Below are 56,944 nucleotides of genomic sequence, written 5' to 3' on the forward strand. Positions count from 1 at the left end.
ATCTTTTTTAACTGTCCCCCCTCACCAGTATATACACCCCCACGCTTGGCTCGTCTGTTTTTTTTTTTTAACACCCACATCCCTTTCCCAACCATCTCTCCCCGGGGGCCCCCGTGCGGGGGGGCCCCGCTTCTCGTTGTGGCTCACTTCTCGTTGTGGCCCGCTTCTCGTCGCGGCTCAGATCCAGCCCAGCCGCGCCGCCTTCACCCCGAGCTCGAAACGGCTGGACGCCCCGGCGAGGGCCGAGAGGTCGGCCACCATCCGCCGCTGGGTCCGCACCGACACCCCCAGCGCCCGGGCCACCACGGCGTCCGTGACCCCCTCCGCCAGCATCCGCAGCAGCTCACGCTCCTGCGGGGACGGGGAGCCCGGCTCCGGGCCGGTGGCCTCCGCGACCGCCTGCAAGGTCTCCGAGCTCTTCCAGTACGCGGTGAACAGCGCGTGCAGGGCCCGCACCACCGGCGCACTGCGCACCAGCAGCGCCGTCGGCTGGCCCGCCTGCACATCGCCCGGGAGAACGGCCTCCACGCCGTCCACGATGAGCAGCCGCATGGGCAGCGTGGGCGCCAGCCGGATCTCCCCGCCGTGCTCGTTGGCCCAGCGCAGATAGGTGAGCGCCTGGCGGTCCTTGCCGATCGCGTGCAGGTAGATGCTGCGGAACCGGACGCCGCGCAGGATCGCCTGCTCGTTGAGCGGCCGGCCCGCCTCGATGGCTTCCGGGGTCAGCGAGCCCTCCGGCTGGAGCGAGAGCACCTCGCGGTCGCAGCGGCTGGCGAGGGTCTCCAGCCGGGTGCGGATCTCGTCCTTGCCGTGCAGGACCTCGGTCCCGCTCGCCGCGTCCGTACGCCCCGCCGTCACGTACTCGGTGGCGAGCAGGGTCAGCGCGGCCCGGGTCTGGGCCACCCGTTCCTGGCGCAGGGCCAGTTCCTGCTGTTCGCGCTGGAGCATCATCTCCAGGCCCAGATCGGGGCTGACCGCCCGGACGTCGCTCGGGTCGTCCCAGGAAGGCCGCAGCAGCGCCAGCTCCACCAGCCGGTCGAGCGACTCCCGTACGCGCTGTTCGGAGATCGACAGCCGCTCGGCCAGCCGGTCCGGGCTCTGCTCGCGGTGCAGGAGCACGGCCCGGTAGACCGCGAGCACATCCGCGTCGAGAGCCGACTGCGTCTCCGTCATACCCGTCACCCTTCCGAAGGGGCGGCCCGCGTCCGGGGTGCTGTGCGGGCGGTCGTCGTAGCGTTCCACGGTGCAGGGCCGGGCGTCTTGGACGAACCCGACGCCCGTGTGCGGTCGGGCGCCGGGGCGGCCCGTCTGCCGGTCAGCCCGTCAGTACGGCGCTGGTGACCTCGCCGCTGACCCGGTCCACCTCGGCGGGCCCGGGCCGGTCGGAGGCGCGCAGGGCCAGGAAGTGCGAGGGGGAGTGGGCGGTCATCGCCTTGAAGTCCCGGTTCAGATGGGCCTGGTCGTAGAAGCCGGCCAGGGCGGCGGCCTCGGCCGGGCGCATCCCCGCCGACAGGGACCCGAGGGCCCGGCGGATCCGCAGCACCCGGGCCGCCGTGCGCGGCGGAAGCCCGATCTGCTCCCGGAAGCGGCGCTCCAACTGCCGCTCGCTCCAGGAGGTCTCGGCGGCCAGCGTGTGCACCGGCACCGTGCCGCCGCTGCGTTCGAGCCGGTTCCACGCCCACACCGTACGGGTGCAGGGCGCCGGGCCGGCCTGGATCCACAGCCGCAGCGCCGCGTCGAGGATCCGGAACCGGTCCTGCCAGGCGGGCGTACCGGCGAGGACGTCGCACAGGTCCTCGTAGCGGTGCCCGGCCAGGGCGGAGGTCTCGTTGACCGTGTTGCCCAGCTCGTGCATCTCGACGCCGAAGAGCCGGAACGCGGCCCAGGGGCGCAGGGTCACCTCGATGCCGTGCAGTTCGCCGCCGTGCTCGCCCAGGGTGGGGCGGGAGACCAGCCCCGAGACCAGCGGGGCCGCCGAGTGCACCAGGGTCTGGCCGGTCGTCGCGGACCGGACCCGCAGCGGCCGGCGCCCCAGGTTCAGTACGACGGTCACCGCCGCACAGGGGATCTCCAGCCGGCGGCGCGGCCGGCCGAGGGAGAGCCTGAATCCGCGGTACGCCAGGACGCCCGGCCGCAGCGCCGGGTGCGGCAGCCGCTCCGTGAACTCCCAGGTGCCCGCCGGACACGCACGAATCCGCATCTGCTCTCCCCCTTCGCGGGCGGCCGCGGACGGCCGCCCCCGGTCCCCGTAGGCAGGAGGCCAGCCTCATCCCCGCCCGCCCGGCCCACCAGCCGGTTTTCCGACAACCAGCGGTCCGGCGCGGGCTTGGCAGGTTTGTGTCATGCATCCGGCTGCAGCCCGGCAGCCCTTGGGCCGGGCGCCGCCGGGTGCTGTTCTGGGAGCAGCCCGGGCATCCGCCCGGTACGGCGCGAGACCGCGCCCGTCACACGACACCAGGGGGACCCATGTCCAGCACCAGCTTCCGCGCCGGACGATGTGCCGTCACCGCCGCGCTCGCCGTGGCGGTCCTCATGCCCCTGCACGCGGCGGTGGCCGACGGCCCCGCGGCGGGCACCGCGCGCCCCGCGCACACCGCCGACCTCGCCGAGGGGGCGGGCCCGGGCACCGGCACCGGTACCGGAAACGACGACTTCATCTGGAACATCGCGCCGAAGCCGGCCCCCGCCCCGGGCGCCGCCGCGCATGCCTGATTCCTTCCACGCGCCGGCCGGCCGCGTCGCCCTGGTGGTCACCCGCTCCCACGCCGTCGGCGGGCCGCTGTGCCGGGCCCTGGCCGCGGACGGCGCCCGGCTCGCCGTCGCCGGCCCCTCGGTCATCGAAGTCAGCGAGATCTGCGCCGAGTTGGGCCGCGACGAGACACCGGGCGCCGCCACCGCCCTGCCCTATCTGATGGCCCCCGGCACCGACAGCGGCCCCCGGCGGCTCGTCGCCGCCGTCCTGGACGACCTCCAGCGGATCGACGCCCTCGCCGTGGCCGCCGCGGCCGCCGTGCCCGCGGCCGCCCTGGTCGCCGAGACCGCCCGCGCCATGGTCCGCGGCGGCCGGGCCGGCCGCATCGTGGTCACCGGACCGGCGCGGCTCGCCGCCGAGGTCCGGCAGTGGGCCGACGCCCCGCGCGCCCACGGCATCACCGTGAACCTCCTCACGCCGGGCCCGCGGGCCACGGCCGAGGACCTGGCGGCGGGCGCGGCCCTGCTGCTGTCGCCGCTCGCCGGGGGCATCACCGGGCAGGCCATCGAGGTCGACGGCAGCCGCGTCCCGCGCGGCTGAGCCCCGCTGCCGCTGCCGCTCTCACCCCCCACCCCTTTCCCATCCACTGCCTCCCGAGGAGGAAGCCCGGTGGACGTTTCCGCCTGTCCCCACACGCCCGGCGCGTCGCTCGACGCCGGGCCCGACGCTTCGCTGCGCCCCGGAGTCCTGCGCTACCGGGACTTCCGGCGCGCCCAGGGCCCGCCCTGCCGGCACCTGGAGGTGCCCGCGGGCGCCGTCAGCCTGCTGCTGCTGACCGAGGGCGAGCTGCTGCTGGGTCCGCCCGACGGGTCCGGTCCGCTCGCCCCGCACACCGCGGTGGCCTGCGGGATGCGCACCAGCGGGCTGGCCGCCGAACACCGCGGCCCGGTGGCCGGAGTCGAGGTGACCCTCACCCCCTGGTGCGCCTACACCCTCTTCGGCGGCCTCTCCCTCGGCCTGCTGGGCCGCGGCCCGCTCGGCCTCGCCGATCTGATCGGGCCGAGGGCCGCCGCCCTGCGCGAACGCCTCGCCGAGGCCTCCGGCCCGCCCGCGCGGTTCGCCGTACTCGACCGGACCCTCGCCGAGCTGCTGACGGCCGGGCCGCCGCCCGCGCCGCCCGTCGTACGGGCCTGGCGCGGCCTGCACGCGAGCGCGGGCGGCGCCTCCATCCCCCAGCTGGCCCACGAGGTCGGCTGGTGCCAGAGCCAGCTCGAGCGCCGCTTCCGCGAACAGGTCGGCCTGACCCCCAAGGGCTGCGCGCGCGTCATCCGGCTGCGCAACGCGCTGCGGCTGCTGCGCGGCGGAGTACCCGGCGCGGAACTGGCCGCGGCGGCCGGCTTTCACGACCAGTCCCATCTCAGCCGTGAATTCAAGTCCATGACCGGCACCACGCTCGGACGCTATCTCGAGGCGACGGGAAGCTGAATTTCTACAAGACCGGCAGCGGTCCGATCCGCGAAAGTAATGACCACGGAGAGAGGGAAAATGAATCTCCGGGAAGAAGAAATTCAATTCCTCACACACGGGAGACATCGTGTTCAAGAAGATCGAGGCCCTCGGCGACAGCCTGCTCGCCCTGATCGCGCCGAAGACCGAAGCGGCCGCGGCCCCCTGCTACGTCCGCAAGTACCCCGCCTGCTGGCAGTGCGCCGGCCGGCCGTGCGAGGCCTGCTGCGACGCCAACGGCAAGAACTGCCAGTACATCGACTGCCGCTGAATTCCTGCGGTAGCCGCACGGCAATGAATACGGCCGGCTGAGATTCCGCCCCCCGGGCGACCCCACAGGTGGTGAACCATGCTATATCTGGCCATCGGAATGCGTTGCCTGATCGGGGCGGTATTTCTGGTCTCCGTCCTCGGAAAGACCACCGGCCGCGGCGCCTACGCCGCATTCGTCGTCTCGGTGCGGGAGCTGCTCCCGCTCTCCCGCACCGTGACCCGGCCGGCCGCCGCGCTCGTCGTCCTGGGCGAGGCAGCGATCATCCCGCTCCTCGCCCTGCCCCAGCCCCTCGCGCACCAGACCGGATTCGCCCTCGCGGCCGTCCTCCTGGCCGCCTTCACCGCGGCCATCGCCGGATCCCTGCGCCGCGGATCCCGCACCCCCTGCCGGTGCTTCGGCGCCTCGACCACACCGCTCGGCCCCCGGCACCTCGTACGCAACCTGCTCCTCGCCGCCGGTGCGACGGCCGGCGCGACGGCCGCCGCGGCCGCCGGGCCGGCGCACCCCGGCGGGGTGCTCGCCGCCGTTTTCGCGGGACTGCTGCTCGGTGCCCTCGTGACCCTGCTCGACGACCTGCTCTACCTCCTGCGGCCGGCGGCCGTCTGACCCGCCCGGCCCGTCCCGCGCACCTTCGACCCGCTACGGAGCTGACATGCCCCTCCTGATCACCGCAGTGGCCCTGGTCGGGCTGCTCGCCGCCCTCGACCTGCTGCTCACCGTCGGCGTGATCAAGCGCCTGCGCGACCACGCCGACCTGATCTCCGACAAGGCGAACGCGGACGCCCCGGTGCCCCTCGACATCGGCGAGGAAGTGGGGAACTTCTCCGTGACCAGCGCCGACGACGAGGAGCTCACCCTGGCCGACCTCGACGGCGAGACCCTCGTCGCCTTCTTCTCCCCGAACTGCACCCCGTGCAAGGAGAAGCTGCCCCTGTTCACCGAGTACGCCCGGCACTTCCCCGGCGGACCCCGGCAGGTGCTCGCCGTCATCGCGGGAGGCGCCGAGGGCGGCGGCCGGTTCGCCGAAACCCTGCGACCCGTCGCCCGGGTCGTCCGCGAGGACTACAACGGCGAGGTGGGCGCGGCCTTCCAGGCCAAGGCGTACCCCACCCTGCTGCTCGTCGGCCGGGAGCCCGACGGACGGGTCGTCGTCCGGGACAACCAGGTCGACGTGACCGCCGGCCTTCCCCTCGCGGCATGAGCGGGCGGGAGCGCCGGGAGCGCCGGCAACCGGGGCGCGGCGGCCGCTCCCGGCACACCCGCACCGCAGAGGGGCGCGAGCCCGCCGTCCGCCCGTCGCGGCGCCGGCGCCTCTTCGCCGCCACCGCCCTGGCCGCGACCGCCGCACCCTGGGTCCTCGCGGGGTACGTCGTCCTCACCCTGGCCGCCGGGTCCCTGCCGGTGGCCGCCGCCTGGTTCACCAAGACGGTCGTCGACCGCATCTCCGGCGGTCCGGCGGCCGGCGGGCTGCTGGCCCCGGCCGCGCTGCTCGCCGCGACCGGGGTGCTCGCCGCGGTCTTCCCGCAGGTCGCCCAGTACCTGAGGGCCCGGCTCGACCGCCGGGCCGGACTGCTCGCCATGGAGCGGCTGTTCACCGCCGTCGAACGGTTCACGGGTCTGCGGCACTTCGAGAACCCCGAGTTCCTGGACCGGCTGCGGCTCTCGCAGCAGGCCAGCCGGGTCGCCCCCAACCAGACCGTCGACGCGGCGCTCGGCCTGATCCGCTCGCTGATCACCGGCGCCGGACTGCTGGGCACCCTGCTCCTGCTGAGCCCGCTGATGACCGTACTGGTGCTGCTGTCCGGTCTGCCGATGCTCCTCGCCGAACTCGACCTGTCCCGGCGCCGCGCGCACACCCTGTGGTCCGTCAGCCCCGCCGAGCGCCGCGAGGCGTTCTACGCCGAGCTGCTCACCTCCGTACAGGCGGCCAAGGAGGTGCGCCTCTTCGGGCTCGGGCCCTTCCTGCGCGGCCGGATGGCCGCCGAGCGGAAGGTCTCCGACCGGGGGCGCGCGGCCGTCGACCGGCGCGAGGTCCTCGTCCAGGCCGGGCTGGCCCTGCTGGCCGCGCTGATGTCGGGCGGCGGCCTGGTGTGGGCCGTGAGCCAGGCCCGGACCGGAGGCCTCACCGTCGGCGACGTGATGATCTTCGTGGCGGCGGTCGCGGGCATCCAGGGGGCCCTGATCTCCTTCGCCGCCGACCTCGCCCGCGCCCACCAGGCGCTGCGCTCCTTCGAGCACTTCCTGACCGTCCTCGGCACCCCCTCCGACCTGCCGGTGCCGCGACAGCCGCTCCCGCTGCCCGAGTTGCGGCGCGGGATCGAGCTGCGGGACGTCTGGTTCCGCTACGGGCCCGACCAGCCGTGGGTGCTGCGCGGGGTGACCCTCCACATCCCGCACGGGACGACGCTGGGCCTGGTCGGCCTCAACGGAGCCGGCAAGTCGACGCTGGTCAAGCTGTTGTGCCGGTTCTACGACCCGACGCGCGGGGCCATCCTGTGGGACGGCGTGGACCTGCGAGACGCCGCCCCCGAGGCGCTGCGCGAGCGGCTCAGCGTGGTCTTCCAGGACTACATGGAGTACGAGCTGACCGCCGCCGAGAACATCGCCCTCGGCGAGCTCACCGCCCTCGACGACCCGGACCGCATCCGGGCCGCAGCCGACCGGGCGGGCATCCACCGCAGGCTCGCGGAGCTGCCGCGCGGCTACGACACGCTGCTGACCCGCACCTACTTCATGGAGTCCGACAAGGACGACCCGGACCTCGGGGTCGTCCTCTCCGGCGGCCAGTGGCAGCGGCTCGCCCTGGCGCGGGCCCTGCTGCGGCACCGGAGGGACCTGATGATCCTGGACGAGCCCTCCTCGGGCCTGGACGCGGCCGCCGAGCACGAGGTGCACAGCTCGCTCGCCGCGCACCGCGAGGGGCGCACCAGCCTGCTGATCTCGCACCGGCTGGGCGCGCTGCGGGTCGCCGACCGGATCGTGGTGCTGGCGGGGGGCCGGATCACCGAGCAGGGCACGCACGGCGAACTGCTCGGTGCGGCGGGCGAGTACGCCCGGCTCTTCACCCTCCAGGCGCAGGGCTACCGGCCCGGCCCGGACGCGGACACGGGCGCGGACGCGGGCGCGACCGCATCCGCGATCGCGGCGCCGGCCGAGGCCCCGGACCGCGCGGCGCGGACGGAGCCGGTCCGATGAGCCGTCGGGTACTGCCCGGGGAGCCGCTGCCCGAGCGGCCCGAGCAGCCGTACGGGCCCGAGCTCGCGGCGGCCACGGGCGACGGCCCCGCCACCTGGGCGGGCCCGCCGCGCCCCGCCGCGACGGCCGCCCGGTGCCGGAGCCGCGCCTCCGCGGCGGTGGCCGGGGCCCTGCCGCTGGCGCTGGCCGGAGCCGGGGCCGCCGCGCTGGTCAGCGGCGGCACGGGGATCCGTACGGCCTCGGTCGCGGTCCTCGCCGCCGCGGCCCTGTGGTGGGCGCTGAGCCGCCGGTTCGTCGTCGTCACCGTGCGCGGCCCGAGCATGGAGCCGGCCTACCGCGACGGGGACCGGGTGCTCGTCCGGCGCGGCGGGCGGCCCGGGAACGGGGAGGTCGTCGTCGCCGAACACCCCGGCGCGGCCCGGCGCGGTGAGTCCGGCCTGCTCATCAAACGGGTGGCCGCCGTCCCCGGCGACCGGATCCCGCGCGTCGGGGTCCCGGCCCTGGCCCGTGCCCCCGGCAGCCGGGTCCCGGACGGCCGGCTGGTCCTGCTCGGCGACAACCGCCCGGTCAGCCTCGACTCGCGCGAACTGGGCTACTTCCCGGCCGACCGGGTCCTGGGGCGCGTCCTGCGCCAGCTGCCCGCCCGCCGCAAGCCCCCCACCCGTACGAAGACGTGAAGGAGCGAGCCATGGCACTGCGTTTGTTCGACACCGGTACCCGGACCGTGCGGGCCTTCGTCCCGCTGCGCCCCGGCGAGGCATCGCTCTACGTCTGCGGGGCGACCGTGCAGGGGCCGCCGCACATCGGGCACGTCCGTTCGGGGGTGAGCTTCGACATCCTGGCGCGCTGGCTCGCGCACACCGGCCACCGGGTCACCCTCTGCCGCAACGTCACCGACATCGACGACAAGATCCTCGCCAGGGCGGCCGCCGAGGGCGTCCCGTACTGGGCGCTGGCGCAGCGCAACGAGCGGGCCTTCACCGCCGCCTACCAGGCCCTGGGCTGCCTGCCGCCCACCGTCGAGCCGCGCGCCACCGGGCACGTGCCCGAGATGACCGCCCTGATGCACGAGCTCGTGGACCGCGGCCACGCCTACGCGGCGGGCGGCGACGTGCTGTTCTCGGTCGGTTCGCTGGCGGACTACGGGGCGCTGTCGGGCCGGGTCGGCGAGGACGCCGCCCGGGCCGGGGCCGGCGGCCGGGTGACGGGCGGCGGCGACGCCAAGCGGGACCCGCGCGACTTCGCCCTGTGGAAGGGGGCCAAACCCGGCGAGCCCTCCTGGCAGACGCCCTGGGGCCCGGGCCGGCCCGGCTGGCACCTGGAGTGCTCCGCGATGGCCCGCCGGTACCTGGGGGACACCTTCGACATCCACGGCGGCGGCATCGACCTGCTCTTCCCGCACCACGAGAACGAGCGCGCCCAGTCCGCGGCCGCCGGCTGCGGGTTCGCCCGCTACTGGATGCACAACGCCTGGGTGACCACGGGCGGCGAGAAGATGTCCAAGTCGCTGGGCAACTCGCTGCTGGTGTCCGCGATCCTCGCCACCTGCCGGCCGGTCGTGCTCCGCTACTACCTCGGCACCCCGCACTACCGCTCGGCGATCGAGTACGGCCGGGCGGCGCTGGACGAGGCGGCGAGCGCCTACGGCCGGATCGAGCAGTTCGTGCTGAGGGCGCACGAGTACGCCGGGCCGCTCGCGCAGGACGCGGAACGGGCGCACCCCTTCGCGCTGCTGCCCGGCCCGTTCACCGCCGCCCTCGACGACGACCTCGGCGTGCCGCAGGCCACCGCCGTGGTGCACCAGCGGGTACGGGAGGGCAACGCGGCCCTCGCCGCCGACGACAAGGAGCAGGTCGTCCGCCTGCTGGGCGAGGTGCGGGCCATGCTGGGGGTCCTCGGCCTCGACCCGCTCGACCCGCACTGGGCGGCGGGCCGCGACGCGGAAACGGCCGGCTCCCCGGGCCACGGCGGCACGCTCGGCGCACTGGTCGAGCTGGCCCTGGAGGAGCGCCGGCTGGCCCGGGCGGCGCGCGACTACGCCGCCGCGGACCGCATCCGCGACCGGCTCGCGGCCGCGGGGGTGGAGCTGGAGGACACGCCCGCGGGGCCGCGCTGGGCGCTGGGCGGCCGCCGCTGAGGCCCGCCGCGGCCGCGGTTCCGGTAGCGGGCGCTCCGGTACCGGGCGTAGCGGGCACTCCACTACCCGGCACCGCGGCCGGTCCGTCCGGGGCGCGGACGGACCGGGCGGCGGCTGCGGCCGCTGCGGTACTCTGACGCCATGCGTGCCGTACGCCTTCTGCTTACCGAGCCGCGCTGATCAGTACCGACCCTCCGAGACGGTCGGCATCGGCGCGGCGCCCCCTCCTGTGCGAGGGGTTTTTTCGTTTGGGCAGGCAGAGATGGCAGAGACGATCGATGGAGCTTCAGAAATCATGAGCGAGACGAACACCCCGGCCCCCGAGGCGGCCGAGGGGCACCGTTACACGGCCGCCATGGCCGCCGACATCGAGGCACGCTGGCAGGACGTCTGGGACGCGCAGGGAACCTACGAGGCCCCGAACCCGACCGGTGACCTGGCCGGTGACCCCGCCGTGGTCGCGCGGCCCACGAAGTTCATCATGGACATGTTCCCGTACCCGTCCGGCGCGGGGCTGCACGTCGGCCACCCGCTCGGGTACATCGCCACCGACGTCTTCGCCCGCCACCAGCGGATGACCGGGCACAACGTCCTGCACACCCTGGGCTTCGACGCCTTCGGCCTGCCGGCCGAGCAGTACGCCGTGCAGACCGGCACGCACCCGCGGGTCTCGACCGAGGCGAACATCGAGAACATGAAGGTCCAGCTGCGCCGGCTGGGCCTGGGCCACGACAAGCGCCGGTCCTTCGCGACGATCGACCCGGACTACTACAAGTGGACCCAGTGGATCTTCCTGCAGATCTACAACTCCTGGTACGACCCGGACGCGAAGAAGGCCCGGCCGGTCGACGAGCTGGTCGCCGAGTTCGAGAGCGGCTCCCGCGAGGTCCCCGGCGGCCGCGCCTGGGCCGCGCTGACCGCGGGCGAGCGGGCCGACGTACTGAACGAGTACCGGCTGGCGTACTCCTCGGACGCGCCCGTCAACTGGTGCCCCGGGCTGGGCACCGTACTGGCCAACGAGGAGGTCACCGCGGACGGCCGCTCCGAGCGCGGCAACTTCCCGGTCTTCAAGTCCAAGCTGAGCCAGTGGAACATGCGCATCACCGCGTACGCCGACCGGCTGCTGGACGACCTGGACGCGCTGGACTGGCCCGAGGCCATCAAGCTGCAGCAGCGGAACTGGATCGGCCGCAGCGAGGGCGCGCGCGTCGACTTCCCGCTGGGCGACGAGGCGATCACCGTCTTCACCACCCGCCCGGACACCCTGTTCGGCGCCACCTACATGGTGCTGGCGCCCGAGCACCCGCTGGTCGAGAAGTTCATCCCGGCCGCCTGGCCCGAGGGCACCCACGACGTGTGGACCGGCGGACACGCCACCCCGGCCGAGGCCGTCACCGCGTACCGCAAGCAGGCCGCCTCGAAGTCCGACGTCGAGCGGCAGGCCGAGGCCAAGGACAAGACCGGCGTCTTCACCGGCGAGTACGCGGTCAACCCGGTCAGCGGCGAGAAGGTCCCGGTCTTCATCGCCGACTACGTGCTGATGGGCTACGGCACCGGCGCGATCATGGCCGTTCCGGCGCACGACGGCCGCGACTTCGAGTTCGCGCGCGCCTTCGAGCTGCCGATGCGCTGCGTCGTCCAGCCGTCGGACGACCGCGGCACCGACCCGTCGACGTGGGACGACGCCTTCGTCTCGTACGACGCCAAGCTGGTCAACTCCTCCGGCGAGGGCATCTCCCTGGACGGCCTGGGCGTGGTCGAGGCCAAGGCCGCGATCACCGACTGGCTGACCGGGCGCGGCATCGGCGAGGGCACCGTCAACTTCCGCCTGCGCGACTGGCTGTTCAGCCGCCAGCGCTACTGGGGTGAGCCCTTCCCGATCGTCTACGACGAGGACGGCATCGCGCACCCGCTGCCCGCCTCGATGCTGCCGCTGGAGCTGCCGGAGGTCGAGGACTACTCGCCGCGCACCTTCGAGCCGGACGACGCCACCTCCAAGCCGGAGACCCCGCTGTCCCGCAACGGCGAGTGGGTCAACGTCGAGCTGGACCTGGGCGACGGGCGCGGTGTCCGCTCCTTCCGCCGCGAGACCAACACCATGCCCAACTGGGCCGGTTCCTGCTGGTACGAGCTGCGCTACCTGGACCCGAACAACGCGTCGGCGCTGGTGGACCCGGAGATCGAGCAGTACTGGATGGGCCCGCGCGAGGGCGCTCCGCACGGCGGTGTCGACCTGTACGTGGGCGGCGCCGAGCACGCGGTGCTGCACCTGCTGTACGCGCGCTTCTGGTCGAAGGTGTTGTTCGACCTGGGCCACGTCTCCTCGGCCGAGCCGTTCCACAAGCTGTTCAACCAGGGCATGATCCAGGCGTACGCCTACACCGACGAGCGCGGCGTGTACGTCCCGGCGGCCGAGGTCGAGGAGCGGGACGGGGCCTGGTACTACCAGGGCAAGCGGGTCAGGCGCGAGCACGGCAAGATGGGCAAGTCCCTGAAGAACGCCGTCACGCCGGACGAGATCTGCGAGGAGTACGGCGCGGACACCCTGCGCCTGTACGAGATGGCGATGGGCCCGCTGGACGTCTCCCGTCCGTGGGACACCCGGGCCGTGGTCGGCCAGTACCGGCTGCTGCAGCGCCTGTGGCGCAACGTCGTCGACGAGGAGACCGGCCAGGTCACCGTCGTGGACGGGGAGCCGGGCGAGGACACGCTGCGCGCCCTGCACAAGGCGATCGACGGGGCCGGCGCGGACATGGCCGGGCTGCGCTTCAACACCGCCATCGCGAAGATCACCGAGCTGAACAACGCCCTGACGAAGGCGGGCCGGCCGCTGGAGCGGTCCGTGGCCGAGGACCTGGTGCGACTGGTCGCGCCGCTGGCCCCGCACATCGCGGAGGAGCTGTGGCACCGTCTGGGCCACACCGACTCGGTGGTCCACCAGGACTTCCCGGTCGCCGACCCGGCGTACGTCGTGGACGAGAGCGTGACGTGCGTGGTGCAGGTCAAGGGCAAGGTCAAGGCGCGCTTGGAGGTGCCGCCGACGATCTCGGACGCGGAGCTGGAGCAGCTGGCGGTCACCGATGCGGGCGTGGTCGCGGCCCTGGGCGGCGCCGAGATCCGCAAGGTGATCGTGCGCGCGCCGAAGCTGGTGAACATCGTCATCTGAGGCGGGACGGCGTCTAACGGCGTCTGACGCCGTGCGACGCCGCTGACGTCCTCTGGCTTCTCTGGAGTCATCCGGCGTCACCCGTTCCCCATGGGGGACATCCCGTACGGGCAGGTTGGGGGTTCGATTGGAACCCCTGGCCTGCCCGTGGCGTTTACGGTGGAGGGGAAGAGCTGACGCCTGGGGAAAGGGGCCACCATGGAGGCCGCGTTGATCATCTTCGCGCTGATGTTGCTGGCTGTCGTCGGCCTCGGTGCGTACGTCACGGTCAAGGCGGTGGGTGCGGCCAAGCGGGGCGTGGAGCGCACGGTCGTCCAGGCCCGGCGGACGGTGGAGGACACCACCCTGCGGGCCAAGAGCTTCGGCCAGGTCGGTGTCGTGGGGGCGCTGGCGCAGCTGCGGCTGGACCTGCGGACCTCGATGCGGGCCACGGAGCAGGCGCTGTCCGAGGGTGCCCGGTCGGACGCCTCGCTGAAGGAGTCCCTCGGGCTGTTCCAGCGGCTGAGCGCGCACGGCCGGGAGCTGGACAATGAGCTGAAGCGGCTGGAGCAGGAGCCGGACCGGCAGCGGACCGCGGAGCTCCTTCCGGAGCTGAGGGAGCGCACGGCCAGGATCGTGGCGTCCGCGGACTCGCTGCGCTGGGCGGCCCGGGACCGGGCCCAGCGCTTCGCGGAGGACGACCTGTCCACGCTGTCGGAGCAGATCGAGATGGAGTCCGGGGCGCTGCGGGACTGGTCGCGCGAGCCCGTGGACGACTTGGCGGCGGCGGCCGCGGCGTGGGACGCGGCGCAGGCGCGGGGTGCGGGGGTCCCTCCGGCGGCTCCGGCGGCTCCGGCTGCCCCGGCGCACGGGGCGGGCACGGGATCGGGGCCGGCGGCTCTGAGCCAGGCCGCTCCGGCGCCCGAGTACCCCTGGCAGAAGGCGCGTCGGCCGGAGAGCACGACCTGATCGCGATCGGATGCCCCGTGGATGCCCCGCGGATGGGCCGCGGGGCGGATGCCGTAACCGGGGTGCCGTAGGCTCTGCCCGCTGCGGTGCCCTGGCTGTGGTCCCTGCTGGTGGCCCTGCCGACGGCTGAGGGCCTCGCGGAGGGGCGGGGCGTATTGCCCGCCCAGGGGCGCTGGCCGACGGTCGCGGTGCTCGTCGTGGGGGCGCTGGCCGACGGTCGTGGTGCCGGCCGCGGGGGTGCTACCGACGGCGGCGGTGCTCGCCGAGGGGCGTTCGCCGCGGCTGCCGGTCTCGCCGACGGGCGCTGGCCGACGGCTGCGGGCCTCGCCGCGTGGCGTCCGCCGATGGCCCCGTCGAGGGGCCCAGGCTGCCGTCCGGCCCCCACTGGCGGTAACCTCCGGCTCATGTCCCGCCATGTCGCCATCATCACCGATTCCACGGCCTACCTGCCCCAACCGGCCATGGCGCGGCACGGAATCACCTCCGTCCCGCTCACCGTGGTACTCGGCGGCGAGGCACTGGAGGAGGGCACCGAGATCTCGGCGCGCAGCCTCGCCCTGGCGCTGCAGAAGCGCCGCTCGGTCACCACCTCGCGGCCCAGCCCGGAGGAGTTCGTGCGGGCCTACCAGGCGGCCGCGGACGCCGGTGCGACCGGCATCGTGAGCCTGCACCTGTCCGCCGAGTTCTCCGGTACGTACGACGCCGCCGTGGTCGCCGCGCGGACCGCGCCCGTGCCGGTGCGCGTCGTGGACACCGGCATGGTCGCCATGGCCCTCGGCTTCTGCGCGCTCGCCGCCGCCGAGGTGGCCGAGGCGGGCGGCTCCGTCGACGATGCGGTGGCCGCCGCCGAGAAGCGGGCGGCGGACATGTCGGCGTACTTCTACGTCGACACCCTCGACTACCTGCGCCGCGGCGGACGGATCGGCGCCGCCCAAGCGCTCCTCGGCTCGGCGCTGGCCGTGAAGCCGCTGCTGACCCTGGACGGCGGGCGGATCGAGATGCTCGAGAAGGTGCGGACGGCCTCCAAGGCCATCGCCCGCCTGGAAGAGCTGGCCGTGGAGCGTGCGGGCGCGGGCAGCGTCGATGTCGCCGTGCACCACCTGGCGGCGCCGGAGCGGGCCGAGAAGCTCGCCCAGCGGCTGCGCGAACGCATCCCGGGGTTGGTCGAACTGCACGTCAGCGAGGTCGGCGCGGTGATCGGCGCGCACACCGGGCCGGGACTGCTGGCGGCGGTCGTCTCACCGCGCTGAGCGGGGGAGGGCGGAGCGCCGCCATGCGGCCGACGGCGGGGTGGAAGCCCGGGGCAAGCGCCGCGCGGATCACCGGAACGAGTGGCGCGGTTATCCACAACGGGGCCGTCATCCACCGGAATTGAGGGCTCCGGACGGGGGCCGGGATTCGTCCCTACCGTCGTGGCATGACTCTTCGAACGCGTACTCCGTATCCGCCGGGCGCCACCAGCGGCCCGGGCCGACCCCGTCTCTCCGACGGCCGCCTGCGACACCGCCGCGGCCACACTGCCCGCCGTGCCCCGCAACCGGACCCGGCAGCCGTACACCGCCGAGCCGAAGCCCTCCTACGCGACAGCCCCCCACGACAACCCCCACCCGAGCCGACCTCCGGGCCGCCACCCGAGCCGGACTCGGGGCCGCCTGAGCCGACCTCGGGGCCCCCGCCTGAGCCGGAACCGGGGCCCGCGCCCGAGTCGGAACCGGGATCCCCGCTGGAGGGCGATCCCGGGTGCCCATCCGAGCCGACCTCGGGGTCCCCGCCTGAGCCGACCTCCGGGCCCCGGCCCGAGTCGGACCCTGGGCCCGCGATCGAGGCGGTTCCGGTATCCCTGCCGGAGGGTGACCCCGGGTCCGCGCCTGAGGCGGACTCTGGGTCCTCGGGCGGGGTGGAACCCGGGCCCCCTCCCAGGGTGGTTGTCCGGCGCCCGGTCGAGGTGGAGCCCGGGATCCCGTCCGCGGCGGTTGGCCGGTCTTCGGGGGAGGGGGCGGGGCTGTCGTCCGGGGCTGCGCGTCGGCTTGCGCTGCGGGAGCGGCTGCCGGTGTGGTTTCAGGCGCGCTGTGGGGTGGAGCCGCGCACGGTGGCCGCCGTCGGGGTGGTGCTGGTCGTCGCGGTCGGCTTCGCCGCCCAGCAGTTCTGGTCCGCCCGGCCCCGGCCGGTGACCGCGCCGGCGGTGATCGCCCCCGCGGCCCCGGCTGCCCCGGCCGCGTCGGCCGCGTCGGCCGCGTCGGGCACGGCTCCGGCGTCGGCAGGCGGCGGCCCGGCGCGGATCGTCGTCGACATCGGCGGCAAGGTCCGGGACCCGGGTGTGCGCAGGCTGCCCGCCGGATCGCGGGTCGAGGACGCGCTGGCCGCGGCGGGAGGCGTGCGGCCCGGTACGGACACCACCGGGCTGAACCGGGCCCGGGTCCTGGTGGACGGTGAGCAGGTGCTGGTCGGAGCCCCCGCTCCGCCTTCGCCCGGTGGCGGGGGCGGGGGTGGAGGCGGGCCGGGGCCGGGGCCGCTCAGCCTCGGCTCGGCCACCGTCGAGCAGCTCGACGGGCTGCCGGGGGTCGGGCCGGTGCTGGCGCAGCACATCGTGGACTTCCGCACCGCCCGCGGCGGCTTCCGCTCCGTGGAGGAGCTCCGCCAGGTCAACGGCATCGGCGAGCGCCGCTTCGCCGACCTGCGCACGCTGGTGCGGCCGTGAACGGCCGCGAGGGCGCGGGCCCGGCGGACCTCCGCCTCGCCGCGCCCGCCCTGGCCGCATGGGCGGCGGCCGCCGTCGCCCTGGAAGCCCCCGCGGGACCGACCGCCGTCGGCGTGGGCCTGGGCGTGGCCGGAGCGGGGCTGCTGCTCCTGGCCGGCTGCCGGAGCCCGGGCCCCCGGTGGAGGGCCGCCCCTGCCCTGGCCGTGGCCCTGCTGTGCGCCTGCGCGGGCGCCGGGGTGGCCGGGCTCCAGCGGGCCGAGGCACGCGCCGGGCCCGTGGTGGGACTGGCCCGGGAGCACGCCCGGGTCCTGGCGGAGCTCACCGTCGGCTCCGATCCGCGGCTCGCCGGGGGCGGCGGGGTGAGCGGGCAGCCGGTGGTGGTGCTGGACGCGGTGCTGACGGGCGTGACCGGGCCCGACGGGGCGCGGACCCGGGTGGAGACCCCGGTCCGGGTACTGGCCGGGCACCCGGGATGGGCCCGGCTGCTGCCCTCCACCCGGCTGGAGGTCGTCGCCCGGCTGGCCCCGGCACGGGACGGCGAGCGGGCCGTGGCCCTGCTGCGGCCGGCCGGCGACACCCCGCCCGCGGTGACCGGCGGCCCGGACTCCGCACAGCGGTTCGCCGGGCGGCTGCGGGCCGGGCTGCGCGAGGCCACCGAGGGGCTCGCACCGGATGCCCGGGCCCTGCTGCCGGGGCTCGTCGTCGGGGACACGTCCAGGGTGCCGCCCGATCTGCACGAGGCGTTCAAGGCCACCGACCTGCTGCACCTGCTGGCCGTGTCCGGGTCCAACCTGACCGTGGTGCTGTTCCTGCTCATCGGGCCCCCGGCCCGGGCGCAGCAGGCCGAGCGGCGCGGGCTGGCGCCCCGGCTGGGGCTCTCGCTGCGGGCCACCGCCCTGTGCGGGGCGGCCCTGACGCTGGCGTTCGTGGTGGTGTGCCGGCCGGAGCCGAGCGTGCTGCGGGCCGCGGCCTGCGGGGCGGTCACCCTGCTGGCCCTCGCCACCGGGCGGCGCAGGTCCCTGATCCCGGCCCTGGGGGCCGCCGTACTGCTGCTGGTCCTCTACGACCCCTGGCTGGCCCGCAGTTACGGGTTCCTGCTGTCCGTGCTGGCCACCGGCGCGCTGCTCACCCTCGCGCCCCGGTGGAGCGCGGCCCTGCGGCGGCGCGGGATGCGGCCGAGGTTCGCCGAGGCGCTGGGAGCCGCCGCGGCCGCCCAGGCGGTGTGCGCGCCCGTGGTCGCGGTGCTCTCCGCCCGGGTCAGCCTCGTGGCGGTGCCGTGCAACCTGCTGGCCGAGCTGGCGGCCGGTCCGGCGACCGTGCTCGGCTTCGCGGCGCTCGCCGTGGCCCCGGTGTGGATGGACGCCGCACGGCTGCTCGCCTGGTGCGCGGGGGTGCCCGCCGGGTGGATCGCCGCCGTGGCGCGGGCCGGGGCGCGGCTGCCGGGGGCGGAGCTGGCCTGGCCGGGCGGGCTCGCCGGAGGGCTGCTGCTGGCCGCCGCCACCGCGGTCCTCGTACTGCTCGGTGCGCGGCTCCGCCGACAGCGGTGGCTCTGCTCCGCACTGGCGGTGCTGCTGCTCCTGGCCGTACTGAGGCCGCCGCAGCTGACCCGTACGCTCACCGGCTGGCCCCCGCCCGGCTGGAGCTACGTGCAGTGCGCCGTGGGGCAGGGGGACGCGGCGGTGCTCGCCCTGGGCCCCGGCGAAGCCCTGGTCGTGGACGCGGGGCCGGATCCGGCCCCCGTGGACGCCTGCCTGCGGGCGCTGGGCGTGCACCGGGTGCCGATGCTGCTGCTGACGCACTTTCACGCCGACCACGTCGGAGGCCTGTCCGGGGTGCTGCGCGGCCGGTCGGTGGGTGTGATTCAGACCACGGCGCTGGAAGAGCCGCCGGGGCAGGCGCAGTTGGCGCACCGGACCGCGGCCGCCGCGGGCGTGCCCGTCGTGCGGGCGGTGGCGGGGGAGCGGCGCCGGGCCGGACCGCTGGAGTGGGAGGTGCTCTGGCCGCCGGCGGCCGGGCCGCCGCCGGAGGGGCCCAACGACGCGAGCGTCGCCCTGCTGGTCAGGGGCGCGGGGCTGACCCTGCTGCTGCTCGGAGACCTCGAACCGCCCGCGCAACAGGCCCTCTTGAGGGAGCATCCGCAGCTGGGCCCGGTGGACGTCGTCAAGGTCGCGCACCATGGCTCAGCGCACCAGGATCCGGAGCTGTACGCGCGGATCCGGGCCCGGATCGCCGTCGTCCCGGTCGGCGCGGCCAATCGCTACGGGCACCCCGCACCCGGTACGATCGCCCGGCTGCGGGCCTCGGGGGCGGCCGTACTGCGGACCGACACCGACGGGTCGATCGCGGTGTCCGGCGCGGGCGCCGGGATGCGGGTGTTCCCGGCCGGACGGCGACGGGGGCGACACCGGCATACCGGGCACAGCGCTTCTGTTTGCCCACAACCCGACAGCATGATCGAATGCGTTTTCGCCAGAACGGTCCCAGTCCACACAGCACGGGGGTGCATCAGCCATGTTCGGACGCCGACGGGGGATGGAGACGGCCGGAAGTTCCAGCCCGCCCACATCCGCGACACTGACCCTGCCGCCGACGGCGGGTCTGCTCAGCTGCCGGGTTCTCGACACCGTCCACCAGCCGGTCAGACAGGCCGAGTTCGAGGTGACCGATCCGATCGGGCGCCGGATCGTGAGCGGCGTGACCGACCCGTACGGCGGATTCACGGCGGCCCTGCCGGAGGGCGAGTACCGGCTCTCCGTCAGCGCCGAGGGGTACGCGCCGTTCCACGGGGCGACGCTGGTGGGGGACCCGGCGCAGCCCGGGACCGGGGAGATCATCCTCGACGCGGTGGAGCCGCCGCTGCTGCCGCAGCCCGGCCACTGGGAGCTCGACCCGACGCACTCGTCCCTCGCCTTCACGGCCCGGCACATCGGTTTCGCGCGGATCGGCGGGCGGTTCAACACGTTCGCCGGCGCGGTACGGATAGCCGACCGGATGGAGGACTCCTCCATGCACGTGATCATCGATGCGGCGAGCATCGACACGGGGGTGCGGATGCGCGACGACCACCTGAGGTCCGGCGACTTCCTGGACGCGGCCCGTTACCCGACGGTGGAGTTCTACAGCGAGCGGTTCATCCACCGCAGCGGCAGCCGCTGGGCCGTCGCGGGCGCCCTCACCCTCCACGGGATCGGCCGGTCCGTCACCCTGGACACCCAGTACCTGGGCCTGGGCACGGGCCTGGAGGGCGAGCCGCGCGCCGCCTGCCGGGCCACCGCCGAACTGCACCGCGAGGACTTCGGCCTGAACTGGCAGTCGGTGCTGGCGCAGGGCATCGCGGCGATCGGTTCGAGCGTGGAAGTGACGCTGGACGTGCAGATCGTCCACAAGGCCTGAGCCCGGCCCGACTCCTACGGGGCTTCCAGCCAGCCCTCGTACTCGGCGGCGAGGGCGTCCAGCGCGGCGGTGTCGAGCCGTTCCCTCGGGTCCTCGACGACCACCAGCCACTGGGCGTCCTCGGCGTCGTCCTCGCCGGCCAGGGCGTCGCGCACCAACTGCGGTTCCTCCGGGAGGCCGAAGCGGTCCACGGCCTCCTGCGCCACCTCCTCGGCGGCGTCGCGGTCGGGCAGGACGAGTACATGTCGCACGTTCACGCGATCATTCTCACGTATCGGGTCAGGGGGCCCGCCGGGCCGGGGGCTGTCAGTGCGGCGTGGGATGCTGGAGCCGATGGCCACCAGGAAGAACTCCACCGACGATCCGCTCGCCCCGCTCACCCTCGCGGTGGGGCAGGAGGACCTGCTGCTCGACCGTGCCGTGCGGGAGGTGGTGGCTGCCGCGCGCGCCGCCGACTCCGACACGGACGTCCGCGACCTCTCCTCCGAGCAGCTCCAGCCCGGCACGCTGGCCGAGCTGACCAGTCCGTCGCTCTTCTCCGAGCGCAAGGTCCTGATCGTGCGCGGCGCCCAGGACCTGTCCGCCGACACGGTCAAGGAGGTGAAGGCGTACCTCGACGCACCCTACGAGGAGATCATCCTCGTGCTCCTCCACGCGGGCGGCGCCAAGGGCAAGGGCCTGTTGGACGCGGCGCGCAAGGCGGGCGCCCGGGAGATCGCCTGCCCGAAGATGACGAAGCCGGCGGACCGGCTGTCCTTCGTACGGGGCGAATTCCGCACGCTGGGCCGGTCGGCGACCCCGGAGGCGTGCCAGAGCCTGGTCGACGCGATCGGCAGCGACCTGCGGGAGCTGGCGAGCGCGGCCGCGCAGCTGTGCGCGGACGTCGAGGGCACCATCGACGAGGCCGTGGTCGGCCGCTACTACACGGGCCGGGCCGAGGCCTCCAGCTTCACGGTCGCCGACCGCGCGGTCGAGGGGCGGGCGGCGGAGGCACTCGAAGCCCTGCGCTGGTCCCTGTCCACCGGGGTGGCGCCGGTCCTGATCACCAGCGCCCTGGCCCAGGCCGTGCGGGCGATTGGCAAGCTGGCCTCCGCCCCGCGCGGGGCCCGCCCCGGCGATCTCGCCCGGGACCTCGGGATGCCGCCGTGGAAGATCGACCGGGTGCGCCAGCAGATGCGCGGCTGGTCGGCGGACGGCGTCGCGGACGCCCTGCGTGCCGTGGCCGCCGCCGACGCGGGGGTCAAGGGCGGCGGGGACGATCCCGAGTACGCCCTGGAGAAGGCGGTCGTGGCCGTGGCCCGAGCCGCCCGCCCCCAGCGCCGCTGACGGCCGCCCGCCGACGCCTCACGACACGGCTCACGACTGACGCCTCACGACTGACGCACGAAGGCCCCGGCTGCCGCCCTGGGGAAGGGCGGTGGCCGGGGCCTTCGAACACTGCTCGTACTGCTTGTGTGCGCCGCACCCGCGTGGCGAACGCAGGCCGCGTGCGGCGCGGTGTGCCGGTGAAGGAGCGGAAGAGAGGGCCCGCTGGGTCCTTACCGGCGATTCACATCGAGAGCTCAGCCCTGCAGGGAGGCAACCTTGGAGGCCAGCGCCGACTTCTTGTTGGCGGCGGCGTTCTTGTGGATGACACCCTTCGAGACAGCCTTGTCGAGCGCACGCGCGGCGGCACGGGAAGCCACGGTGGCCTTCTCGACGTCACCGGCGACGACGGCCTCGCGGGCCTTGCGGATCGCGGTCTTGAGCGAGGACTTGACGGCCTTGTTGCGCAGGCGCGCCTTCTCGTTCGTCTTGTTCCGCTTGATCTGGGACTTGATGTTCGCCACGAAAGAGCCTTTTCAGGTTCAGAGTTTTGTTCTTCGGATTGTGCCTCGACAGCTGAGAGGGCATACGAGACACAGCTGCCCAGGCTACCAGGCACGCTCGGGGCAGCCCAAACCGAGCGCACTGCCCGGTCCATGGGACCATGGGAGTCAGCGTAGAGATCCCAATGATCCGACCAGGATCGATCACGCCCCCGACTGAGACCCGAGAATCAGGACACTGCGTGCCCGCCATCCCCAGCCACGTGCCCGAGCCGAGCCGTACCGACCCGGCGCTGATCCGCAACTTCTGCATCATCGCGCACATCGACCACGGCAAGTCGACCCTTGCCGACCGGATGCTCCAGCTCACCGGTGTGGTCGATCAGCGGCAGATGCGCGCCCAGTACCTCGACCGCATGGACATCGAGCGTGAGCGCGGCATCACGATCAAGTCCCAGGCGGTCCGACTGCCCTGGGCGCCCACCACGGGCGAGGGCCAGGGCAGCACCCACATCCTCAACATGATCGACACCCCTGGGCACGTCGACTTCACGTACGAGGTTTCGCGCTCCCTCGCCGCGTGCGAGGGCACGATCCTGCTGGTGGACGCCGCCCAGGGCATCGAGGCGCAGACCCTCGCCAACCTGTACCTGGCGATGGAGAACGACCTCGCGATCGTCCCCGTGCTGAACAAGATCGACCTGCCGGCCGCCCAGCCGGAGAAGTTCGCCGAGGAGCTCGCGAACCTGGTCGGCTGCCAGCCCGAGGACGTCCTGCGCGTCTCGGCGAAGACCGGTCTCGGCGTGGAAGCGCTGCTCGACAAGGTCGTCGCCACGGTCCCGGCCCCGGTCGGCGTCAAGGACGCCCCGGCCCGCGCCATGATCTTCGACTCGGTGTACGACTCGTACCGCGGCGTGGTCACCTACGTCCGTGTGGTCGACGGCCAGCTCAACAAGCGCGAGCGCATCCGGATGATGTCCACCGGCGCCACCCACGAGCTGCTGGAGATCGGTGTCTCCTCGCCCGAGATGACCCCGGCCGACGGCATCGGCGTCGGCGAGGTGGGCTACATCATCACCGGCGTGAAGGACGTCCGCCAGTCCAAGGTCGGTGACACCATCACCAGCCTGCACAACGGTGCGACCGAGGCCCTCGGCGGCTACAAGGACCCGCGGCCGATGGTCTTCTCGGGCCTGTACCCGCTCGACGGCTCGGACTACCCGGACCTGCGCGAGGCCCTGGACAAGCTCCAGCTCAACGACGCCGCGCTCGTCTACGAGCCGGAGACCTCGGCGGCGCTCGGCTTCGGCTTCCGCGTCGGCTTCCTCGGCCTGCTGCACCTGGACGTGGTCCGCGAGCGCCTCGAGCGCGAGTTCGGCCTCGACCTGATCGCCACCGCGCCCAACGTGGTCTACCGGGTGGTCCTGGAGGACGGCAAGGAAGTCACCGTCACCAACCCGAGCGAGTTCCCCGAGGGCAAGATCTCGGACGTGTTCGAGCCGATCGTGCGGGCCACGATCCTCGCCCCCAGCGAGTTCATCGGCGCGATCATGGAGCTCTGCCAGACCCGCCGAGGCACCCTCCTCGGCATGGACTACCTCTCCGAGGACCGTGTCGAGATCCGCTACACCCTCCCCCTCGCGGAGATCGTCTTCGACTTCTTCGACCAGCTGAAGTCCAAGACGCGCGGCTACGCCTCCCTTGACTACGAGCCCACCGGTGAGCAGTCCGGCAGCCTGGTCAAGGTCGACATCCTGCTGCACGGCGACAAGGTCGACGCCTTCTCCGCCGTCACGCACAAGGACGCCGCCTACGCCTACGGCGTGCGCCTGGTCGCCAAGCTGCGCGAGCTCATCCCGCGGCAGGCCTTCGAGGTGCCGATCCAGGCCGCGATCGGCTCCCGCGTCATCGCCCGCGAGACCATCCGCGCCATCCGCAAGGACGTCCTCGCCAAGTGCTACGGCGGTGACATCTCCCGTAAGCGGAAGCTGCTGGAGAAGCAGAAGGAAGGCAAGAAGCGGATGAAGATGGTCGGCTCCGTGGAGGTCCCGCAGGAGGCCTTCATCGCCGTCCTCTCCAGCGACGAGTCCGCCGGCAAGAAGAAGTAGCGACACCCGCGACCGCTGCGGAAGCAGGCCCTCACGCTCCGGCGCGGGGGCCTCTTTCGTTATGAACCGGCCGCTCGCGAGCTCTTACGCAGGCGGCGCACGGCCTCTAGTCTGATCACTGCTCGATGGTTACTCGCCAGTCACCTGCTGGTTACGTCTCAAACCCCGCCTGTCCCGATGCGCACCCCAAGCGCCCCACGCCCACGCACTGCCGCGTGGTCCGGTCCGGAGGATGTCGTGAGCGACACACAGACCTTGATCGAGAACCGTCCGCCCACGGTGGCGGCCCTCTTCCTTGAGCGCGTGGCCGCCACGCCCCATGCGGAGGCGTACCGGTATCCGGTACCCGCGGCCGGCGGCCAGGGTCCCGACGACTGGAAGTCGCTGAGCTGGGGCCAGGCGGCCGAGCGGGTCTTCGCCATCGCCGCCGGGCTGATCGACCTGGGCCTCGGCTCCGAGGAGCGGGTCGCGCTCGCCTCCAACACCCGGGTCGAGTGGATCCTCGGCGACCTCGGCGTGATGTGCGCCGGCGGCGCGGTGACCACGATCTACCCGACGACGAACGCCGAGGAGTCGGCGTACATCCTGGCGGACTCCGAGAGCCGGGTGCTCATCGCCGAGGACGGCGCGCAGCTGGCCAAGGCGCGCGAGCGCCGCGCCGAGCTGCCCCGCCTGGCCCACGTGGTGGTCGTGGAGACCGCGGACGCGGTCGCCGCCGAGGGCGACCCCGAGGGCTGGGTGCTCTCGCTCGCCGATCTGGAGGCGCGCGGCAAGGAGTACCTCGCCAAGCACCCCGAGGCGGTCAAGGAGCGGATCGCGGCCATCACCGCCGACCAGCTCGCCACCCTCATCTACACCTCCGGCACCACCGGCCGCCCCAAGGGCGTCCGCCTGCCGCACGACAACTGGTCGTACATGGCCAAGGCCACCGTCGCCACCGGCCTGATCACCAAGGACGACGTCCAGTACCTGTGGCTGCCGCTGGCCCACGTCTTCGGCAAGGTGCTGACCTCCGGCCAGATCGAGGTCGGCCACGTGACCGCCGTCGACGGCCGCATCGACAAGATCATCGAGAACCTGCCGGTCGTGCAGCCGACCTACATGGCGGCCGTCCCGCGCATCTTCGAGAAGGTCTACAACGGCGTCGCCGCCAAGGCCCGGGCCGGCGGCGGGGCGAAGTACAAGATCTTCCAGTGGTCGGCCGGCGTGGCCCGCGAGTACGCCAAGGTCACCCAGGACAACTTCCGCCGCACGGGTCAGGCGACCGCCCCCTTCGGCCTCGCCACCAAGCACAAGATCGCCGACGCGCTCGTCTTCTCCAAGCTCCGCGACGCCTTCGGCGGCAACCTGCGGGCCGCCGTCTCCGGCGCCTCCGCCCTTGCACCCGACATCGGCTACTTCTTCTCCGGCGCGGGCATCCACATCCTCGAGGGCTACGGCCTGACCGAGTCCAGTGCCGCCTCCTTCGTCAACCCGGGCGAGGCCTACCGCACCGGCACCGTCGGCAAGCCGCTCCCCGGCACCGAGGTCCGCATCGCCGACGACGGCGAGGTGCTGCTGCGCGGCCCCGGCATCATGCAGGGCTACCACGGGCAGCCGGAGAAGACCGCCGAGGTGCTGGAGTCCGACGGCTGGCTGCACACGGGAGACATCGGCGAGCTCTCGCCCGACGGCTACCTGCGCATCACCGACCGCAAGAAGGACCTGATCAAGACCTCGGGCGGCAAGTACGTCGCCCCGGCCGAGATCGAGGGCCAGTTCAAGGCGATCTGCCCGTACGTGTCGACCATCGTCGTGCACGGCGCCGACCGGAACTTCTGCTCCGCCCTGATCGCGCTCGACGAGCCGTCGATCATGGGCTGGGCCGCCGGGAACGGGCTGGAGGGCAAGACGTACCCGCAGGTCCTGGCCGCGCCGGAGACCAACCGCCTGATCGAGACGTACGTACAGACCCTCAACGAGGGCCTCCAGCGGTGGCAGACGGTCAAGAAGTTCCGGATCCTGCCGCGCGACCTCGACATCGAGCACGGCGACCTCACGCCCAGCCTCAAGCTGAAGCGGCCGGTCGTCGAGCGTGAGTTCAAGCACCTGATCGACGAGATGTACGAGGGCTCGCGCGAGGCGTAGCCGGGGGCGCCGGGCACGGCGTAAACGACCATGGGGCAGTGCGGGATGATGGGGTCATGCCTTCCGCACTGCCCGACGGTGAACCCATGCCCGAAGACGGCTCGCTGCCGTCGCACGCCCTGGCGGGGGCGGGGGACCGGCCGCTCGGCTTCTACCTGCACGTGCCGTACTGCGCCACGCGGTGCGGCTACTGCGACTTCAACACCTACACGGCCACCGAGCTGCGGGGCACCGGCGGTGTGCTCGCCTCGCGGGAGAACTACGCCGACACCCTGATCGACGAGGTCCGCCTCGCCCGCAAGGTGCTCGGGGACGACCCGCGGGCCGTGCGGACGGTCTTCGTGGGCGGCGGCACGCCGACGCTGCTGCCCGCCGGGGACCTCGTGCGGATGCTCGCGGCGATCCGGGACGAGTTCGGCCTGGCCGAGGACGCGGAGATCACCACCGAGGCCAATCCGGAGTCGGTGAACCCGCAGTACCTGGCCGAGCTGCGGGCCGGCGGCTTCAACCGGATCTCCTTCGGCATGCAGAGCGCCCGGCAGCACGTCCTGAAGGTCCTGGACCGCACGCACACCCCCGGGCGCCCGGAGGCCTGCGTCGCCGAGGCGCGCGCGGCGGGCTTCGAGCACGTCAACCTGGACCTGATCTACGGCACGCCCGGGGAGTCCGACGAGGACTGGCGGGCTTCGCTCTCCGCCGCGCTGGGCGCCGGGCCGGACCACATCTCGGCGTACGCGCTGATCGTGGAGGAGGGCACCCAGCTGGCGCGGCGGATCCGCCGGGGCGAGGTCCCGATGACGGACGACGACGTGCACGCCGACCGCTACCTGATCGCGGACGCGGTGATGGCGGAGGCCGGGTACTCCTGGTACGAGGTGTCGAACTGGGCCTCCTCGCAGGCCGGGCGCTGCCTGCACAACGAGCTGTACTGGCGCGGCGCCGACTGGTGGGGCGCGGGTCCGGGCGCGCACTCGCACGTGGGCGGGGTGCGGTGGTGGAACGTCAAGCACCCGGGGGCGTACGCCGCCGCGCTGGCGGAGGGGCGGTCCCCGGGCGCCGGACGCGAGCTCCTCTCCGAGGAGGACCGGCGGGTCGAGCGGATCCTGCTGGAGCTGCGGCTGGTGGACGGCGTACCGCTGTCGCTGCTGGCACCCGCCGGGCTGGCCGCCTCGCGGCGGGCGCTGGCGGACGGGCTGCTGGAGCCGGAGCCGTACGGGGCCGGCCGGGCCGTGCTGACCCTGCGGGGGCGGCTGCTGGCCGACGCGGTGGTCCGGGACCTGGTGGACTGACGCGGCGCACGGCCCGGCGCCCGTGGGCGCTTCAGGCCGTCACGTGGTCGATGAGGTGTTCCACGGAGCCCAGGAGGGTGGGCTCCAGGTCCTTGTACGAGGTCACGCGGGACAGGATGTGCTGCCAGGCGGCACCGGTGTTCTCGGGCCAGCCCAGGGCCCGGCAGATGCCCGTCTTCCAGTCCTGGCCGCGCGGGACCACGGGCCAGGCCGGGATGCCCAGGGCGGACGGTTTCACCGCCTGCCAGACGTCCACGTACGGGTGGCCCACGATCAGGACGTCCGGGGAGGTCACCGACGCCGCGATGCGCGACTCCTTCGAGCCCGGCACGAGGTGGTCCACCAGGATCCCCAGGCGGGCGTCCGGGGCCGGGGCGAATTCCGCGACGATGGCCGGGAGGTCGTCGATGCCCTCCAGGTACTCCACCACCACGCCCTCGATCCGCAGGTCGTCCCCCCAGACCCTCTCCACCAGCTCCGCGTCGTGGCGGCCCTCCACGTAGATGCGCCCGGCCCGCGCCACCCGCGCCCTGGCCCCCGGCACGGCGATCGAGCCCGAGGCGGTGCGGCGGGGCGCGGCGGGGGCCCGCGAGGGGCGGACCAGGGTGACCACGGCCCCGTCCAGCAGGAAGCCCCGCGGCTCCAGCGGGAACACCCGCCGCTTGCCGAAGCGGTCCTCCAGGGTCACCGTGCCCGCCTCGCAGGCCACCACCGCGCCGCAGAAGTCCGTACCGGCCACCTCGACCACCAGGTCGGGCTCCGCGGCCACCTCCGGCACGGCCTTGGGGCGCTTCCACTGGGGGGTCAGGTCGGGGGAGTACTCGCGCATCCGGCCGAGCGTAGGAGAGGCGCGGCGAACACGCCTACGACACGCCGAAACGCGCGGCCAGTGTGGCGCGTTGCGCACGCACGAAGGCCGCGGACACCACCGCTCCGTGACCCGGCACGTACTGCGCGTCGTCCCCGCCCAGCGCGAGCAGCCGGTCCAGCGCCGCCGGCCACTGCCGGGGCACCGCGTCCGGGCCCGCCGAGGGCTCGCCCGACTCCTCGACCAGGTCCCCGCAGAACACCGTCTCGCGCTCGCCCGGCACGAAGACCGCCAGATCGTGGCGCGTGTGCCCGGGCCCCACATTGGCCAGCAGCACTTGCACCCCGCCCAGTTCCAGCGTCCACTCGCCCGACACCAGGTGCTTCGGAGCCACCATCAGGTCCACCGCCTCCGCGGCCTCCGCCTCGGCCAGGCCGTGGCGCACCGCGTCCCCGCGCAGCTCCTCGCGGCCGGTGGCCAGCAGCGCGTCCAGCCCGACCGCCCCGAACACCTCGGCTCCGGAGAAGGCGGCCCCGCCCAGCACGTGGTCGAAATGTCCGTGCGTGAATGCGATATGGGTCACGTGCCGGCCCGTCAGCCGCTCCGCCTCGGCCCTCACCCGCGCGCCCTCGCGCAGACACGAACCGGGGTCGACGAGGAGCACGGAATCGTCCCCCACCACCAGTCCCACGGTGCAGTCCCACACCGGAAGCCGCCGGCGCCCGGCCCGCCCGGTCAGCCTTTCCCAGCCCGCCTCTTCCCAACGCACGTCCATGCCGCGACGCTACCCTGGCGGGCCTCCCTTGCCAGGGTCTTACTACCCGGCCGTACACTGAGCGGGGGATCTCTGGCACTCGAACGACCAGAGTGCCAATGACCGGGCTCCAACGACCGAGCTTTCAACGAACGCGGCAACGGACCACAGCTGGAGGTGTGCGCGATGCTCAGCGAACGCAGACTCGAAGTGCTGCGCGCCATCGTCCAGGACTACGTCGGGACGGAGGAGCCGGTCGGCTCCAAGGCGCTCACCGAGCGGCACCGCCTCGGCGTCTCGCCCGCCACCGTGCGCAACGACATGGCCGTGCTGGAGGAGGAGGGCTACATCGCCCAGCCCCACACCAGCGCCGGCCGGATCCCCACCGACAAGGGCTACCGCCTCTTCGTCGACAAGCTGGCGGGGGTCAAGCCGCTGTCGTCGCCCGAGCGCCGGGCCATCCAGAACTTCCTCGACGGGGCCGTGGACCTCGACGACGTGGTCGGCCGGACGGTGCGGCTGCTCGCGCAGCTGACCCGGCAGGTCGCCGTCGTCCAGTACCCGAGCCTGACCCGGTCGACCGTCCGGCACGTGGAGCTGCTCTCGCTCGCTCCCGCGCGCCTGATGCTCGTACTGATCACGGACACCGGGCGCGTCGAACAGCGGCTGATCGACTGCTCGAGCCCCTTCGGGGAGACCTCGCTGGCCGATCTGCGGGCGCGGCTCAACAGCCGGGTCGTGGGGCGCCGGTTCACCGACGTTCCCCCGCTCGTCCAGGACCTCCCCGAGTCCTTCGAGGCGGATGACCGGGGCACGGTGTCCACCGTGCTCTCGACGCTCCTCGAAACCCTGGTCGAGGAAGCAGAAGAGCGGCTGATGATCGGCGGCACCGCCAATCTCACCCGCTTCGGACACGATTTTCCCCTGACGATCAGGCCGGTGCTCGAAGCGCTGGAGGAGCAGGTCGTGCTCCTCAAGCTGCTGGGCGAGGCCAACGAGTCGGGAATGGCCGTACGGATCGGGCACGAGAACGCCTACGAGGGGCTGAACTCCACGTCGGTCGTCTCGGTCGGTTACGGTTCGGGCGGCGAAACGGTCGCCAAACTCGGCGTGGTCGGACCGACCCGCATGGACTACCCCGGAACGATGGGAGCGGTACGCGCAGTGGCACGTTACGTCGGACAGATCCTGGCGGAGTCGTAAGTGGCCACGGACTACTACGCCGTTCTCGGCGTGCGCCGCGACGCATCGCAGGACGAGATCAAGAAGGCCTTCCGGCGCCTCGCGCGTGAACTCCACCCGGATGTGAATCCGGATCCGAAGACGCAGGAGCGCTTCAAGGAGATCAACGCGGCCTACGAGGTGCTCTCGGACCCGCAGAAGAAGCAGGTCTACGACCTGGGCGGCGACCCGCTGTCCTCGTCGGGCGGCGGTGCCGGAGCGGGCGGCTTCGGAGCGGGTGGCTTCGGCAACTTCTCCGACATCATGGACGCCTTCTTCGGCCAGGCCTCGCAGCGCGGCCCGCGCTCGCGGACCCGGCGCGGCCAGGACGCCATGATCCGCCTCGACCTGGAGCTGGACGAGGCGGCCTTCGGGACGACCAAGGACATCCAGGTCGACACGGCCGTCGTCTGCACCACCTGCTCGGGCGAGGGCGCAGCCCCCGGCACCTCCGCGCAGACGTGTGACATGTGCCGCGGCCGCGGCGAGGTCTCGCAGGTCACCCGGTCCTTCCTGGGCCAGGTCATGACCTCGCGCCCCTGCCCGCAGTGCCAGGGCTTCGGCACCGTCGTCCCGACCCCGTGCCCCGAGTGCGCGGGCGACGGCCGGGTCCGGTCCCGCCGCAGCCTCACCGTCAAGATCCCGGCCGGTGTCGAGAACGGCACCCGCATCCAGCTCGCGGGCGAGGGCGAGGTCGGCCCCGGCGGCGGCCCCGCCGGCGACCTGTACGTGGAGATCCACGAGCTGCCGCACCCGGTCTTCCAGCGGCGCGGGGACGACCTGCACTGCACGGTGACCATCCCGATGACGGCGGCGTCCCTGGGCACCAAGTGCCCGCTGGAGACGCTGGACGGCATGGAGGAGATCGACATCCGGCCCGGCACCCAGTCCGGCCAGTCGATCCCGCTGCACGGGCGCGGCGTCACCCACCTGCGCGGTGGCGGACGCGGCGACCTGATCGTCCACGTCGAGGTGACCACCCCGAACAAGCTGGACGCCCAGCAGGAGGAGCTGCTGCGCCAGCTGGCGAAGCTGCGCGGCGAGGAGCGGCCGACCGGCCAGTTCGCGCCGGGCCAGCAGGGGCTGTTCAGCCGCCTGAAGGACGCCTTCAACGGCCGCTGACCGCCTGCGACCTCTGATCGACGAGCCCGGCCGGGGGATGCCCCCGGCCGGGCTCGCCGTATGCGTTCCGGCCGCGCCGGGAAGCGGACTATGCCAGGCGAATGCGGTGATTCGGTCCCCTGAGCGGGACATGGCACGATGCAGTGCATGACCTCGGCACCGAACGGTCTCTGCGCATACCCGATCGTGCAGGCCCCCATGGCGGGCGGCGCCTCCTGTCCGCCCCTGGCCGCCGCCGTGTGCGAGGCGGGCGGACTGGGCTTCCTGGCCGGCGGGTACAAGACCGCCGACGGCATGTACCAGGAGATCAAGCAGGTGCGCGCCCTCACCCGGCGCCCCTTCGGGGTGAACCTCTTCATGCCGCAGACCGGCCACGTGGACCCGGCCGCCGTCGAGGCCTACCGCGGGCAGCTGGCCGGCGAGGCGAGCTGGTACGAGATCTCCCTGGCCGCCGAGGACATCATCGGCACCTGCGACGACGGCTACGACGCCAAGCTCGCCATCCTCCTGGAGGACCCGGTCCCGGTCGTCTCCTTCACCTTCGGCTGTCCCGCCCCGGCGGTCCTGGCCTCCCTGCGCCAGGCCGGCACGTACTCCGTCGTCACCGCGACCTCCGTCGAGGAGGCCCGCCGCGCGCAGGAGGCCGGGGCCGACGCCGTCTGCGTCCAGGGCGTCGAGGCCGGCGGGCACCAGGGCACGCACCGGGACGACCCGCAGGCCGACGGCACGGCGTCGGTGGGCCTGCTGGCGCTCGTGGCCCAGGTACGGGAGGCCGTCGCGCTCCCCATCATCGCGGCGGGCGGGCTGATGCGGGGCTCCCAGATCGCCGCGCTGCTCGCGGCGGGCGCCGAGGCGGCCCAGCTCGGCACCGCCTTCCTGGCCTGCCCGGAGTCGGGCGCGGATCCGCTGCACAAGAAGGCCCTGACGGACCCGCTGTTCGTCCGCACCGAGCTCACCCGGGCCTTCTCCGGGCGGCCGGGGCGGGGCCTGGTCAACCGGTTCATGCGCGAGCACGGACCGTACGCCCCCGCCGCCTACCCGCAGATCCACCACCTGACCTCGGGGCTGCGCAAGGCGGCCGCCGCGGCCGGGGACCCGCAGGGCATGGCCCTGTGGGCGGGCCAGGGGCACCGGCTGGCGCGGGCGCTGCCCGCCGGGGAGCTGATGGAGGTGCTGGCGGCCGAACTGGCCGAGGCACAGAGCACGTTGAAGGCAATGCAGATGAGGAGTGCGTCATGACCGCCCCGGTGTTCGTGGTCAAAGAGGTCCCGGCGGGACCGGAGTTCGTCCTGGACGGCCCTGAGGGCCGGCACGCGGTGTCCGTGAAGCGGCTGAACCCGGGCGAGGCGGTGGTCCTCACGGACGGCCGGGGCGGCTGGGCCGAGGCGGTCGTGAAGGCGGCGGAGGGCAAGGACCGGCTGGTCCTGACCGTGTCCGGCGCCTTCGAGGAAGCCGGGCCGACCGTCCGGATCACCGTCGTCCAGGCCCTGCCCAAGGGGGACCGGGGCGAGGTGGCCGTGGAGACCATGACCGAGACGGGCGTGGACGCGATCGTGCCCTGGCAGGCCTCGCGGTGCATCACGCAGTGGCGCGGCGACCGCGGCGCCAAGTCCCTGGCCAAGTGGCGGGCCACCGCCCGTGAGGCGGGCAAGCAGTCCCGCCGGGTCCGCTTCCCGGACGTGGCCGAGGCCCTGTCCACCAAGCAGGTGGCGGCACTGCTGGCCGGCGCCGACCTGGCGATGGTCCTCCACGAGGACCGCGACACCCCCTCCGAGGCCCTGGCCGAGGCCGAGCTCCCGGCGACGGGGTCCATCGTGCTGGTGGTCGGCCCGGAGGGCGGGGTCTCCCCGGAGGAGCTGGCCGTCTTCGCCGAGGCGGGAGCCCGCCCGTACCGGTTGGGCCGCTCGGTCCTGCGCACCTCGACCGCCGGCACCGCGGCGACGGCGGTCCTGCTGGCCCGCACCGGCCGCTGGAGCTGACCCCCGCGGACGGCGGGCGGACCGGGGGTGGAGGCCGCGGAGTCCCGTACGCGGTCCGGGGATACGATGCCCGGAGCGATCAACGACACGGAGGCGAAGCGATGGCCGGGGAACCGCAGGCCGACTGCCTGTTCTGCAAGATCGTCGCGGGGAGCATCCCGGCGACCGTGGTCCGGGAGACCGACACGACCTTCGCCTTCCGGGACATCAACCCGCAGGCGCCGACGCACGTCCTGGTCATCCCCAAGGTGCACTACCCCGACGCGGCCTCGCTGGCGGCGGCCGAGCCCGCCATCACCGCCGACCTCCTCGCCGAGGCCGGCCGCATCGCCCTCGACGAGAAGCTCACCGACCACGGCTACCGGGTCGTCTTCAACACGGGCGCCGGCGCCGGCCAGACCGTCTTCCACGCCCACGCGCACGTCCTCGGCGGCCGCGGCCTCCAGTGGCCCCCCGGATAACCCGTGTCCGTACGCGAGTTCGTGGTGCTGGGCACCGCCAGCCAGGTGCCCACCCGCCACCGCAACCACAACGGCTACCTGCTGCGCTGGGACGCCGAGGGCATCCTCTTCGACCCGGGCGAGGGCACCCAGCGCCAGATGCTGCGTGCCGGGGTGGCCGCGCACGACATCAACCGGATCTGCGTCACCCACTTCCACGGTGACCACAGCCTCGGCCTGGCCGGGGTGATCCAGCGGATCAACCTCGACCGGGTCCCGCACCCCGTCACCGCGCACTACCCGGCCTCCGGGCAGAAGTTCTTCGACCGGCTGCGGTACGCCACCGCCTACCGCGAGACGGTGCTGCTGGCCGAGGAGCCGGTCGCCGGGGACGGGATGCGGGAGCTGGCGCGCGGGGCCTCGTACGTCCTCGAGGCCAGGCTGCTCTCGCACCCGGTGGAGTCCTTCGGCTACCGGCTCACCGAGCCGGACGGCCGCCGCATGATCCCGGAACTGCTCGCACGGCACGGGATCAAGGGCCCCGACGTGGGCCTGATCCAGCGCGAGGGCCGGCTGGGCGAGGTCACGCTGGAGCAGGTCAGCGAGCCGAAGCCGGGGCAGCGGTTCGCGTTCGTCATGGACACCCGGCTCTGCGAGGGCGTGGACGAGCTGGCCGAGGGCTGCGACATGCTGGTGATCGAGTCGACCTTCCTCGACGAGGACGAGCCGCTGGCCACCGAGCACGGGCACCTCACGGCCGGGCAGGCGGCGCGGGTGGCACGGGACGCGGGCGTCCGGCACCTCGTGCTGACGCACTTCTCGCAGCGCTACACCGACCCCTCGGAGTTCGAACGGCAGGCCCGCGCGGCCGGGTTCGAGGGCGAGCTGACGATCGCGGCGGACCTGACCCGGGTCCCCCTCCCGAAGCGCCGCTGACGCCGCCTGGCCATCCGGCGCGCCGCCGCCGGGGCTCCAGCCCCGCCGGCAGCACCCGTGAGCGCACATCAGCCGAAATCCAGCCCCGCCTGGGGGCACCTCCCAGCGGTAGCTGGGGGAGTTTGAGGCGCGGGGTTTGGGGCGGAGCCCCAAGGTCTTTGAGCCGCGCCGGAGTCCGCGTGCCCCGCGCAGCGGCTACAGGCGGGTTCGGGTGCGGGTGCGGCGGAGGGAGGCCGGGGCCGGGAGCAGCACGCGCAGCGGCCGGCGGCGGAGCGGGATCTCGGTGACCTCGAGCTCCGCGGCCCCGACGCGCGGGACCGTGCCCGACGGGGCGCCCGCGCCGGCGGCGAGCACGGCCGCCGCGGCGCCACCGCGCCGGCGGACGGAGCCGGGGGTCAGCGGACGCCCGCCCGCGTGCAGCGCCACGGCGGCCATCGGCCCGGCCACGGCCAGCAGCAGCGACCCCAGCACCAGGCCCATGCCCGGGAAGCCCGCCGCCTCCGCGAGCAGGCTGCCGGTGACCGGCCCGCAGGCCACGCCCAGCGAGGACGCCGACCCGGCCAGCACCGCCCACCGGCCGCGCGGGTCCAGGGCCGCCGCGAGGCCGATCGCGTACGAGAGCACGACCGGGTAGAGCGCGTTCCACAGGATCTCCCCGCCGGCGAAGCCCGCGAGGTCCCGGGCGGACGAGGACACCACCACGCAGCAGGCGATCACGGCCGTCCCGGCGCCGATCGGGACCGCCCGGCCCAGCCGGGAGCCCAGCGCGGAGGCGGCCGTGACCCCGAGCAGGCCCGCGCCCAGCGCCGCGGCGAAGACGACGCCGAGGGTGACCTCCGAGAGGCCCGCCTGCTGGACGCCGATCCGGCCGCTGACCCCCCACAGGGCGTTCTGCGCGAGCGACCACAGCATCAGGGAGCCGGCCAGGACCACCCCGGCGCGCGGGTACGGGAGGCGGCCCGGGGCGACCCCGGTCACCGCGGGCGCCGAGGAGCCGCCGAGGCGTCCCGCGGCGGGCCAGACCAGCGCCGCGACCAGTGCGATGGCGGCGAACGGCAGCCCGTGGCCGCCCCCGAGCCGGGGCAGCGTCAGGTACAGCGCCCCGGCGGTCGCCGACACCGACAACAGGCCCAGCGCGGAGGCCCGGTGCGGATCGCGCTGCCCGGCGATGCCCGCTGCGGCCACGGCGGTGGCCGTGCCGGAGCCGAAGCCGCCGACCACCGCGCCCGCGACGACCAGCGGCAGCAGCGAGGCCGCCGCGGCCGTGCCGTAGCCCGCGACGGCCAGCAGCAGCCCGATCCGGGCCAGGCGCCGGGGCCCGTGCCGGCCGATGCGGGAGGCCAGGGTGAAACCGGCCGCGGCGGAGCCGAGCAGCAGGGCGCTGCCGATCAGACCGGCCTGCGCGGGGCTCAGCGGCAGGTGGGCGTCGAGCCGTCCGACGACGGTCGGCAGGAGGTACGGGGCGAGGTACCCGGCGGTGAAGAGGGCCACCAGAGGCCATGCGGCGGGCGGCTCGGCGGCCGGCTCGGAGAGCGGCGCGGGGGTGCGGTCGGGCACGTGCGTTCCAGGTGGTGCGGGTGATGCGTGGCGTCGTCGCAGAGTGAGCGGGGCCCATGTTTATCAAGTGGCCCGACAGCAGGAAAAGAGCATTCCTGTAGTGATCTGCGACACACTGGGTTTGGCCTCGTGCGGGCCGGGCATGGCTGGCATCTTTCCACCGAAAACCATCGCACCGAAAACGCTCCGGAAGAAACGACCCTTCAAGCCAACGGGGAGTACACCGTGACCAGTCGGGAGAATGTCGACAGCCTCGCGGCGGCGGTGGACCCGCTCGGTCCGCTGCGCAACCCGCAGGAGCCCGCCTGCGACGTCTTCCTGACCGGCACGGTCTTCCTCGACATCATCTTCACCGGCCTCGACTCCGCCCCGGTGCGCGGTACGGAGTCCTGGGCGCGCGGCATGGGATCCAGCCCCGGCGGCGTCGCCAACATGGCCACCGCCCTGGCCCGCCTCGGCCTGCGCACCTCGCTCGCCGCGGCGTTCGGCGACGACCACTACGGCGAGTACTGCTGGGACGCCCTCGAACAGGGCGAGGGCATCGACCTGTCCATGTCGCGGACGATCCCCGGCTGGCACAGCCCCGTCACCGTCTCGATGGCCTACGAGGGCGAGCGCACGATGGTCTCGCACGGGCACGAGGCACCCCCGCCGGCCGGCCCCGGCCCCTTCCCGCAGTGCCCGCCGCGGGCCCGGGCGGCCGTGGCGGCGCTGGGTCCCGGCCGGGGCGAGCCGTGGATCGGGGAGGCGGCCCGGCGCGGCGCGCGGGTCTTCGCGGACGTGGGCTGGGACGAGAGCGGGCGGTGGGACCTGGGGGACCTGGCCGACCTGGCGCACTGCGAGGCCTTCCTGCCGAACGCGGGCGAGGCCATGCGGTACACGCGGACCGACTGTCCGCGCGCGGCCGCCCGGGCGCTGGCCGAGCGGGTGCCGATCGCGGTGGTGACGATGGGCCCGGAGGGCTCGTACGCGGTGGACGGGCGGACGGGCGAGACGGCCCACGTCCCGGGGATCACGGTCGACGAGCTGGACCCGACCGGGGCGGGCGACGTGTACGTGGCGGGCTTCGTCACCGGCACCCTGGCGGGCTGGCCGCTCGTGGACCGCCTCGCCTTCGCGGGGCTGACGGCGGCCCTGTCGGTCCAGGAGTTCGGCGGCTCCCTCTCGGCCCCCGGCTGGCCCGAGGTGGCGCACTGGTGGCGGACGGCCCCGGCCGAGCTGCGCGGCCGCTACGCCTTCCTGGACGAGCTGATCCCGCACGCCGGGGCCCCGGCCGCCCGGCGCCGGGCGGTGCCCACCATCGGCTTCCGGCACTCCGCCTGAGTGGCGCCGGCCGCGCGGCTCCCGGCCGCCCTGCCGGCCCGGCACCCGGCGCCGCGGCCGGCAGGCGCCCGGGCCGGTGGAATGCCGGTGGAAAACCTCTCGGGGATGCCCCGGAGGCGACGTACGCTTGGTATTCCGGAGGTCGTCGATCGGCGCGGCCCCTCAGCGGGAGGTATGCGCAGGCCACAGTGCCGGCCCATGACTCAGACACCGACAGCCCACATCCCAGCGCCGGGCCAGGCGCGAGCCCACTTCACCGTTCCGGCCACGCACCCGATGGTGACGGTGCTCGGTTCCGGTGACGCCCTGTTGCGCGTGATCGAGAAGGCCTTCCCGAAGGCCGACATCCATGTTCGGGGCAACCAGGTGAGCGCGATCGGGGCGGCGGCGGAAGTCGCTCTGATCCAACGCCTGTTCGACGAGATGATGCTGGTGCTCCGCACCGGGCAGCCGATGACGGAGGACGCAGTGGAACGCTCGATCGCCATGCTCAAGGCGAGCGGCAACGGCAAGGAGGGCGGCCCGGAGGAGACTCCCGCCGAGGTGCTCACCCAGAACATCCTCTCCAGCCGGGGCCGCACCATCCGGCCCAAGACCCTCAACCAGAAGCGGTACGTCGACGCCATCGACAAGAACACGATCGTGTTCGGCATCGGCCCCGCGGGTACGGGCAAGACCTACCTCGCCATGGCGAAGGCGGTCCAGGCCCTGCAGTCCAAGCAGGTCAGCCGGATCATCCTGACCCGGCCCGCCGTCGAGGCGGGGGAGCGGCTCGGCTTCCTGCCGGGCACGCTCTTCGACAAGATCGACCCGTACCTGCGCCCGCTCTACGACGCGCTGCACGACATGCTGGACCCCGACTCGATCCCGCGGCTCATGGCCGCCGGGACCATCGAGGTGGCCCCGCTGGCGTACATGCGCGGCCGCACCCTCAACGAGGCGTTCGTCGTCCTCGACGAGGCGCAGAACACGAGCCCGGAGCAGATGAAGATGTTCCTGACCCGGCTCGGGTTCGATTCGAAGATCGTCATCACGGGTGACATCACCCAGGTCGACCTTCCGGGCGGCACCAAGAGCGGTCTGCGCCAGGTCCAGTCGATCCTCGAAGGGGTTCCGGACATCCACTTCTCGCGGCTCACGTCCGAGGATGTCGTCCGCCACAAGCTGGTCGGCCGTATCGTCGACGCGTACGAGAAGTACGACGAGAGCCAGCAGGCCGCGAACGGCCTCCAGCGGAAGTAGAACCCAGCGCACCATGTCGATCGACGTCAACAACGAGTCCGGAACCGAGGTCGACGAGCAGGCGATCCTCGACATCGCCCGCTACGCGCTCACCCGGATGCGGATCCACCCGCTCTCGGAGCTCTCCGTCATCGTCATCGACGAGGACGCCATGGAGCAGCTCCACATCCAGTGGATGGACCTGCCCGGACCCACCGACGTCATGTCCTTCCCGATGGACGAGCTCCGTCCGCCGGCGAAGGACGACGAGGAGCCCCCGCAGGGGCTCCTCGGTGACATCGTGCTCTGCCCCGAGGTCGCCAAGAAGCAGGGCGAGGACGCCCCGACGCAGCACTCCATGGACGAGGAGCTCCAGCTCCTGACCGTCCACGGGGTGCTGCACCTGCTCGGGTACGACCACGAGGAGCCCGACGAGAAGGCCGAGATGTTCGGCCTCCAGGCGGCCATCGTCGACGGCTGGCGTGCCGAGCGCGGCATGACCGGTCCGTCCCCGGCGCCCACCGTCTCGTGAACGCCCCGCAACTGATCACCGGCGCCGTCCTGCTGGTGGTCGTGGCCTGGTTCGCGGCGTGCGCCGAGTCCGGGATCGCCCGCATCTCGAGCTTCCGTGCCGAGCAGGCCGTACGGGAGGGCCGGCGCGGCAGCGAGAAGCTCGCACAGGTTGCCGGCGACCCCACCCGCTACCTCAATGTGGCCCTGCTGGTCAGGGTCACCTGCGAGATGGCGGCCGGCGTCCTCGTCACCTACGTATGCCTCGGCGAGTTCGGGGAGACCTGGACCGCGCTGCTCGTGGCCATCGGGGTCATGGTGCTGGTCTCCTTCGTGGCCGTGGGCGTGTCCCCGCGCACGATCGGCCGCCAGCACCCGCTGAACACCGCGACGGCGGCCGCGTACGTCCTCGTACCGCTCGCGCGGGTGATGGGGCCGATCCCGCAGCTGCTGATCCTCATCGGCAACGCGCTCACGCCCGGGAAGGGCTTCCGCAAGGGGCCGTTCGCCTCCGAGGCCGAGCTGCGCGCGATGGTGGACCTGGCGGAGCGGGAATCGCTGATCGAGGACGACGAGCGCCGCATGGTGCACCAGGTCTTCGAGCTGGGCGACACCCTGGTGCGCGAGGTGATGGTGCCGCGCACCGACCTGGTGTGCATCGAGCGGTACAAGACGGTCCGTCAGGCGACCACGCTCGCGCTGCGCTCCGGCTTCTCGCGCATCCCGGTGACCGGGGAGAACGAGGACGACATCGTCGGGATCGTCTACCTGAAGGACCTGGTCCGCAAGACCCACATCAGCCGGGAGGCGGAGTCCGACCTGGTCTCCACGGTCATGCGGTCGGCGGTCTTCGTGCCGGACACCAAGAACGCGGGCGACCTGCTGCGCGAGATGCAGCAGGTGCGCAACCACGTGGCCGTCGTCATCGACGAGTACGGCGGCACGGCGGGGATCGTCACGATCGAGGACATCCTGGAGGAGATCGTCGGGGAGATCACCGACGAGTACGACCGGGAGCTCCCGCCGGTCGAGGACCTGGGCGAGGACCGCTACCGGGTCACGGCGCGCCTCGACATCACCGACCTCGGCGAGCTGTTCAAGGTCGAGGCCTTCGACGACGAGGACGTGGAGACGGTCGGCGGCCTGCTGGCGAAGGCGCTGGGCCGGGTGCCGATCGCGGGCGCCTCGGCGCTGGTCGAGCTGCCGGACGGGCGTCCGCTGCGGCTGACGGCCGAGTCCCCGGCCGGACGGCGGAACAAGATCGTGACGGTGCTGGTGGAACCGGTGGCCGCGGCGGAGGCCGCGGCGGAGGAGGGGGAATGACCCCGGCTCAGCTGCGGGAGTTCTGTCTCGGCTTCAACGCGGCGGTGGAGGAGTTCCCGTTCACCCCGGAGACCTCGGTGTTCAAGGTGCTGGGCAAGGTGTTCGCGCTCACGGCGCTGGACGCGGAGCCGCTGAAGGTCAACCTCAAGTGCGAGCCGGAGCTGGCGGTACGGCTGCGCGCGGAGCACGAGGCGATCGTGCCCGGCTACCACATGAACAAGCGGCACTGGAACACGGTGACCGTGGGCGGGCCGGGCGGCCTGCCGGACGCGCTGGTCCGCGAGCTCGTGGAGGACTCCTACGACCTGGTCGTGGCGGGGCTGCCGAGGGCGGAGCGGCTGCGGCTCGACCGGCCTTGACGCGCCCCGGCGGGGCGAAAAGGATCAAGGACGAAGGTCACTGGGTCTCGGGACCTTCGGATCACAGGAACCTCTTATTCCACACTTAGGTTTGTCCCTGGGTCAGGGGGGATCGGGGGAGCGGAGGGGAGAGCGTCTGGGCGGGGGCGTGGTACGGCCCCGCCCAGACGCTCCATATGCTTCGCCCATGACCGACATCACCGGGATCGACCCCGAGGACAGCAAGATCATCACGCTGGCGCGCAGCGCCCGGGCCCGCAACGGGGTGCCCGAGGGCGCGGCGGTGCGCGACGAGACGGGCCGCACCTACGTGGCCGGCACGGTCGAGCTCGACTCCCTGAAGCTGAGCGCGCTGCAGACCGCCGTCGCGATGGCCGTGGCGAGCGGGGCCCGCTCGCTCGAGGCCGCCGCCGTCGTCAGCTCCGCCGACGCCCCGGCCGACGCCGACCGCGCGGCCGTCCGCGACCTGGGCGGCCCCGACACCCCGGTGCTGCTCGCGGGCCCGGACGGCACCCTGAAGTCCACCACCCCCGCGGGCTGACGGCCCGGGGTCCCGCGCTCCGGGGTACTACGCTCCGGGATCCTGCGCTCCGGCCGGGGCGACTGTCGCGGCCGGAGCCGGACGGCGCCGGATCACCATCGACATCAGCGCCGCCATCGCGCACAGCGCTCCCGAGGCGTACCAGACGACGTCGTACGAGCCGAAGACGTCCCGGGCCAGGCCGCCCAGGAAGGCGACGACCGCCGCGCCCACCTGGTGCGAGGCCAGCACCCAGCCGAAGACGATCGCCCCGTCCTCGCCGTAGTGCTCGCGGCACAGGGCGATGGTCGGCGGGACGGTGGCGACCCAGTCCAGGCCGTAGAAGACGATGAAGAAGATCATCGGCGGGTGTACGGACGGGGCCAGCAGCATCGGCAGGAAGAGCAGCGAGACACCGCGCAGGGCGTAGTAGACCGCCAGCAGCCGCCGCGCCTCGAAGCGGTCGGTGAACCAGCCCGACGCCACGGTGCCGATGACGTCGAAGACGCCGATCACCGCCAGCAGTCCGGCCGCCGCCGTCACCGGCATGCCGTGGTCGTGGGCCGCCGGCACGAAGTGGGTCTTGACCAGGCCGTTCGTGGAGGCCCCGCAGATCGCGAAGGTGCCCGCCAGTAGCCAGAACGGACCGGTCCTGGCCGCCTTGGACAGCACGGTGAGCGCCCTTCGGGCGGCGCCCGGCACCGGGGCGGGCTTCGGGGCGTACGTGCCCCCGTACGGGGCCAGGCCCACGTCCGCCGGGTGGTCGCGCAGCAGCAGCCACACGAAGGGGACCACGGCGAGCGCGGTGAGGGAGACGGTGACCGCCGCCGGTCGCCAGCCGTGGTCCTCCACCAGCCAGGACAGCAGCGGCAGGAAGACCAGCTGGCCCGAGGCCCCGGCGGCCGTCAGGATTCCGGTGACCAGGCCGCGCCGGGCGGTGAACCACCGGTTGGTGACCGTCGCCGCGAAGGCCAGGGCCATCGACCCGCTGCCCAGGCCCACCAGGACCCCCCAGAACAGCACCAGCTGCCAGGCGGCGGTCATCCACACCGTGGCGACCGAGCCGCCGGCGATGACCAGCAGGGCCAGCGCCACGACCCGGCGGATGCCGAAACGGTCCATCAGCGCCGCCGCGAAGGGCGCGGTGAGCCCGTACAGCGCGAGGTTGACCGAGACGGCGAACCCGATCGTGCCGCGCGACCAGTCGAACTCCTCGTGCAGCGGCTCGATGAGCAGCCCGGGCAGGGAGGCGAAGGCGGCGGAGCCGATGATCGTCACGAAGGCGACGGCCGCGACGAACCAGGCGCGGTGGACGCGCCCGGCCTGCCGGGGAGTGTGCGGGGTGGCCGTGGAGGCGGCGGCGGTCTGTGTCACCCCGACAGCTTCCGGCCACGGGATCACCGACGACAGTGGCCTGACTGTCATGCTTCGATATGATCGGGCCATGGAGCCGCAAGCCCCGCCCCACCGCGTCGTCGTACTCGCCCTCGCCGGGCTGCTGCCCTTCGAGCTCGGCATCCCGCACCGGATCTTCGGCCGCGCCAAGGATCCCGCCGGACGGCCCCTCTACACGATCCTGACCTGCGGGCTCGCCCCCGGCCCGGTGCCGACCGACGCCGACTTCGCGATCCACGTCGAGCACGGCCCGGAGCTGCTGGCCACCGCCGACACCGTGGTCGTGCCGGCCTCGTACGAACTCGGGCCGGTCCACGAGCACGGCCGGCTGACCGAGCAGCTGGCCGCGGCCCTCGCGCACATCCGGCCGGGCACCCGGCTCGTCTCCATCTGCACCGGCGGCTACGTGCTCGCCGCCGCCGGGTACCTCGACGGCCGCCGGGCCACCACCCACTGGGCCTCCGCCGAGCACTTCCAGGCCCTGTTCCCGGCCGTCCGGGTCGACCCGGACGTGCTCTACACCGACGACGGGGACGTGCTCACCTCGGCCGGCGTCGCCGCCGGGATCGACCTGTGCCTGCACATCGTGCGCCGCGACCACGGCGCGGCCGTCGCGAACGAGGTGGCCCGGCGGACCGTCGTACCGCCGCACCGGGACGGCGGGCAGGCGCAGTTCATCGAGCGCCCGATGCCGGAGCCGCAGCTCGCCAGCACCGCGGCGGTCCGCGCCTGGGTGCTGGACCGGCTGCACGAACCGCTGCGCCTGACCGACCTGGCCCGTCAGGAGGCCGTGTCCGTACGGACCTTCACCCGCCGCTTCCGGGAGGAGTCGGGGGTCAGCCCCGGCCAGTGGATCCTCGGCCAGCGGGTGGAGCGGGCCCGGCGGCTGCTGGAGCGGACGGAACTGCCGATGGAGCAGGTGGCGCGGGAGGCGGGCTTCGGGACGGCGCAGTCGCTGCGCAAGCACGTGCAGGCGGCGCTGGGGGTGAGTCCGACGGCCTACCGGCGCACGTTCCGCGAGGCGGGCGGCGCGCCGTCCGTCCCGTCCCTGCCATCTCCTGATGGGCCATCAGTTGATGCCGGGCCCGCGCATTGACTTCTTCCGCCGCCCGCTCGTGAATGGCCCCCTGTCGGGGCGACGGAACCCAGGGGGCGGGCAGTGCGAACAGGGGCGCGCAGCAGGTGGTCGGCGGCCGTGGGCATGGCCGTACTCGCCGCCGCGGCCGGGGGCGCGCTGAGCGCACCGGCGGCCGCCGAGGACGCCGGGCCGGCCGTCGGACTGCCGGGGCAGGTGGAGTTCCCGACCCAGTGCCTGCCGCCGCAGGAGGCCGGACTCCCGCCCGCCGACGGGCCGACCGCCGCCCGGATCAGCGTCGACGACCCGGCGCCGCAGGTCGGCGACACCGTCACCGTGACCTACCAGGTGGTCGCCACCCCCGCCGTCAACCCGGCCGGCGGCGAACTGCCCGCGGACGCACTGACCCCGACCGGGCGGGTCCTCCTCGCGGGCGCCCAGAGCGGCGAGGTCACGGTGGTCGGGGTGCAGCGCAACCCCGTGGTTCCGGCAGGCGCGTCCCTGCCCGCCGTCACCATGACGGGCACCTTCACCGTCACCGCGCCCGGCGAGATCACCCTGGCCCCCGGCCCCTACACCCTGCACACCGGCCACCCGCTCGACCTCGACACCGTGTGCACGCCCGCGGCCGCCGCCCCCGTCGCCGAGCGCCTCACCGCGACCCCGCTGCCCACGGCCAACCTCCGGCACGTCCTGCTCGGCTCCGCCCACGGGAAGCCCGGCGACAAGGTCAAGGTCACCGCCGCCGGATTCACCCCCGGCGCCACCGTCACGGTCGCCGGACGGGCCGGCGCCGCCGAGACCGCCGACCGGGTGGCCGCCACCGCGGACGAACTCGGCACGCTCCTGGCGGAGCTGCCGGTCACCGACAAGGCCACCACGGCGGTCGTCGCCTACGAGGGCGCGGCCTGGTCGTCCGGGCACGGCTCGGGCCCGGCCGCGTATGCCGTCATCGACCCCGCCCCGCCGCCCGGCACGCAGAAGCTCACCGCCACCGTCGAGCCGGGCGCCCTCGGCATGACCCAGGCCGGCCAGGAGATCGCCCTGGGCGCCGTGGCCTACGGAGACGGCGGGGCCGCGCCCGGCCGGATCGGGACCGTCACCGTCAAGGACGCCCGCGGCGGCCCGGCCGGCTGGTCCCTGACTGGCAAGGTCACCGACTTCACCGGCCCCGGCGGGATCCGCATCCCCGGCGCCTCCCTCTCCTGGACCCCCTCGTGCACCGCCGAGGCGGGCAGTCCGAGCCCCTGTACGGCGGGCAGCGCGGGCGCGGTCGGACCGGAGGGGGCGGTGCTGGCCTCCACCCCCGACGCGGCGCTGGTCGGCGGCACCTTCACGGTCGACGCCACGGTCAGCCTCCAGGTCCCGCGGTACACCCCGCCCGGCGCGTACTCGGCGGTCCTGACCCTGACGCTGTCGTGAAGGGGGCCGGCGGGGCCTGGACCCGCGCGGCGGCGGCCGTGGCCGTGCTCGCCGCCGTCCTCCTCGCCCCCGCCGGGACGGCCGGCGCCGCGGACAACGGCCAGTGGTCCGTGCTCCCCGCCGCCAACACCGTCGGCCAGCGGCCCTACTTCTACCTCGCCGCCGCCCCCGGCCAGTCCGCCACCGACTCCGTGACCGTCGCCAACCGCACCGACCGCCCGCGCACCTTCCGGCTCTACGCCGCCGACGCCTACAACACCCCCCGGGACGGGGGGTTCGCCGTCCGCGGCCCCGAGGAGCCGCGGCTGGCCGCCGCCGCGTGGGCGAAGCTCGACCGGGAGCGGGTCACCGTACCGGCCCGGGCCTCGGTCAGCGTCGCCTTCACGCTCACCGTCCCCGACCGGGCGGAACCGGGCGACCACCCCGGAGCCATCGTCGCCCTGGAGGACCGGCCCGCCGCCACGGCCCAGGGCATCGGCGTCCAGCAGGCCGTCGCGGCCCGCGTGTACCTGCGGGTGACCGGCCCCACCGCACCCGCCCTCGTCGTCCGGGACGTCTCCGTCCACCGGGAGGGCTCCGGCGCGCGGGTCGCCTACACGCTCCACAACATCGGCAATGTCACCCTGCGCCCGCGCGCCGCCCTCACCGCCGCCGGAGCCCTCGGCCGTCCGCTGGCCGGCCGGCCCCTCACCGGGCTGCCCGCCGAACTGCTGCCCGGCCAGGAAGTCCGGCTGCACGCCCGCTGGGAGGACCCGCCCGCCGCGGAACACGCGGAGGTGACGGTGCGCGCGGCGGACGGCGGAACCACAGCTCAGGGCCGCGCCGCCTACGCCGCACACCCCTTCCTCGGCACCCTCCTCGCGGGCGGGACGCTGCTCGCCGCCACGGCCTGGTCGGCGCTGGGGGCCGCATCGGGGAGAATGGCCCGTATGAGCGATCGTTCCCCCGAGTCCACCAGCCCGCACCGTGCGGGCTTCGCCTGCTTCGTCGGCCGCCCCAACGCGGGCAAGTCGACCCTCACCAACGCACTCGTGGGCACCAAGGTCGCGATCACCTCCAACCGGCCGCAGACCACCCGCCACACCGTCCGCGGCATCGTGCACCGCCCCGACGCCCAGCTCGTCCTCGTGGACACGCCCGGCCTGCACAAGCCGCGCACGCTGCTCGGCGAGCGCCTCAACGACGTCGTGCGCACCACCTGGGCCGAGGTCGACGTCATCGGCTTCTGCCTGCCCGCCGACCAGAAGCTCGGCCCCGGCGACAAGTTCATCGCCAAGGAGCTCGCGGGGATCAAGAAGACCCCCAAGATCGCCATCATCACCAAGACCGACCTGGTCGAGTCCAAGGTCGTGGGCGAGCAGCTGATCGCCGTCCACCAGCTCGCCGAGGAGCTGGGCTTCGAGTGGGCCGAGATCGTGCCCGTCTCGGCCGTCGGCGACAGCCAGGTCCAGCTGCTGGCCGACCTGATCGCGCCGCTGCTGCCGGAGAGCCCGCCGCTGTACCCGGAGGGCGACCTCACGGACGAGCCCGAGATGGTCATGGTCGCCGAGCTGATCCGCGAGGCCGCGCTGGAGGGCGTGCGCGACGAGCTCCCGCACTCCATCGCCGTGGTCGTCGAGGAGATGATCCCGCGGGAGAACCGCCCGGCGGACCGGCCGCTGCTCGACATCCACGCCAACGTCTACATCGAGCGGCCGAGCCAGAAGGGCATCATCATCGGCCCGAAGGGCGCCCGGCTGAAGGAGGTCGGGATGAAGTCGCGCAAGCACATCGAGGCGCTGCTCGGGACCCCGGTCTTCCTCGACCTCCACGTGAAGGTCGCCAAGGACTGGCAGCGGGACCCCAAGCAGCTGCGCAAGCTGGGCTTCTGACCGAAGCGTCCGCCGGCGCCCGCGCCCAGGCCGTCTCCTTCGACCTAGCGCAGCCGGCGGACCTTCAGCGCGTTGTCCGGGCGGCTGCCGGGCCGGCCGTCGGGGTCGGTCATGGGGTGGACGTACTCCTCGGCGAGCAGGACCTCCCAGCCGCCCTCGGGCAGTTCCAGCTGCGCCAGCACCTGCTCCGGCGTCGGGAAGTCGATGTCCGCGTGCTTGTCCGGGTCCCACGAGGGCCCGCCCGCGTGGCCGGCGATCAGCAGCACCCCGCCGGGGGCCACGGCTGCGGTGGCCGTGCGCAGGATCCGCTCGCGGGGGAAGTCCCCGTACGAGTGCAGGAAGCACGCCGAGACCAGGTCGAACTCCCCGGCGGGGAAGGATTTCGCGAGGTCGTGCCGCTCCCACGCGGTGCGGTCGGCGAGCTCCGCCTCCTCGGCGTGCCGCGCCGCCCGCTCCAGGGCGACCCCGGAGATGTCGGTGCCGGTGACGTGCCAGCCCCGGCGGGCCAGCCACACCGCGTCGGCCCCTTCGCCGCAGCCGATGTCGAGGGCGCGGCCCGGAGTGAGATCCGAGGCCTCGCGGACCAGGACCGCATTGGGCTTGCCGCTCCAGATGCGGTCGCTCTCGCGGTAGCGGGCGTCCCAGAACTCCTCGCCGGCGGCGGGTTCCTGCTGGTGGCGGTGGTGGTGTTCGGACATGGGGGCCTCTTCCATGGGGGTCCCCCAGCGGTGGCCGGGGGAGGGTCTGCCGATACGGCCGATGCTGCGCCGATACCATCCGGACGGGCAAATATCCTTGCCGTTCCGGCAAACCCGCCGGTCCGTCAGGCGGACGGCTCCGCGATCAGCGCCGTGGCCACGCGCCGGAAGCCGGCGCGTCCGTACACGCGGGCCACGTCCTCGTCCCCCGCGGACAGGAAGACCGTACGGGCGCCGCGCTCGAGCGCCCGCGCGACCAGGGCCGCCGTGACCCCGAGGGCCAGGCCCTGGCGGCGGGCCGACGGCAGCGTGCCCACGCCCACCACCTCGGCCACGTCCCCCACCGGGTTGTACTGGCCCGCGCACAGCACCACGCCGTCCCGTACGGCCGCCGCCACGGCGGTACGGCCCGATGTGATCATTCCGGCCACCCGGGCCCGGCGCTCCGCCGCGTCCGGATCGGCCAGTGCCGCCGCCAGCTGCTCCGGCCCCGCCTCGCCCACGGCCGTCCCGGGAGCCGCGAAGGCCAGCGCCGGGACCGTCACCGCCGCCGTGAGCAGCGGATCGTCCGCGTCGAGCAGCCGTACGTCCCGATGCGCGGGGGCCGCTGCCGCCGCCGGATCCAGGACCATCAGCGGATGCGCGTGGACGTGCAGCCCCGCCGCTTCCACGGCGGCCCGCAGCGAGGGGGTGGTTTCGGCCACCCACTCGAAGGACTCGGGGACCTTCAGCTCCCGCTGCCGGGCCAGCACCCGCTCCACGTCGGCGGCCCCGGCCGGGCCCGCGCCGGGTCCGGCGCCGCCGAGCGCGGGCCGCGCGTAGTACTGCCAGCCCGCGCCCTCCTGGACGAACAGGGTCAGCGGCCCGAAGTCCTCGGCCCGCGCCCCGCCCACCCGCGGAACCGTGTCGTAGTAGCGCTCCAGCTCGGACAGCATCGGATCGGTCATGTGGTCGGTCATCCGGCCATCCAAGCAAAGCGGCGCCGCCCGGGCACCCGGGTTACCGCGCCCCTGCCCGGGCCCGCCCGGGCGCCCTTCCGCCCGGCGCCTTGCCGCCCGGCGCCATCCCGCTCAGGCGCCTTCCTTCAGGATCCGCGAGACGAGCGCCCGCTGGGCGTCCGACAGGTTCGGCTCCTGGCAGGACACCGTCCGTCCGTCCACCGTGATCCGGTACGAGAACCCGTCCCGCACCGGTCCGCCGCCCCCAGGCCCGGCGGGCGCGGGCCGCAGCGCCAGCTGGGCCAGGGCCCGCCACTCGGCCTCGTCCGGCCGGCCCGAGGTGTCCACCTCGGCCCGGCGCTCGATGCCCGCGAAACCGCCCGTCCTGATCACTTCGATGCGCATGGGGACCCTCTACCCGCCCAGCGGCACGCCCACCGTCGACCACGCCTTCTGCAGGGCCTGGTGCTCCGCGCCCCCGTCCCCGAACCGGCGCACGGCCGCCGCCGCCGACAGCCGGGCGAAGTCCGCGAAGTCGGCGTCGGCCGCCAGCTCCCCGCCGGTCAGGGTGTCGTACCAGATCTGCCCCGCCCGCTCCCAGGCCTTGCCGCCCAGCTCCGTCGCCAGCAGGTAGAAGGCGTGGTTGGGGATGCCGGAGTTGATGTGCACGCCGCCGTTGTCGCGGGAGGTCCGCACATAGTCGTCCATCGTGGCGGGCTGCGGGTCCTTGCCGAGCTCGTCGTCCTCGTACGCGGTCCCCGGCGCCTTCATCGACCGCAGGGCCTGGCCGCTGTCGACGGCCGGCCCCAGCAGCCCGGCACCGATCAGCCAGTCGGCCTGCTCCGCCGTCTGCTCCAGCGAGTACTGCTTGATCAGCGATCCGAACACGTCGGACATCGACTCGTTCAGCGCTCCGGACTGCCCGTAGTACTCGAGGTTCGCCGTGTACTGGGTGACTCCGTGGGTCAGTTCGTGGCCGATGACGTCGAGCGACACCGTGAAGTCGAGGAACAGGTCCCCGTCCCCGTCGCCGAAGACCATCTGCTGACCGTCCCAGAAGGCGTTGTTGTAGTCCTCGCCGTAGTGGACGGTCGCGTCCAGGGCCAGTCCGGCATCGTCGATCGAGTGCCGGCCGAACCCCTTCAGGAAGAGCTCGAAGGTCGCGCCCAGCCCGGCGTACGCACGGTTGACCGTGGCGTCCTGGCCGGCGGGGTCGCCCTCCGCGCGCACCTTCGTGCCGGGCAGCCGGGTGCGGTGCTGCGCGTCGTAGATCGTGCGGTCCGGGTCGTCGGAAGCGACCGCGCCCACGGCGGAGGCGACCCCCTGGACGGTGGTGACCCGGCGGCGGGTGCGCAGGAGGGAGTCGCGCTCGAGGGTGTTCAGGGCGGCCCGGGCGCGCCGGGGGTCCTCGGAGCGGGCGATCCGGTCGAGGAGGTGCGGGGGCACGACCGTGCAGAAGACGGGGTGGCGGGGGGTACGGGAGGCATCCATGCCCGGCAATGTGGCAGTGGGTCATGACGCTGTCACTAGCCGCGACCATGATTCATTCAGTTGTCTGAAAGGGGCGGCGGAGGGTTGACGGATCGAACCGACTTTACGTAACGAAAGAGTCTTAGCTCACATAGGGTACAAATCGGACCCCCGGGTCTTGCATACTGAAACAGGTCCTCGCGTTACGGCGCGGCTCGGCTAGGCTCGGCCCATCATGCGTATCGGGCTGCTTCTCCTTAGCTGCCGCGGCGAGGGTCTGTAGTCGTAGGCCGGCCCCCTCCCCGCGGAGTTTGGTGTTGCGGTTTTTGCGACCGCCGTCGGCCGTCCCAGCGAACTACCGCGGACACGCGAGGAGCCCCACGCCATGAGCCAGCAGCCTTTCATCGGTCGCCCCACGCCCATCACGAACGCGACCCACTCCCAGAAGCCCTCCGGGATGCCGATCCACAAGTACGGCCGGTACGAGCAGGTGGACATCCCGGACCGCACCTGGCCGGACGCCCGCGTCACCAAGGCTCCCCGCTGGCTCTCCACCGACCTGCGCGACGGCAACCAGTCGCTGATCGACCCGATGACCCCCGCCCGCAAGCGCGAGATGTTCGACCTGCTGGTGCGCATGGGCTACAAGGAGATCGAGGTCGGCTTCCCCTCCTCCGGCGAGACCGACTTCGCCTTCGTGCGCTCCATCATCGAAGAGGGCGCGATCCCGGACGACGTCACCATCTCCGTACTGACCCAGGCCCGCGAGGACCTGATCGAGCGGACCGTGGAGTCCCTGGTCGGCGCCAGGCGCGCCACCGTGCACCTGTACAACGCGACCGCCCCGACCTTCCGCCGCGTGGTCTTCCGCGGTTCGAAGGAGCAGATCAAGCAGATCGCCGTCGACGGCACCCGCCTGGTCATGGAGTACGCGGACAAGCTGCTGGGCCCCGAGACCACCTTCGGCTACCAGTACAGCCCGGAGATCTTCACCGACACCGAGCTGGACTTCGCCCTGGAGGTCTGCGAGGCCGTCTGCGACGTCTGGCAGCCGTCCGAGGGCCGCGAGATCATCCTGAACCTGCCCGCCACCGTGGAGCGCTCGACGCCCTCCACCCACGCGGACCGCTTCGAGTGGATGTCCCGCAACCTGACCCGCCGCGAGCACGTCTGCATCTCCGTGCACCCGCACAACGACCGGGGCACCGCCGTCGCCGCCGCCGAGCTGGCCCTGATGGCCGGCGCCGACCGCATCGAGGGCTGCCTGTTCGGCCAGGGCGAGCGCACCGGCAACGTGGACCTGATCACCCTGGGCATGAACCTCTTCTCCCAGGGCATCGACCCGCAGATCGACTTCTCGCAGATCGACGAGATCCGCCGCACCAGCGAGTACTGCAACCAGGTGGAGGTCCACCCGCGCCACCCCTACGCGGGCGACCTGGTCTACACCGCCTTCTCCGGCTCCCACCAGGACGCCATCAAGAAGGGCTTCGACGCCATGGAGGCCGACGCGGCCGCCCAGGGCAAGACGGTCGACGACATCGAGTGGGCGGTCCCGTACCTGCCGATCGACCCGAACGACGTCGGCCGCTCCTACGAGGCGGTCATCCGGGTCAACTCGCAGTCCGGCAAGGGCGGCATCGCGTACGTCCTGAAGAACGACCACAAGCTGGACCTGCCGCGCCGCATGCAGATCGAGTTCTCCCGGATCATTCAGGCCAAGACCGACTCCGAGGGCGGAGAGGTCACGCCGAAGGCGATCTGGTCGGTCTTCGAGGACGAGTACCTGCCCAACCCCGAGAATCCGTGGGGCCGCATCCAGCTGCGCTCCGGTTCGACCGCCACCGACAAGGACGGCACGGACACGCTGACCGTCGAAGCGGTCGTGGACGGCGTGGAGACGGTCCTGAACGGCACCGGCAACGGCCCGATCTCGGCCTTCTTCGACGCGCTGGCCGGCATCGGGGTCGACGCCCGCCTGCTGGACTACACCGAGCACACGATGAGCGAGGGCGCCTCCGCCGTCGCCGCCTCGTACATCGAGTGCGCGATCGACGGCCGGGTCCTGTGGGGCATCGGCATCGACGCCAACACCACCCGCGCCTCCCTGAAGGCGGTCATCTCCGCCGTCAACCGCGCGGGCCGCTGATCCCCCGTACGTGGACCGCTGACGTAAGCGAACCCCGTTCCTCCCTCCGGAGGGGCGGGGTTCCGCCGTTCCCTGCCCTGCCGTTCCCTGCCCTGCCCCGCCCCGCTTCGCCGGCCTCAGCGGGCGAGGTAGCCGCCGTCCACCGGCAGGATCGCGCCCGTGACGAACGAGGCCGCGTCGGAGGCCAGGAAGGCGATGACCCGGGCCACCTCCTCCGGCTCGCCGAGCCGGCCCATCGGATGGGCCCCCGCCATCTCCTCCAGGTACTCCGGCCCGCCCGGCTCGTCCGCCAGCGCGATCACCCGCTCCGTACGGATGGTGCCGGGGGCCACCGCGTTGACGCGGATCCCGCGCGCTGCCCACTCCACCGCGAGGTGCTTGGTCAGCCCCGACGCCACGAACTTCGCGGGCCCGTACGCCGCCTGCCGGGCCTGCCCGGCCACCCCCGAGATCGACGAGACGCAGACCAGCGCCCCGCCGGGCCGCGGCTGGGCGGTCATCGCCTCGATGGCGTACTTGCAGGTCAGGAACATCCCCCGGCCGTCGACGGCCATGACGTGGTCCCAGTCCTCGGGGCTGGTCTCCCGTACGTCCGACAGGGGGAGCACCCCGGCGTTCGCCACGGCGACGTCGAGCCGCCCGTACGCGCCGACCGCGGCGGCGACCATCGCGCGGTTGGCGTCCGGATCGGAGACGTCACCGGTGGCGACGGTGATCTCGTGGCCCTCTTCGGCCAGTCGGGTACGCAGGGCCTCCAGGCCGGGGGCGTTGACATCGGCCGCGGTCACCCGGCCCCCGGAGCGGGCCAGCAGCAGGGCGGTGGCGCGTCCGATGCCGCTCGCGGCGCCGGTCACCAGACAGGACTTGTCGTTCATGCGGCCGAGGGTAGGGAAAACCGGGAGGCGGCGGGGGAGGGCGGGGGCGCAGATCGGCCAAGTCCGCCTCCCGCGACATGTTGTCTTGTCACACGACTGACGCATCCTCACTGATGTGGCTAACATCACGCCAACCGGCGATGCTGCCGGATGGTGACGGAGGTGCGACGTGCTGCCAGTTCGGGGTGGGGACGGCCGGAAGCTGACGGTCTGGGGCATCCGTACCACCTGGAGCACCGTGGGCGACGGGGAGTTCTTCTGCCCCGCCTGCGGTGGGGACCGCAACTACCGCCGGCGGACCGGGCGCCGCCGCTTCACCGTCCTCGGCGTGCCGCTGCTGCCGCGCGGCAGCGCCGGGCCGATCGTCGAGTGCCAGGGCTGCCGCGAGCGCTTCGCCACCGAGGTCCTGGACCATCTCACCACCACCCGCTTCACCGCCATGCTGCGCGACGCCGTGCACACCGTGGCGCTGGCCGTGCTCGCCGCGGGCGGGACGGGCTCGCGCAGCGCGCTGGAGGCCGCCGTGGGCGCCGTACGCGGTGCGGGCTTCCAGGAGTGCACCGAGGAGCAGCTGGAGTCCCTCGTGGAGGCCCTGTCCGCCGACGAGGGGCGGCTCGGGCTGTACGACGTCCCGGAGTGCTGCGGGGCCGCGCTGTCGATCGAGCTGCACGAGGCCCTGGAGCCGCTGGCCCCGCACCTGGCGGGCCCCGGCCGCGAGTCGATCCTGCTCCAGGGCGCGCGGATCGCGCTCTCGGACGGCCCCTACCTGCCCGCCGAGCGCGAGGTGCTCTCCACCGTCGGGGCGGCGCTGCGCATCGACGCGGACGAGGTGGCCCGGCTCCTGTCGGCTGTCCGCGCGCCGTAGCCGCCGTCCGCGGAACGGCCCGAAACGGGCTCGTCATGCGTAACGATCCGGCCACGCGGGGCCGATTCCAAGAATTTCACAGGTCCGTTGAACCGCGGAGCCGATCGCTCCGTGCCCGGACCGTCCACCCCTTGGACTGCCGGAGCGGACCCTTCGAGTTTGCCCGTCCGCATCCAGGTGAGGGATGTAAGCGCAGGTCACCCCGGAGGGGCTTCGCAGTCGTGCAGCGGGAACGGCCCCTTGCCTGAGGCTTCCCCTGTACGCCTCCGCCCTGTGCTGCACCACTGGAGAAACCTACAGATCTGGCCGCCGGTAGCGTCAACAGTTTGTGGAAGTCGACGATATCTGTGAGGCCCTTCACAGGCGTTCAATTCCGGTCACACGACAAGAGGCCACCGTCAACACACCGGGGCTTCGATCCACGTGAACGCACTGACAACCCTGGCGGATCAACGGGTTAGCGACCCACTTCGCCCAGGGATAACCAGATCTCCTCTCACTTACCTCACCTCTTGAAGGGCAAGGCAGAGATGGCACGTGTCGCCGCCCGGCTTTCCGGCAAAGGACAGCAGAGCACGCACCCGGTCGACGAGGTGCTCCCCCTCCCGAAGCTCGCGCTGTACGGCTTCCAGCACGTACTCGCGTTCTACGCCGGTGCGGTGATCGTTCCGATCATCGTCGGCAACGCGCTGAAGCTGAGCCCTGAACAGCTGGTCTACCTGATCAACGCGGACCTCCTCACCTGCGGTATCGCGTCGATCATCCAGGCCTGGGGGATCGGCCGGATCGGCGCGCGGCTGCCGCTGATCCAGGGCGTGACCTTCACCGCCGTCTCCCCGATGATCGCCATCGGACTCGGCGCGGGCGGCGGAACGGCCGCACTGCTGGTCATCTACGGCGCGGTCATCACCGCGGGCATCGCGACCTTCGCGTTCGCCTGGCTGCCCGCGAAGGCCTTCCGGACGGTCATGCGGCTGTTCCCGCCCGTCGTCACCGGCACCGTGATCACCGTCCTGGGCATCGTCCTGATCCCGGTCGGCCTCAACGACGCGGCGGGCGGCCTCGGCAGCCCCGACTTCGGCGACCCGAAGAACTTCGCGTACGCCGGCGGCACGATGCTCTTCATCCTCGTCCTGATGAAGATCGGCAGGCCGTTCGTCTCCAGCATCTCCATCCTCCTCGGCCTGGTCGGCGGCACCGCGGTCGCGTTCCTCCTCGGGGACGCGAAGTTCGGCGACGTCGGCAAGTCCGACTGGATCGGCATCACCACCCCCTTCCACTTCGGCGTCCCGAAGTTCGAGTGGTTCCCGATCGTGCTGATGCTGATCGTCATGCTGATCACCATGGTCGAGACGACCGGTGACACGTACGCGGTCGGCGACATCGTCGGCAAGGACGTCGACAGCGAGACCGTGGCCCGCGCCCTGCGTGCCGACGGCGCCGCGACCGCACTCGGCGGTGTCCTCAACTCCTTCCCGTACGTCGCCTTCGCCGAGAACGTCGGCCTGGTGCGGATGACCAAGGTCAAGAGCCGGTTCGTGGTCGTGGCCGCCGGTGTCTTCATGATCATCCTGGGTCTGCTGCCCAAGGCCGCCGCGATCGTCGCCGCCGTCCCGCACGGGGTCCTCGGCGGCGCCGCCACCGTCATGTTCGCCATGGTCGCCCTCGCCGGTATCCAGACCCTGGCCAAGGTGGACCTGAAGGAGGAGAAGAACGCGCTGATCGTGGGCGTCTCGCTGGCCTTCGCCCTGCTCCCCGCGACCGTCCCGGTCTTCTTCACCAAGTACATGGACCCGGACCTGTCCTCGCTCCTCAACAGTGGTGTCACCCTCGGTGCCACGGCCGCCATCGTCCTCAACCTGATCTTCAACGGCCTGGCCAAGGACGAAGTCCCGGCCGTCCCCGCGGTCGGGCTGCCCGCCCAGCCGACGGCGGCCCCGGCGGAGGCCGAGAAGGCCGACCAGGGCGAGAAGGCCGAGCAGGCCGGCAACGCCAAGGCCGAGAAGGCCGACGGGGCGCAGACCCCGGCCTCCTGATCCTCCCAAGGGGTGCTGGCCCCCCGCCCGGACTCCGGGCGGGGGGCCATCGCTGTCCGCGGTGCGGGTGACAATGGGCGCATGAGTCTGTTCCGCGACGACGGCATCGTGCTGCGCACCCAGAAGCTGGGTGAGGCGGACCGCATCATCACGCTGCTCACCCGCGGCCACGGCCGGGTACGGGCCGTCGCCCGCGGCGTGCGGCGCACCAAGTCCAAGTTCGGCGCCGGGCTGGAACCTTTCTCCCACGCCGACGTGCAGTTCTTCGCCCGCGGCAACGAGCTCATCGGGCGCAGCCTGCCGCTCTGCACCCAGACCGAGATCATCGCCCCCTACGGCAACGGCATCGTCACCGACTACGCCCGCTACACGGCCGGCACCGCCATGCTGGAGACCGCCGAGCGGTTCGCCGAGAACGAGGGCGAGCCCGCCGTACAGCAGTACCTGCTGCTCGTCGGCGCCCTGCGCACGCTCTCGCGCGGCGAACACGAACCCCACCTCATCCTCGACGCGTTCCTGCTGCGCTCCCTCGCCGTCAACGGCTACGCGCCCAGCTTCGACGACTGCGCGAAGTGCGGGATCCACGGCCCCAACCGGCACTTCTCCGTCGCCGCGGGCGGAGTGATATGCGGGGACTGCCGGGTGCCGGGCAGCGTCGTACCCTCGTCGGAGGCCATCGCCCTGCTCAGCGCCCTGCTGACGGGCGACTGGAAGCATGCCGACGCGTGCGAGGCGC

General features: G+C 73.3%; 50 protein-coding genes and 2 pseudogenes (1 of these 52 cut by a window edge). 39 read left to right on the top strand and 13 right to left on the bottom strand.

The annotated features are described in order from the left end of the window. Positions 1-177: 177 nt before the first annotated feature. Both ACFWP3_RS03210 and ACFWP3_RS03215 read right to left on the bottom strand, forming a co-directional pair. Positions 178-1,173, bottom strand: a complete 996-nt coding sequence (locus ACFWP3_RS03210) for a LuxR family transcriptional regulator (protein WP_384215695.1) — start codon at positions 1,171-1,173, stop codon at positions 178-180. Positions 1,174-1,315: 142 nt separating this feature from the next. Then, the gene (locus tag ACFWP3_RS03215; protein ID WP_384215696.1) at positions 1,316-2,200 is read right to left on the bottom strand and encodes a helix-turn-helix domain-containing protein; all 885 of its coding nucleotides are present in this window, start codon (positions 2,198-2,200) and stop codon (positions 1,316-1,318) included. Between the two features lie 266 nt (positions 2,201-2,466). On the opposite strand from ACFWP3_RS03215, the gene ACFWP3_RS03220 reads away from it, so the two are divergent. The 15 genes and pseudogenes from ACFWP3_RS03220 (at position 2,467) to ACFWP3_RS03290 (ending at position 20,009) form a co-directional block, all read left to right on the top strand. Then, the gene (locus tag ACFWP3_RS03220; protein WP_384215697.1) at positions 2,467-2,712 is read left to right on the top strand and encodes a hypothetical protein; all 246 of its coding nucleotides are present in this window, start codon (positions 2,467-2,469) and stop codon (positions 2,710-2,712) included. After that, a complete protein-coding gene (locus ACFWP3_RS03225) occupies positions 2,705-3,292 on the top strand; it encodes a hypothetical protein (protein WP_384215698.1) in 588 nt (195 codons plus the stop codon). Before ACFWP3_RS03220 ends, ACFWP3_RS03225 begins: the two co-directional genes overlap by 8 nt. 69 nt (positions 3,293-3,361) lie before the next feature. After that, positions 3,362-4,177, top strand: a complete 816-nt coding sequence (locus tag ACFWP3_RS03230; RefSeq protein ID WP_384215699.1) for a helix-turn-helix domain-containing protein — start codon at positions 3,362-3,364, stop codon at positions 4,175-4,177. A gap of 109 nt (positions 4,178-4,286) precedes the next feature. Then, positions 4,287-4,469: a hypothetical protein gene (locus ACFWP3_RS03235; protein ID WP_384215700.1), complete on the top strand. Its 183-nt coding sequence runs from the start codon at positions 4,287-4,289 to the stop codon at positions 4,467-4,469. Between the two features lie 78 nt (positions 4,470-4,547). Beyond that, the gene (locus ACFWP3_RS03240) at positions 4,548-5,078 is read left to right on the top strand and encodes a MauE/DoxX family redox-associated membrane protein (protein WP_384215701.1); all 531 of its coding nucleotides are present in this window, start codon (positions 4,548-4,550) and stop codon (positions 5,076-5,078) included. A 46-nt stretch (positions 5,079-5,124) separates the two neighbouring features. After that, complete coding sequence (locus ACFWP3_RS03245; protein ID WP_384215702.1) at positions 5,125-5,673, top strand: TlpA disulfide reductase family protein; 549 nt, start codon at positions 5,125-5,127, stop codon at positions 5,671-5,673. Next, positions 5,670-7,667, top strand: a complete 1,998-nt coding sequence (locus ACFWP3_RS03250; protein WP_384215703.1) for an ABC transporter ATP-binding protein — start codon at positions 5,670-5,672, stop codon at positions 7,665-7,667. The genes ACFWP3_RS03245 and ACFWP3_RS03250 overlap by 4 nt, the downstream gene beginning before the upstream one ends. Then, complete coding sequence (locus ACFWP3_RS03255; protein ID WP_384215704.1) at positions 7,664-8,344, top strand: S26 family signal peptidase; 681 nt, start codon at positions 7,664-7,666, stop codon at positions 8,342-8,344. Before ACFWP3_RS03250 ends, ACFWP3_RS03255 begins: the two co-directional genes overlap by 4 nt. A gap of 11 nt (positions 8,345-8,355) precedes the next feature. Continuing rightward, entirely contained in the window at positions 8,356-9,804 is a 1,449-nt protein-coding gene (gene cysS / locus ACFWP3_RS03260; protein ID WP_384215705.1) for a cysteine--tRNA ligase, read from the top strand. 295 nt (positions 9,805-10,099) lie between these two features. Continuing rightward, positions 10,100-12,970, top strand: coding sequence for a leucine--tRNA ligase (gene leuS / locus ACFWP3_RS03265; RefSeq protein WP_384215706.1), 2,871 nt, complete (start codon positions 10,100-10,102; stop codon positions 12,968-12,970). Positions 12,971-13,168: 198 nt separating this feature from the next. Beyond that, entirely contained in the window at positions 13,169-13,918 is a 750-nt protein-coding gene (locus tag ACFWP3_RS03270) for a hypothetical protein (protein ID WP_384215707.1), read from the top strand. Positions 13,919-14,322: 404 nt separating this feature from the next. Further along, on the top strand, positions 14,323-15,168 hold the full coding sequence (locus tag ACFWP3_RS03275; RefSeq protein ID WP_384215708.1) for a DegV family protein: 846 nt from the start codon (positions 14,323-14,325) through the stop codon (positions 15,166-15,168). An 824-nt stretch (positions 15,169-15,992) separates the two neighbouring features. After that, positions 15,993-16,616 carry a helix-hairpin-helix domain-containing protein gene (locus tag ACFWP3_RS03280; protein WP_384215709.1) on the top strand — a complete coding sequence of 208 codons (624 nt, stop codon included), beginning with the start codon at positions 15,993-15,995 and terminating at the stop codon, positions 16,614-16,616. After that, positions 16,613-18,991 (top strand): annotated as a pseudogene (locus tag ACFWP3_RS03285) (ComEC/Rec2 family competence protein); the annotation flags it as partial. The gene ACFWP3_RS03280 and the pseudogene ACFWP3_RS03285, both read left to right, overlap by 4 nt. Before the next feature lie 136 nt (positions 18,992-19,127). After that, positions 19,128-20,009, top strand: a complete 882-nt coding sequence (locus ACFWP3_RS03290) for a YceI family protein (RefSeq protein WP_384215710.1) — start codon at positions 19,128-19,130, stop codon at positions 20,007-20,009. A 14-nt stretch (positions 20,010-20,023) separates the two neighbouring features. On the opposite strand, the gene ACFWP3_RS03295 is transcribed toward ACFWP3_RS03290, so the two are convergent. Next, positions 20,024-20,266, bottom strand: coding sequence for a hypothetical protein (locus ACFWP3_RS03295; protein ID WP_384215711.1), 243 nt, complete (start codon positions 20,264-20,266; stop codon positions 20,024-20,026). A 76-nt stretch (positions 20,267-20,342) separates the two neighbouring features. On the opposite strand from ACFWP3_RS03295, the gene holA reads away from it, so the two are divergent. After that, positions 20,343-21,335, top strand: a complete 993-nt coding sequence (gene holA / locus ACFWP3_RS03300) for a DNA polymerase III subunit delta (RefSeq protein ID WP_384215712.1) — start codon at positions 20,343-20,345, stop codon at positions 21,333-21,335. A 236-nt stretch (positions 21,336-21,571) separates the two neighbouring features. On the opposite strand, the gene rpsT is transcribed toward holA, so the two are convergent. After that, positions 21,572-21,838: a 30S ribosomal protein S20 gene (gene rpsT, locus ACFWP3_RS03305; protein ID WP_052871690.1), complete on the bottom strand. Its 267-nt coding sequence runs from the start codon at positions 21,836-21,838 to the stop codon at positions 21,572-21,574. 221 nt (positions 21,839-22,059) lie between these two features. On the opposite strand from rpsT, the gene lepA reads away from it, so the two are divergent. The 3 genes from lepA to hemW all read left to right on the top strand — a co-directional run bounded on the left by lepA (position 22,060) and on the right by hemW (position 27,341). After that, a complete protein-coding gene (gene lepA / locus ACFWP3_RS03310) occupies positions 22,060-23,925 on the top strand; it encodes a translation elongation factor 4 (protein WP_384215713.1) in 1,866 nt (621 codons plus the stop codon). Between the two features lie 237 nt (positions 23,926-24,162). Then, positions 24,163-26,052 (top strand): AMP-dependent synthetase/ligase, encoded by a 1,890-nt coding sequence (locus ACFWP3_RS03315; RefSeq protein ID WP_384215714.1) that lies wholly within the window; start codon positions 24,163-24,165, stop codon positions 26,050-26,052. Positions 26,053-26,108: 56 nt separating this feature from the next. Next, on the top strand, positions 26,109-27,341 hold the full coding sequence (gene hemW, locus ACFWP3_RS03320; RefSeq protein WP_384215715.1) for a radical SAM family heme chaperone HemW: 1,233 nt from the start codon (positions 26,109-26,111) through the stop codon (positions 27,339-27,341). A gap of 31 nt (positions 27,342-27,372) precedes the next feature. Here hemW and ACFWP3_RS03325 read toward each other — a convergent pair whose 3' ends face one another. After that, complete coding sequence (locus tag ACFWP3_RS03325) at positions 27,373-28,170, bottom strand: DUF3097 domain-containing protein (RefSeq protein WP_384215716.1); 798 nt, start codon at positions 28,168-28,170, stop codon at positions 27,373-27,375. A gap of 34 nt (positions 28,171-28,204) precedes the next feature. Beyond that, entirely contained in the window at positions 28,205-28,924 is a 720-nt protein-coding gene (locus tag ACFWP3_RS03330; RefSeq protein WP_384215717.1) for an MBL fold metallo-hydrolase, read from the bottom strand. A gap of 165 nt (positions 28,925-29,089) precedes the next feature. On the opposite strand from ACFWP3_RS03330, the gene hrcA reads away from it, so the two are divergent. The 6 genes from hrcA to ACFWP3_RS03360 all read left to right on the top strand — a co-directional run bounded on the left by hrcA (position 29,090) and on the right by ACFWP3_RS03360 (position 34,601). Further along, positions 29,090-30,106 (top strand): heat-inducible transcriptional repressor HrcA, encoded by a 1,017-nt coding sequence (gene hrcA, locus ACFWP3_RS03335; protein WP_384215718.1) that lies wholly within the window; start codon positions 29,090-29,092, stop codon positions 30,104-30,106. Beyond that, the gene (gene dnaJ / locus ACFWP3_RS03340) at positions 30,107-31,246 is read left to right on the top strand and encodes a molecular chaperone DnaJ (protein ID WP_384215719.1); all 1,140 of its coding nucleotides are present in this window, start codon (positions 30,107-30,109) and stop codon (positions 31,244-31,246) included. It abuts the gene before it with no gap. A gap of 147 nt (positions 31,247-31,393) precedes the next feature. Further along, positions 31,394-32,485 carry a nitronate monooxygenase gene (locus ACFWP3_RS03345; RefSeq protein WP_384215720.1) on the top strand — a complete coding sequence of 364 codons (1,092 nt, stop codon included), beginning with the start codon at positions 31,394-31,396 and terminating at the stop codon, positions 32,483-32,485. Beyond that, positions 32,482-33,225 (top strand): 16S rRNA (uracil(1498)-N(3))-methyltransferase, encoded by a 744-nt coding sequence (locus ACFWP3_RS03350; protein ID WP_384215721.1) that lies wholly within the window; start codon positions 32,482-32,484, stop codon positions 33,223-33,225. The genes ACFWP3_RS03345 and ACFWP3_RS03350 overlap by 4 nt, the downstream gene beginning before the upstream one ends. Positions 33,226-33,326: 101 nt before the next feature. Then, positions 33,327-33,686: a histidine triad nucleotide-binding protein gene (locus ACFWP3_RS03355; protein WP_384215722.1), complete on the top strand. Its 360-nt coding sequence runs from the start codon at positions 33,327-33,329 to the stop codon at positions 33,684-33,686. A gap of 3 nt (positions 33,687-33,689) precedes the next feature. Then, positions 33,690-34,601, top strand: a complete 912-nt coding sequence (locus ACFWP3_RS03360) for a ribonuclease Z (protein ID WP_384215723.1) — start codon at positions 33,690-33,692, stop codon at positions 34,599-34,601. 195 nt (positions 34,602-34,796) lie between these two features. Here the strand turns inward: ACFWP3_RS03360 and ACFWP3_RS03365 are convergent, their stop codons facing one another. Beyond that, positions 34,797-36,158, bottom strand: coding sequence for an MFS transporter (locus ACFWP3_RS03365; protein WP_384215724.1), 1,362 nt, complete (start codon positions 36,156-36,158; stop codon positions 34,797-34,799). Between the two features lie 225 nt (positions 36,159-36,383). Between ACFWP3_RS03365 and ACFWP3_RS03370 the strand changes: the two genes are divergently transcribed. From ACFWP3_RS03370 to ACFWP3_RS03395, 6 genes are all read left to right on the top strand, one after another. Further along, entirely contained in the window at positions 36,384-37,481 is a 1,098-nt protein-coding gene (locus tag ACFWP3_RS03370) for a PfkB family carbohydrate kinase (protein ID WP_384215725.1), read from the top strand. Positions 37,482-37,679: 198 nt separating this feature from the next. Continuing rightward, positions 37,680-38,723 (top strand): PhoH family protein, encoded by a 1,044-nt coding sequence (locus ACFWP3_RS03375; RefSeq protein WP_384215726.1) that lies wholly within the window; start codon positions 37,680-37,682, stop codon positions 38,721-38,723. 13 nt (positions 38,724-38,736) lie between these two features. Continuing rightward, positions 38,737-39,234: an rRNA maturation RNase YbeY gene (ybeY, locus tag ACFWP3_RS03380; protein WP_362593749.1), complete on the top strand. Its 498-nt coding sequence runs from the start codon at positions 38,737-38,739 to the stop codon at positions 39,232-39,234. After that, entirely contained in the window at positions 39,231-40,535 is a 1,305-nt protein-coding gene (locus ACFWP3_RS03385; RefSeq protein WP_384215727.1) for a hemolysin family protein, read from the top strand. The genes ybeY and ACFWP3_RS03385 overlap by 4 nt, the downstream gene beginning before the upstream one ends. Next, complete coding sequence (locus tag ACFWP3_RS03390; RefSeq protein WP_384215728.1) at positions 40,532-40,894, top strand: MmcQ/YjbR family DNA-binding protein; 363 nt, start codon at positions 40,532-40,534, stop codon at positions 40,892-40,894. The genes ACFWP3_RS03385 and ACFWP3_RS03390 overlap by 4 nt, the downstream gene beginning before the upstream one ends. Before the next feature lie 187 nt (positions 40,895-41,081). Then, positions 41,082-41,435 carry a cytidine deaminase gene (locus tag ACFWP3_RS03395; protein WP_384215729.1) on the top strand — a complete coding sequence of 118 codons (354 nt, stop codon included), beginning with the start codon at positions 41,082-41,084 and terminating at the stop codon, positions 41,433-41,435. A gap of 27 nt (positions 41,436-41,462) precedes the next feature. On the opposite strand, the gene ACFWP3_RS03400 is transcribed toward ACFWP3_RS03395, so the two are convergent. Continuing rightward, positions 41,463-42,839, bottom strand: coding sequence for an MFS transporter (locus ACFWP3_RS03400; RefSeq protein ID WP_384215730.1), 1,377 nt, complete (start codon positions 42,837-42,839; stop codon positions 41,463-41,465). 19 nt (positions 42,840-42,858) lie between these two features. Here ACFWP3_RS03400 and ACFWP3_RS03405 point away from each other — a divergent pair, with 19 nt between their 5' ends. The 4 genes and pseudogenes from ACFWP3_RS03405 to era all read left to right on the top strand — a co-directional run bounded on the left by ACFWP3_RS03405 (position 42,859) and on the right by era (position 47,177). Beyond that, a complete protein-coding gene (locus tag ACFWP3_RS03405) occupies positions 42,859-43,905 on the top strand; it encodes a GlxA family transcriptional regulator (RefSeq protein ID WP_384215731.1) in 1,047 nt (348 codons plus the stop codon). A 105-nt stretch (positions 43,906-44,010) separates the two neighbouring features. Continuing rightward, positions 44,011-45,306: a beta-xylosidase gene (locus ACFWP3_RS03410; RefSeq protein ID WP_384215906.1), complete on the top strand. Its 1,296-nt coding sequence runs from the start codon at positions 44,011-44,013 to the stop codon at positions 45,304-45,306. A gap of 110 nt (positions 45,307-45,416) precedes the next feature. Further along, positions 45,417-45,728, top strand: a pseudogene (locus ACFWP3_RS03415) (WxL protein peptidoglycan domain-containing protein); the annotation flags it as partial. A 498-nt stretch (positions 45,729-46,226) separates the two neighbouring features. After that, positions 46,227-47,177 carry a GTPase Era gene (gene era, locus ACFWP3_RS03420; RefSeq protein ID WP_251064360.1) on the top strand — a complete coding sequence of 317 codons (951 nt, stop codon included), beginning with the start codon at positions 46,227-46,229 and terminating at the stop codon, positions 47,175-47,177. A 44-nt stretch (positions 47,178-47,221) separates the two neighbouring features. Here era and ACFWP3_RS03425 read toward each other — a convergent pair whose 3' ends face one another. The 4 genes from ACFWP3_RS03425 to ACFWP3_RS03440 form a co-directional block, all read right to left on the bottom strand. After that, entirely contained in the window at positions 47,222-47,875 is a 654-nt protein-coding gene (locus tag ACFWP3_RS03425; RefSeq protein WP_384215732.1) for a class I SAM-dependent methyltransferase, read from the bottom strand. 125 nt (positions 47,876-48,000) lie between these two features. Continuing rightward, the gene (locus tag ACFWP3_RS03430) at positions 48,001-48,834 is read right to left on the bottom strand and encodes a GNAT family N-acetyltransferase (protein WP_384215733.1); all 834 of its coding nucleotides are present in this window, start codon (positions 48,832-48,834) and stop codon (positions 48,001-48,003) included. A gap of 111 nt (positions 48,835-48,945) precedes the next feature. Next, positions 48,946-49,218, bottom strand: a complete 273-nt coding sequence (locus ACFWP3_RS03435; protein ID WP_384215734.1) for a protealysin inhibitor emfourin — start codon at positions 49,216-49,218, stop codon at positions 48,946-48,948. Between the two features lie 9 nt (positions 49,219-49,227). Continuing rightward, a complete protein-coding gene (locus ACFWP3_RS03440) occupies positions 49,228-50,304 on the bottom strand; it encodes a M4 family metallopeptidase (RefSeq protein ID WP_384215735.1) in 1,077 nt (358 codons plus the stop codon). A 364-nt stretch (positions 50,305-50,668) separates the two neighbouring features. Here ACFWP3_RS03440 and leuA point away from each other — a divergent pair, with 364 nt between their 5' ends. Continuing rightward, on the top strand, positions 50,669-52,432 hold the full coding sequence (leuA, locus tag ACFWP3_RS03445; protein WP_384215736.1) for a 2-isopropylmalate synthase: 1,764 nt from the start codon (positions 50,669-50,671) through the stop codon (positions 52,430-52,432). A 116-nt stretch (positions 52,433-52,548) separates the two neighbouring features. Here leuA and ACFWP3_RS03450 read toward each other — a convergent pair whose 3' ends face one another. Next, on the bottom strand, positions 52,549-53,307 hold the full coding sequence (locus tag ACFWP3_RS03450; protein ID WP_384215737.1) for an SDR family NAD(P)-dependent oxidoreductase: 759 nt from the start codon (positions 53,305-53,307) through the stop codon (positions 52,549-52,551). A 169-nt stretch (positions 53,308-53,476) separates the two neighbouring features. On the opposite strand from ACFWP3_RS03450, the gene ACFWP3_RS03455 reads away from it, so the two are divergent. From ACFWP3_RS03455 to recO, 3 genes are all read left to right on the top strand, one after another. Beyond that, a complete protein-coding gene (locus ACFWP3_RS03455) occupies positions 53,477-54,172 on the top strand; it encodes a TerB family tellurite resistance protein (protein ID WP_384215738.1) in 696 nt (231 codons plus the stop codon). Positions 54,173-54,702: 530 nt separating this feature from the next. Next, a complete protein-coding gene (locus ACFWP3_RS03460; protein WP_384215739.1) occupies positions 54,703-56,208 on the top strand; it encodes a nucleobase:cation symporter-2 family protein in 1,506 nt (501 codons plus the stop codon). A gap of 81 nt (positions 56,209-56,289) precedes the next feature. Continuing rightward, positions 56,290-56,944, top strand: the 5' portion of a protein-coding gene (gene recO, locus ACFWP3_RS03465; protein WP_384215740.1) for a DNA repair protein RecO. The gene runs 92 nt beyond the window's last position; only the first 655 of its 747 coding nucleotides appear in the window; it begins with the start codon at positions 56,290-56,292; the stop codon falls past the right edge of the window.

Origin of the sequence: Streptomyces sp. NPDC058525, assembly GCF_042719495.1 — a bacterium.
Classification (GTDB): domain Bacteria; phylum Actinomycetota; class Actinomycetes; order Streptomycetales; family Streptomycetaceae; genus Streptomyces.

Coding starts and splice junctions, on each gene's coding strand:
- ACFWP3_RS03435 (WP_384215734.1), bottom strand. CDS start 49,218: ATGCGCATCGAAGTGATCAGGACGGGCGGTTTCGCGGGCATCGAGCGC.
- ACFWP3_RS03245 (WP_384215702.1), top strand. CDS start 5,125: ATGCCCCTCCTGATCACCGCAGTGGCCCTGGTCGGGCTGCTCGCCGCC.
- ACFWP3_RS03400 (WP_384215730.1), bottom strand. CDS start 42,839: ATGACAGTCAGGCCACTGTCGTCGGTGATCCCGTGGCCGGAAGCTGTC.
- ACFWP3_RS03425 (WP_384215732.1), bottom strand. CDS start 47,875: ATGTCCGAACACCACCACCGCCACCAGCAGGAACCCGCCGCCGGCGAG.
- ACFWP3_RS03355 (WP_384215722.1), top strand. CDS start 33,327: ATGGCCGGGGAACCGCAGGCCGACTGCCTGTTCTGCAAGATCGTCGCG.
- ACFWP3_RS03255 (WP_384215704.1), top strand. CDS start 7,664: ATGAGCCGTCGGGTACTGCCCGGGGAGCCGCTGCCCGAGCGGCCCGAG.
- ACFWP3_RS03395 (WP_384215729.1), top strand. CDS start 41,082: ATGACCGACATCACCGGGATCGACCCCGAGGACAGCAAGATCATCACG.
- ACFWP3_RS03215 (WP_384215696.1), bottom strand. CDS start 2,200: ATGCGGATTCGTGCGTGTCCGGCGGGCACCTGGGAGTTCACGGAGCGG.
- ACFWP3_RS03405 (WP_384215731.1), top strand. CDS start 42,859: ATGGAGCCGCAAGCCCCGCCCCACCGCGTCGTCGTACTCGCCCTCGCC.
- ACFWP3_RS03345 (WP_384215720.1), top strand. CDS start 31,394: ATGACCTCGGCACCGAACGGTCTCTGCGCATACCCGATCGTGCAGGCC.
- leuA (WP_384215736.1), top strand. CDS start 50,669: ATGAGCCAGCAGCCTTTCATCGGTCGCCCCACGCCCATCACGAACGCG.
- ACFWP3_RS03330 (WP_384215717.1), bottom strand. CDS start 28,924: ATGGACGTGCGTTGGGAAGAGGCGGGCTGGGAAAGGCTGACCGGGCGG.
- ACFWP3_RS03220 (WP_384215697.1), top strand. CDS start 2,467: ATGTCCAGCACCAGCTTCCGCGCCGGACGATGTGCCGTCACCGCCGCG.
- ACFWP3_RS03225 (WP_384215698.1), top strand. CDS start 2,705: ATGCCTGATTCCTTCCACGCGCCGGCCGGCCGCGTCGCCCTGGTGGTC.
- ACFWP3_RS03440 (WP_384215735.1), bottom strand. CDS start 50,304: ATGGATGCCTCCCGTACCCCCCGCCACCCCGTCTTCTGCACGGTCGTG.
- ACFWP3_RS03450 (WP_384215737.1), bottom strand. CDS start 53,307: ATGAACGACAAGTCCTGTCTGGTGACCGGCGCCGCGAGCGGCATCGGA.
- ACFWP3_RS03350 (WP_384215721.1), top strand. CDS start 32,482: ATGACCGCCCCGGTGTTCGTGGTCAAAGAGGTCCCGGCGGGACCGGAG.
- ACFWP3_RS03410 (WP_384215906.1), top strand. CDS start 44,011: ATGGCCGTACTCGCCGCCGCGGCCGGGGGCGCGCTGAGCGCACCGGCG.
- ACFWP3_RS03430 (WP_384215733.1), bottom strand. CDS start 48,834: ATGACCGACCACATGACCGATCCGATGCTGTCCGAGCTGGAGCGCTAC.
- ybeY (WP_362593749.1), top strand. CDS start 38,737: ATGTCGATCGACGTCAACAACGAGTCCGGAACCGAGGTCGACGAGCAG.
- ACFWP3_RS03290 (WP_384215710.1), top strand. CDS start 19,128: ATGTTCGGACGCCGACGGGGGATGGAGACGGCCGGAAGTTCCAGCCCG.
- ACFWP3_RS03375 (WP_384215726.1), top strand. CDS start 37,680: ATGACTCAGACACCGACAGCCCACATCCCAGCGCCGGGCCAGGCGCGA.
- ACFWP3_RS03390 (WP_384215728.1), top strand. CDS start 40,532: ATGACCCCGGCTCAGCTGCGGGAGTTCTGTCTCGGCTTCAACGCGGCG.
- ACFWP3_RS03240 (WP_384215701.1), top strand. CDS start 4,548: ATGCTATATCTGGCCATCGGAATGCGTTGCCTGATCGGGGCGGTATTT.
- holA (WP_384215712.1), top strand. CDS start 20,343: ATGGCCACCAGGAAGAACTCCACCGACGATCCGCTCGCCCCGCTCACC.
- hrcA (WP_384215718.1), top strand. CDS start 29,090: ATGCTCAGCGAACGCAGACTCGAAGTGCTGCGCGCCATCGTCCAGGAC.
- ACFWP3_RS03460 (WP_384215739.1), top strand. CDS start 54,703: ATGGCACGTGTCGCCGCCCGGCTTTCCGGCAAAGGACAGCAGAGCACG.
- ACFWP3_RS03275 (WP_384215708.1), top strand. CDS start 14,323: ATGTCCCGCCATGTCGCCATCATCACCGATTCCACGGCCTACCTGCCC.
- ACFWP3_RS03270 (WP_384215707.1), top strand. CDS start 13,169: ATGGAGGCCGCGTTGATCATCTTCGCGCTGATGTTGCTGGCTGTCGTC.
- ACFWP3_RS03250 (WP_384215703.1), top strand. CDS start 5,670: ATGAGCGGGCGGGAGCGCCGGGAGCGCCGGCAACCGGGGCGCGGCGGC.
- hemW (WP_384215715.1), top strand. CDS start 26,109: ATGCCTTCCGCACTGCCCGACGGTGAACCCATGCCCGAAGACGGCTCG.
- cysS (WP_384215705.1), top strand. CDS start 8,356: ATGGCACTGCGTTTGTTCGACACCGGTACCCGGACCGTGCGGGCCTTC.
- era (WP_251064360.1), top strand. CDS start 46,227: ATGGCCCGTATGAGCGATCGTTCCCCCGAGTCCACCAGCCCGCACCGT.
- ACFWP3_RS03325 (WP_384215716.1), bottom strand. CDS start 28,170: ATGCGCGAGTACTCCCCCGACCTGACCCCCCAGTGGAAGCGCCCCAAG.
- ACFWP3_RS03210 (WP_384215695.1), bottom strand. CDS start 1,173: ATGACGGAGACGCAGTCGGCTCTCGACGCGGATGTGCTCGCGGTCTAC.
- leuS (WP_384215706.1), top strand. CDS start 10,100: ATGAGCGAGACGAACACCCCGGCCCCCGAGGCGGCCGAGGGGCACCGT.